The following is a 40,545-nucleotide window of genomic DNA, read 5'->3' on the forward strand; positions in this document are numbered from 1 at the left end:
ACCAGGCCCCACAGCGGGGCCCGCGTCAGTCCGCTGGCGCCGTCATCGGGACCGGTCGCCACCGCGCCACGCGTCAGCCACGTCACTTCAGTCTCATTCAGCCGTGCCTCGCCGAACAGCGCCTGCAGCTCGGCAAGGCCACGCTCGGCCGTTGCATGCGTTGCCGCAAGCAAATTGCCGATGGGCTCGGCCGGATCGGAGAGATGGTCGAACACGATTGTCGACGGGATCGCGCCGCCTTCGTCGATGCGCGCCACGACCGCCGCAACATCAGCGGCATGATCGAGCTTCAGCGCCGCCGCGAACCTGCCGTCACCGCCGATGATCAGCGGCCGTGCTTCCGCAGCCTCACCCAACATCACCGCACGCCAGTCGAGCCGGTACAGATGCTGCGCTTCGCTGCGCGCGGCATCGCGGATCTGCGCTTCACTCGCTTGCTTCAGCCTGAGGCCGCCGACATGGGCGACCACGCGCCCCTGCCCGTCCGCAAGCTGCAGATGCGCCAGTGCCTCGCCCTCGCCGCTGCGCTCCACCAAGGCGCGGACCCGCAGCTCACGCGCGCCGGTGGCTGCCAGCGAGACCTCGGACCATTCGAACGGCAGCAGCAGCGGCGCATCAGCGCCCTCGCCGAGATCGGCGCCGGCGACAGGATCGAAGCTCAGCACATGCAGGGCGCTGTCCAGCAGCGCCGGATGCAGGCCGTAACTGTCAGCTGACGCTCCCAGCGCCTCCGCCAGCACGGCGCGGCCGTAAACGGCATCGCCCACGCGCCAGGCCTCGCGAAGGCCCTGGAACAGCGGGCCGTAGCCATAGCCGCGCGCCGCAAGCCGCGCGTAATGACCGGTCAGATCGATCGGCTCGCCACCGACGGGCGGCCACACTTCTAGCTCGCTGTCCTGTGCTGCAACGTCTTCCGTCGCCTCGCCCAGCACGCCCTGCGCATGCAGCGTCCACGAGGTACCCTCGGGGGCATCTTCCGCGCGACTGTAGATGCTGAGGGTACGGCTATTTGCAGCACCAGCCTCAGAACCATCCACCTGAACCTGCAGCCGCACCCCGCCCTCCGCCGGCAGCACCAGCGGCGACAGCAGCGTCAGTTGCGAGACGGACGTGAGACCGACCGCACGCGCCGCCGCAAAGCCGAGCTCCAGCAGCCCCGTTCCCGGCAACAACACCGTGCCGAACACCGCGTGATCGCCGAGCCAGCCCGCCTCCGACAACGACAGCCGGCCCGTCAGCAGGAACCCGTCGCTCTCCGCCAGCGGCGTCGCCGCGCCCAGCAGCGGATGCGAGGCCTCCGACAGGCCCATGGTCGAAGCGTCCGCGCTCGGCTTCTCAGCCTCGAGCCAGTAACGCTGGCGCTGGAAGGCGTAGGTCGGCAGCGACACTACAGGTGCCTTCGCGCTGCCGCCAAGCGCCTTCGACCAGTCGACCGCGACGCAGTGAACGTGCAGCGCGCCGAGATTGCGCAACAGCTCCGACATCCCGCCGCCATCGCGACGGAGCGATCCGACGACCACGCCATGCTCGCCGCTCGCGGCGGACAGCGGCATTGCGAGGACCGGATGCGCGCTCGCTTCCACGAACACGCCGTGGCCGCTAGCGATCAGCTCGGCCAATGCGAGGTCCAGCCGCACCGTCTGCCGCAGGTTCCGGCACCAATAGGATCCATCCAGCGAGGTGCCGTCACAGCGCGTTCCCGTCACCGTCGAGATCATCGCGACTTGGCCGGCCTGTGGCGCGAGGCCTGACAGCAAGGCTTCGAGCTCCGGCAGGATCGGGTCCATCTCCGCGCTGTGCGAGGCGTAATCGACATTGACCTGCCGGCAGAACACGCCTTCCTTGCCGAGGTCGCTGACCCAGCGCTCGATCAACTCGGTCGGCCCGGAGACGACCGTCGAGCCTGGCGTATTCACAACCGCCACCGACAGTCCGGACCACTCTGCTTGCTTCAGCCGCTCTTCAACGACCGAGGCCGCAAGCTCCGTCACCGCCATGGCGCCATGACCGGTCAGGCGGCGCAACAGCTGGCTGCGCAGCGCCACGACACGGGCGCCGTCTTCGAGCGAGAGGATGCCGGCCACCACGGCGGCTGCGATCTCGCCCTGACTGTGACCGACCACCGCCGACGGCACCACGCCGAGGCTGCGCCATACGGCTGCCAGGCCGACATTCATTGCAAACAGGGCCGGCTGGATCACGTCCACCCGCTCCAGCAGACAGGCATCAATGCCCTCATCGCCGCGAAGCACTGAGGTCAGCGACCAGTCCGTGTATTTGGACAGCGCCGTCTCACAGGCCGCGATCGCTTGCGCGAACGCCGCCGATTCCGCCAGCAGGGTCCGGCCCATCGAAGGCCATTGACTGCCCTGTCCGGGGAAGACGAACACGACACGACCGCGATCGCGCGCGTCTGCGACCGACACCGCCGCATGCGGGCGGCCTTCGGCCAGCGAGCGCAGAGCTTCCACGGCTTCCGCCGCGTCGCGCGCCGACACTGACGCCCGCGACCCAAACTGCGTCCGGTGCAAGGCCGCTGTCGCCAACACGGAATGGAAGTCAGCGTCCGGATGCTGCGACAGCCATTCCCCGTAGCGAGAGGCCTGTGCACGAAGCGCGGCCTCGTCACGGCCCGACACCAGCAGCGGGATCAGGGGCGACCATGCTTCAGCTGTATCTGTAGCGCGAGCAGCAGACCGCGCCGGCGCTTCCTCGATCACCACATGCGCATTGGTCCCACTGATGCCGAACGACGACACGCCGGCGCGGCGCACATGGGCCGCCTCGCGCGGCCACGCCCGCGCCTGCTGCAGCAGCGACAGGCCACTGCCTTCCCATTCGATCTGGCTGCTCGGCTGTTCCGCATGCAGCGACTTCGGCAAAACCTCGTGCCGGAGCGCCAGCACCATCTTCATCACGCCAAGGACACCTGCAGCCGCCTGGGCATGCCCGAGGTTCGACTTTGACGACCCCAGCCACAGTGGGCGATCTTCGCGACGCGTCGGCCCAAACACGGCGGCCAAAGCACCGGCTTCAATGGGATCACCGAGGCTGGTTCCTGTGCCGTGCGCCTCCACGACGTCGATGTCATCGGGGCTCACGCCACTCGCCGACAAGGCCGCGCGGATCACGCGCTGCTGGCTCGGGCCGTTCGGCGCGGTCAGACCCTGGCTGCGTCCATCCTGGTTCACGGCTGATCCCCGGATCAGCGCCAAAATCTCGTCGCCGTCACGCTCCGCGTCCGACTGGCGCTTCAGCACCAGCACGCCGCAGCCTTCGCTCCAACCGGCACCATCGGCACCGTCGGCAAAACTCTTGCTGCGGCCGTCGGGCGCGACGGCACGCAACCGGCTGAACTCCACAAACACCGACGGCGTGCTCATCACCTGTACGCCACCGGCCAGCGCGAGATCGCACTCGCCCTGACGCAACGCCGCGCAGGCCAGATGCAGTGCGGACAGCGATGAAGAACAGGCCGTATCGATCGTCATCGCCGGGCCTTGCAGACCCAGCGCATACGAAACACGTCCTGACAGCACAGAGCTGGCCTGGCCTGTCTCCGCGTAACCGTCCATCGACTCGAGCGAGATACCGCTTTGCCTGTAATCGCTACGCATCGCGCCGAGATAGACGCCCGTGCTGGATTCATTCAGCGCGTCGGGTTGAAGGCCGGCCTTCTCCAGCGCCTCCCACACGACCTCTAGCACCAGTCGCTGCTGCGGGTCCATCGACACCGCTTCGCGCGGCGCAATCCCGAAAAAGCCCGCATCGAATTGGTCGACGTCCTGCAGGAAGCCGCCTTCACGTGCGTAGCTCTTGCCCAGCGCTTCCGGATCCGGATCGTACAGCGCGTACCTGTCCCAGCGCGCAGGGAACGGCCCGATGACGTCCCGCTCTTCCGCGAGCAGCGTCCAGTACGCTTCCGAATCTCCGACACCGCCAGGGGTGCGGCACGACATTGCGACGATCGCGATCGGCTCGTCCTTGGCGCGCGACCGCATGGGAGCGTTCCCGGCGGTCACATCGAGCTCCGGAAAGATCTGGCGCAACAGCTCCGCCGCAATCGCCTCCGCAGTCGGATAGTCGAACGCCAGCGTCGTCGGCAGCTTCATTCCCACCTGCACAGACAGGCGGTTGCGGAGCTCGACCGACATCAGCGAGTCCAGTCCAAGCCCCTTCAGCGGTGCATCCGCAGGCACAGACGAAGCACCGGGCAACGCCAAGATCGACGCAATGCTCTCCTGCACCAAAGCCACGAGACTTCCGAGGCGCTCATTCTCGGGCAGCGTGCTCAAGCGACGGCGCAACACCGATACGACCGGGCCTCGCGCGGCCGTGCGAGGACGCTCCGCGGTTGCCCGCACCTCCAAAGGCGCAGGAGACGGCGCCTCTTCAACGTGATGATCGAGAACCAGTTCATCCGCAGTTCGACGGAGCGTCACACATCCGACCGTTGCGACAGGCTGCCCTTTCTCATTCCACAACATCATCGAGGCCGATCTCTGCTCCGAGCATTCAGAGCTGCGGAGATCGAGACGTACCCTCAAGGCGCTGGCGCAGTGTGTGTGCAGCGTCACATCCGACCACGACGACGGAAGCGGCGCGCCGCCTTCGGCTGCAGTAAAACCCTCCGCAGCAAACACATGCAAGGCAGCATCAAAAAGCGTGGGGTGAATGCCGTGCTCACCGGCACGGGACCCGGCGGGCAGAGCCAATTCCGCATAGATCGTCTCCTCGCGGCGCCAGACTCCGATCAGACCTTGCAATGCCGGTCCGCAATCGACCCCTTGTGCCGTCAGTCGCGCGTAGAGATTCGAAATGTCGAGTTGGGTCGTCCCCTCAGGCGGCCAAGCGTCCGGAAGTGGCTCAGCGGATTCGTCCCGGCTTCCCGCCAGCACGCCCGTCGCATGGAGGGCGCCGCTTCCTGATCCTGCGCTTTCATCCAGACTATGGAGAGAGAAGGCGCGATGCCCCTGCGCATCGGCAGCCTGCACCTGAATCCGCAGCCGCGATCCGTTCACGGTCGAAACCATCAGCGGAGCGCGCAGCGTCAGCTTCAGCACCCGCGGACTCCCGACGGCGAGCCCCGCCGCCAGCGCCTGCGCCAACAACCCGGTCCCCGCCAAGGGGACGCGATCGAACACCTTGTGGTGCGCCGACCAGGGATGCTCCGACAACGACAATCGGTAACTGATCAACGCCGAACCGGTTAACAGGTCATACGTTGAGCTGAGATGCTGCATGGCGACCCAATCACGTCAAAAACAAGTAAGCTACAACTCATACTGGTATCTAGAAATCGCGGGCCACCAAGCGTGGACCTTCGACGCGCAGTGCTGGACTCTCAACTTCGTCCCGGCGACTCCTCCTTCACGTCAGTTGCAAGCTTCGAAGAGACCCTAAAATAAATGCCGCTCGAATTGCTCAACCGAACGGATGATGCGCTTGTCAGCGATCGGTCTTCCGAAATTGAAGACCAATCACCGCTCCAATTGGGTCACAAGGCGCATTTGGGCGTCAACAATCTCACAAGCAGGCGGAGTTTGCCGGCATTGGAGACAAACTAACACGGCGCCGAAAATGCGAATGTGACGAGGACCACACAGATCGTGTCGAGCTTGGGGTGGCCAGGTTGGTGGAACCGCAATCTTACCCTCCGCACGTCAATGCTTGCGGCCAAAGCTACAACAATTTCTGCCGCAGTCCGAACTATTTCCTACTTCCAGGGCGGTCGTCATCTCATGACCTTTTCGGCTACCAAATTCCGCCAGGATGGATTTTCCGTTTAATGGATTGCCAGTGTAATTGTACTTGTTCCCCGCGTACAGACTGGGCGAAATTGGCTCGCGCCGGTACAACAGGCCAAGCCGAGAGGAGACGAGGTGCCAGGATCCCTGTTTGCGACCAGTGATCTTCACAGCTCATTCTCGGAGAACAAGCGCATCATCGACGAAATGCGTTCGGAATCGCCTGACGACTGGCTGATCGTGGCCGGTGACGTGGACGATACGTTCAGCAAGATCGAGAAGACGCTTTCGCTGTTGCGGAGCCGCTTTGCGAAAGTCATTTGGACGCCCGGCAACCACGATTTGTGGACCCTGCGTGACGACCCCGTCCAGCTCCGCGGGGTGGCCCGCTACCAGGCCCTGATTGAGATGTGCCGGTACAGCGACATTCTGACGCCAGAGGACGAGTATGCGATCTGGCCGGACCCGAGCGGTCCCATGACAATCGTGCCGATGTTCCTGCTCTATGACTATTCCTGGCTCGCACCCGGGACGAGAACAAAAAAGGAGTCGCTGGCGTACGCGCATGAGACCGGGGTGGTCTGCGCCGACGAGGTGCTGCTGCATCCAGATCTGTATCCGGATCGGGAATCGTGGTGTCGCGCGCGGTTGGACGACACCGAGCGCCGGTTGCTCGCCCTGGGGGGCGATGTGAAGACGATCCTTGTCGGGCACTGGCCGCTCATCCGCCAGCCGACCCAAGCGCTGCGATTTCAGGAATTCGCGCAATGGTGCGGGACGACCCGCACCGCCGACTGGCATCTCCGCTTTCGTGCCAGCGTCGTTATCTATGGTCACCTGCACATCCCGAGAACAACCTATTATGATGGTGTCCGGTTTGAGGAAGTTTCGCTCGGTTATCCGCGCGAATGGAGCAGGCGCAACAAGCCGCCGATGCTCCGGAAAGTGCTGCCGGCATGATCGAAAAGCTGTTGCCTGATGGCGTCGTCGCGGTCGAAACTTTCGAGGATGTAGCGGGAGAGCAGAGCTTTCCGGGAGAAGACTTTCTCATCGCGAACGCCGTGGAAAGCCGCCGCCGTGAGTTCATCACAGCGCGACGCTGCGCCCGCGAGGCCCTCGCCAGGCTTGGGCACGCACCGGTCCCGATCCGAGCGGGCCCGAAACGCGAGCCGCTATGGCCCGCGGGCGTGGTCGGCAGCATCACCCATACCACCGGCTTTCGGGCTGCCGCCGTCGCCTCTCAAAGCGTGCTTGCGAGCATCGGTATCGATACCGAGCAGAACGCCCTTCTGCCTGACGGAGTCGAGGAAACCATCACCATCTCGCATGAGCCCGAGATGCTGACCGCATTGTCTCGCTCATCTCCAGGGATACACTGGGGCCGGCTTTTGTTCAGCGCGAAAGAGGCGGTCTACAAAGCCTGGTATCCTCTGACTGGCCGCCGGCTCGGCTTCGAAGATGCCCGTCTGACAATCGATCCGATGGGCACATTCGTAGCGACGCTGCTCGTCGATGGAACCCGAACTGACGGTGAGTCACCGCTCACCGCGTTGCGCGGACGCTTCATAGTTGCACACGGGCTCATCGCAACTGCAGTGACAGTGCCACCCAACCCCGGGGCGGCATGATCGCAGATATCGGCACCGACCATTGAACCTTGGCGCCACTACGATTGACAAAATGACAGAGCCGCAGTGTGCCCCGCGCTGCGATGATTATTTGCGCGTCACCGCTTTTGGATCCAAGCGATGACGTCGTATTGGCCACTCCCTGCCAGCAAAATGCGCATTCAGCGAAGGTGCTTTCGAGCGGCCCTTAGAGTAACGTACAGATGTTGATGGTCTTGAACCTCACATCTTACGCACTTGGTTCGCACACGTAGGCGCACGCACGCCACCGTGTTTCAATGGGCAATTTCAAATGCCCAGCTACTTCGATCGTCCAAGACGATGACGTGCATTTTTCCACCACAAAGGCGCTGTAGGGAACACGCACTGACCTCATCCCCGCAGTGAGACGTATGTCACATCAACGGCTAGCGTCTTCGACTAAGATGAAATCTCGATACCGCGAGTTTTGATTTTTCACGTGAACACTTTTGATGGTCAGGTGCAGCATGCGATTGGTCGTCATCGATAACTACGACTCGTTCACCTATAATCTCGTCCATCTGCTTGCCGAAATTTGCCATGAGCAGCCGCTCGTCGTGAAGAACGACGAGATTTCCTGGGACGAACTGAGGCGCAAGCAATTCGATGGAATTGTGATTTCGCCAGGTCCTGGACGGCCAGATCACCCAGATGATTTCGGCCTCTGCAGGGATGCCATCGAAGAAGCCGAAGTACCGTTGCTCGGTGTGTGCCTCGGTCATCAGGGCATCGCCGCGCTGTCGGGAGGCCGGGTGGTTCGCGCGCCTGCGCCGATGCACGGACGAACGTCTCTCGTTCATCATAACGACACCGGGATCTTCAAAGGGATCAAATCTCCCTTCAAAGCAGCTCGCTATCATTCACTGATCGCACAGAAGCCCCTTGCTTCCTGCCTGGAGGCGACGGCCTGGACAGAGGATGGCTTGATCATGGGGCTTGCCCATCGCGAGCGGCCGCAATGGGGCGTTCAATTCCATCCCGAGTCCATCATCACCGAGCACGGACGGAAGTTGCTGGACAATTTCTGCTCTATGATTGGTCCGTCAGAGGGTCGCGCGAACGGCCACGGCAAACCATTGAATGGCTCTTCATTGAACGGCTCCGCTCATAAATTGAACGGCTTTGCCCACAGGAAGGAGCTGGAGGTTTCCCGGAAGCGAACGTTCTGGAAGGAACTTCCGCGCGAGATCAACATGGAGGACGCGTTCACGTCGTTGTTCTCCGACTCGCCACATGCCTATTGGCTTGACAGCAGCCTCGTCGAACAAGGTCGGGCTCGCTGGTCCTATGCGGGCGACGCGTCCGGTCCGAACGCGGCCTGCCTCCAATATCGATGCACGGATCAGCGCCTTGAAATCTCCGACCGTGCCGGCACCCACACCAAGCACACCGGCATTTTCGAATACCTCGCGCGGATCGAACCCAGCCGCCCCGAGCCGGCTCCTCCGTGTCCGTTCGTCGGGGGCTATGTCGGATGGTTCGGTTATGAGCTGCGGAACGATTGCGGTTCACCGACAGATCGGCATGCAACGACGCCGGATGCGATGTTTATCTACTCGGACCGCTTCATCGCCGTCGATCATGTCGACAAGAAAACCTATGTGCTGGCGATCGACGAGCCGTCCAATGCGGAGCGGGCGAAAAAGTGGATCGATCACACCATCGCTGCGATCGAACGAATGGCCCCCTCGGCCATACCCGAGGTTCAGAACATACCGAATGAGCCGGTTAAGTTTTTCCTGGACCGGGACAAGGACACGTATCTCTCCGACATCCGTCGATGCCTGGATCTGATCGGGCAAGGCGAAACCTATCAGGTCTGCCTGACGAACGAGTTGCATTGCAACTCCGACGTAGACCCTTTGACGCTCTATCGCACCATGAGGAAGGTCAATCCCGCCCCTCATGCGGCCTTCATCAAATGGCCCGAAGGCGCCGTCCTGAGTGCCTCACCCGAGCGCTTCCTCTCGATCGATACAAATGGGAACGTCCAAACGAAACCGATCAAGGGCACGATCAAGCGCGACCAAGACCCCGTGAAAGACGATCAACTCGCCGAGCAATTGAGAACGAGCGAAAAGGATCGCGCAGAAAACGTCATGATCGTCGATCTCTTGCGAAACGATCTCTCACGAAGCTGCAGCCCCGGTAGCGTTCGCGTGCCGAAACTGTGGGATGTGGAATCCTATCGCACGGTTCACCAATTGGTCAGCACCGTGACCGGGACGCTGGAACCTTCGGCCGGCCCGGTGCAGTTGATCCGAAATGCCTTCCCAGGCGGTTCGATGACGGGCGCGCCGAAGACGCGCACGCTGCGATTCATCGACGAACTGGAAGGGCGGCCGAGAGGAGTTTATTCAGGCTCGTTGGGCTGGCTGGGCAATGATGGCGCAGTCGACCTGAGCATTGTGATAAGAACGATCGTTGCCAACAAGGGGCGTTTATCGATGGGCGTGGGAGGTGGCGTCGTCGCGGCCTCGACGCCCGAGGGAGAATTCGACGAAATGCTCCTGAAGGCGGCGGCTTCGATCAAATCCGTCGTCATCGCACTCACCGGCGGATTTAGTCCCGATCGATACGAGCTTGTCGGCGCAGACGAGGCAACCAGCTCAGCAGGAGCTCCGAACTGATGGTTTGCGAGATTTTTCGATGAGCGTGGTCTGGCTCAATGGCAGCCTTGTCGATCAGAGTGAAGCTCGCGTCCCTGTCACGGATCGGGGCTTCACGCTTGCAGACGGTCTTTTCGAGACGATCAAGGCTGTGGGCTCCATGCCGTTCTGGCTGGCCGAGCATTTCGAGAGGTTGAAGGCCGGAGCGGCCGAGATTGGTCTGGCGATCCCGTTCAGTGAGGACCGCATTTCCGACGCGGCCGATCGCTTGCTGGCTGACGCAGCGAGGGACGCTCAGAGTGCACTCCGGCTGACCGTCACGAGAGGAGCCGCGGCAAGAGGGCTTTGGCCGAAGGACGCTGCTCAGCAACAACCGACTTGCGTTTTGACGGTCGCGCCGAGTGTCGCCATGGCTCCCCAGGCCTTCGTCGTCTGTCGCTCGACATGCCGAAACGAGCGTTCGCCTCTCTCGAGGATCAAGTCACTGAGCTACGGAGACAATATTCTGGCCCGGAGGGAGGCAATCAGTCGCGGCGCCGACGACGCCATCATGCTCAACACGAAAGGGCATGTCGCGTGCGCAACTGTCGGCAATATTTTCTTCAGGATCGACGGCCGCTGGGTCACGCCGCCGGGAGAAGACGGGGTCTTGCCGGGGTTGGCGCGCAAGCGCTTCATTGCACAACTTGGAGCCGTCGAGTCGTCGGTCACCACCGACATGATCCGAAAATCCGATGCAGGTTTCGTTTGCAACAGCCTGGGGGCTTCGCTGATCAAAAGCATTGACGGGCGTAATCTGTCCGAGGATCAGACGGACATCCCTAACCAGACCGTCTATTCTCTGTAGCGTGGCCCATGCCTTGAACGATTATCAGCTTGGCGCCGGGAATCGAAGCCGCTGTATCCTCGCCGGCTTTTGGGTCGACCAGGGGATCTGCCGTCCCGTGAATCACCAATGTCGGCGCCCTCACCTTGGCCTTGATTGCTTCACACTCTTGTCAATGCTCGGAGCGGCCGCATTGTTCCCATAGCGATGGGTGTTCTGCGGGTGCGGATCTAGCCAGAGCATGCTGACGCATTCTGCTCTTTCGCTTTCGGGACGAACTGGCCCTTAAGGCGTTCGATTTCCTTCAGTGCTTCGGCAAGTTGGGCCTCACGCATGGAGAGCAGCCGACGCAGCGTGCGCACTTCCTCGTCCGTTGAATGAGAATCCATCTGCGTCTCTCCAAGGCGATAAATCTATCCCAGCACTATTCTGCGGCCTACTTCAAAAGGTTTCGGGTTGACCGGCATGCGCGTGAGGAGTCTTAATTGCAAGATCATATCTCCTCTCTCAATATTGCGCCAATGCATAGTCCCTGGATCGAGTTTCGTCCCAACCGCCCCGATGCGCAGGCACGTGTTTTATGTTTTCCCTATGCCGGTGGGAGCGCACAGGTTTACCACGCGCTGGCGCGCGGCATGCCCGAAAACGTCGAACTAGGCGCGGTTCAATTGCCGGGACGCTGGGATCGTCGGCGGGAGCCCTTGCTGACCAGGCTGAGCGACGCATCCCGGAACCTGGCCGACGAAATAGCCCGGCTGTCGCCAAAACCCTACGTCCTGTTCGGTTATAGCCTTGGCGGGCTGATTGCCTTCGAAGCGGCACGCATCGTGGCGCGCGATCCGGAGCTGCGGCAGCCACGAGCTCTGATCGTGGCTGCCGCGGAAGCACCGGCGGGGACACCGGGCCGCCCTCAACTGCATGCGCTTCCTGATGCCGAGTTCATCAAGAAGCAGATGGATCGGTATCCCGGCGGGATCTCTCCTGCCGTTCTTGCGGAACCTGATCTCATGGAGATGCTGCTGCCGATCATCAAGGCGGACATGCAGATGTTCGAAACGTACCGGTACACGCCCGAAACGCCGCTCGCCTGTCCCATTTACGCAATGGCTGGAGAGCAGGACCGCCTGTGCACGCCGTCGGCAATGGCTGGCTGGGAGAGGGAAACGAGCGGGTCGTTCTTTACCGAGACGGTCGCGGGCAATCATTTCTTCATCAACAACGCCGCCGATCGCATGCGCGCGACGATCTTGCGGGCTCTCGCCTGACGAGCCGGCGTTAGGCGACGTCCTGATTGGATGTCGCGGCAACGTCATCAACGATATCGCCCCCATCAATCGCGGGCGCGCCTGTGCGGTCGTCGCGAGCAGCTTCCTCGCGCAACTTGAAGCGCCTGATCTTGCCTGTTGCGGTCTTCGGCAGTTCCGTTCGGAATTCGATCCAGCGGGGATATTTGAAGGTCGCGAGCTGCTTGCGACAATGCTCACGCAGCGCCAGCGCCATGGCTTCGTTCGGCTTGCCGGACGGCTTGAGAACGACGAATGCCTTGGGTCTGATCAAACCATCTTCATCAGGCCATGCCGCGACCGCCGCCTCCAGCACGTCGGGATGGTTCAGCAACGCGCCCTCGACCTCGAATGGCGAGACGTAAATGCCGCCGACCTTCATCATGTCGTCTCGACGCCCGCAGTACACGTAGTAGCCGTCGGCGTCCTGCATGTATTTGTCGCCGGAACGAAGCCACTCGCCCAGGAAGGTGGAGCGCGATCGTTCGCGGTCGTTCCAATACATGATCGCGGTAGTCGGCCCACGAACCTGCAGCTCTCCCATCTCCCCCTGCGCGACCACAGCGCCGGCCTCGTCGACGAGACGGAGCGCGAAACCCGGCACGGGTTTGCCGCTGGTGCCGGGGCGTATCGCTCCCGGGCGATTGGTGAGGAATGTACTGACCATCTCCGTGGACCCGAGGCCGTCGAAGATATCGACAGCAAAGCGTTCGCGCCAAGACTGCCCGATACTGACCGGAAGCGCCTCGCCTGCGGAAAGGCAACACCGGAGCTTCACTGCTTCACGCTCTATGGGATCCGCCGCAAGGAACGCGGCGTAGAAAGTCGGCACGGCGAAGAGCACGGTCACACCATGCGTTCGCAAATGGTTTGCGACCGAGTTGGGAGTTGGGCGCTCCGACGCCAGCACCGTCGTCGCGCCGACCGAAAGCGGATGGACCATGGAATTGCCAAGGCCATAGGCGAAGAACATCTTCGATACCGAATGGACGATGTCCCCCTCGGTGAGACGAAGGACCTGAGCGCCATAGCAAGCGGCGGTGAAGCCCAAAGTCGCATGGACATGCACGGCGGCTTTCGGCGTTCCCGTCGAGCCCGACGTGTAAAGCCAGAAGCAGATCTCGTCGTTGACCGTCGGTGCGGTGTAGTCGGTTGCAGCGGCCGCCTGGAGCGTGTCCTCGAAGAGCGCGTGCCCAAAACCCTGACTGCCCGATACGATGACATGCTCAAGGTCCGGGGCTGCATCAATCAGGTGCGCGAAGAGCGGATATAGCTCCTCGGAAACGATCAGAAGGCGGGCACGGCTATCCTCCACGATGATGCGATATTCCGCTTCGCTCAGCAGCGTGTTGACGGGTATCGCGACCACGCCCGCCTTGACCGCACCGAGAAAGGACGTCGGCCAGTCGATCGTATCGGGGAGGCAGATCAGAATGCGCTGTTCGCGCTGTATGCCAAGGCCGCGCAACAGATTGCCGAATCGGGCGACCCGCTCCGCAAGCTGGCCATAAGTCCAGCTCCCACGCGAGTCGATATAGGCGGTTTTGCCGGCACGCCCTGCTTTCAGATTTCGAGTAAGGACATCTTCGGCGAAGTTGTAGAGACGCGGGATGGTCGCATCCGCGCTGCGGTCGATGTCCAGATCGGGAGTGTTCAGAATTTGAGTAATCATCATGGACCTCACTCAAGCACAGCACGGCCGGACAGCTCCGTGCGTTAGGTCACGTTTTGACTTTCCGGATACCGCGAATCTGCCGCTGCATGAGAAGCAGAGAAACGATCGCAGCTCCCATGAAGCTGAAAACGATCCAGCGGCTGCTCAAGCCGACAATGTCGTTCAACAGCGACATGTCGCCCTTCGCAGCCAGATAGGCCGCCACGCAAAAGGCAACGGCCCAGATTCCGTAAAGCACGGCCCGCGTTTGCATGCTCTTCAAGGCTGGATTGAAGAACTGGAACGATGCCGTGAGGCTGGCTGCATCGGTCAACATCCGGCCCGTACGATGCTTGGCCGCCAGCACGATTTCCGGCCAGCGATGGATCCCTTCCCTCAGGTCGGAAACAAGACCGCGCGTAAAGAATTCAGGTAGATCGGAAAGCCAATCATATTCGGGCGCGAGTTCAGAAACGACCGCGTCGACCGTCATGATGGTCTTGTAATAGATGCTCAGCTCCTGCGGCATGAGGATCTTGTGACGTCGCGCAATCGTCATGGTGCCCATCAGGAGTTCGGTGGTCAGCCGTCTGATGTCGGCGCCTCCAATGTCCAGGGCGAGCCGATACATCTGATACGCGACGAAAAACTCCTCCCGCGCCTGACGCAGGTCGGTATCCTCCGATGGGACGAGGAGTTTGAAATTTTCGACGACGGCCTGTTCGATGTTCCTCCGATACAAATGGATGAAGATCTTCGAGAGCGAGGACCGGAATTCCTTGGACAGCCGGCCGGTCGCGCCGAAATCGACAAATCCGATCCTGTGCCCGCGAAGCACGAAGACGTTCGCCGGATGGGGATCTGCGTGAAAGATGCCGTCACGGAAGATCTGGTTGTAGATCGACCAGAAGTAATTTCGTGCTATCGTTTTGAGATCCTCGGGCCGCAGGTTCAAACGACGCAGGGCTTCGGGATCCTTCGTGCGCGCTGCGTTGCCAACCTCCAGCAACGAGACGCCCGCCAGCAGCTTGGTGGCGAGAACACGTCGCGTGCAGAACTCAAAGCGGACCTCCGCGCAGGCTTGAATCGGATCATGTTTGGATCGCACCTGGACCCGAAAGGTGTTTTTTGCCTCGGTGGTGAAATCCAGCTCCTCCCTGCTCCACCTTTCGAACTCCTCCGAGAAAGAGCGAAGCGCGCTCCCTCCCAACGCATCCATGAGGCCGACGAGGTAGGAAATCATATGAAAAATGCGGAAGTCGGCCTCGAATTGTTCCTGAACGCGAGGCCTCTGCACCTTGACTGCGAGCTTTTCGCCGTCCCGTGTGGTCGCGATGTGGACCTGGGCGATCGAAGCCGTTGCGTGCGGCACTGGATCGAACGATGCAAACAGCTGCTCAGGAGGCGACCCAAGCTCGCGCAAGATCACCTCGCGGATCGCTTCGTAAGGAACAGTCGGGGTCTGGTTGAGAAGCTTCAGCAGTTCGGTGCAATATTCGTTCGGCAACAAATCGAATCGCAGTGCGAGTGCCTGTCCGATCTTCATCCACGCGCCGCCTAGATCCTCCAAAAAGAGGCGCAGACGCACTTCGGGTGGAACCGCTACTTTTGCTGGCCAAAGCTTGGGACGGATATAAAAACGCAAGGCAGCCGAGAAAATGTGGCAAAGACGGCCCGCGCCCAAAAACACGTGGCCAATGCTATCAATCAATGGCTATCACTCATCACGGTCGGATCGCGACCAACAATATTTTCTAAAGCCAACAAATAGCACGGAGCTGTCGGATTTGTACAGCCTCGGACAGACGATGGGGAGCGGGCTGGGTGACGATAGCGACACTGCGCATCACAGTTCAGCCTAGCTCCCTCACGCAACAGGGCACAAATCGGCTTGCGCGCACATGCAGCGGAACCTAGGATTGCGACAGCGATGGCCCGCCTCGCAGTTGCGCAACGGCTGCTGTTGCGGATAACGCGCGGTGGAGCCGGATGCTCGATATTTTCGGAACGATAGCACGCCTGTTCCAGCTGCTGCTTTTGCTGGCGCGGCACCAGCTTCCTGCTGCCCTGCCGTTTCGGTCCAGCCGGCATAAATCGGCGCACGCTCTGCGTACCGTGTTCGAAGGACTCGATCTGACCTTCGTCAAGCTCGGTCAGGCCCTTGCTCTTCGCTTTGACTTGCTTCCGGCGGATTACTGCCAGGAATTTCTGCAAATCACCAACGAGGTCGCGGCAGAAGACTTTCAGGCGATTCATCGAATCGTCACTGAAGACCTCGGTCGTTCTCCCGACGAGATGTTTGCGACTTTTGAACGCACCCCCTTTGCGGTCACGTCGAGCGGACAAATTCACCTGGCTACGTCTCGCGGTGGCAAGCGGCTCGCCGTGAAGATCCAGAATGCGGCCATACGAAGGAAATACAGTATCGATATCCGCCTGATGCGCTGGCTTGCCGCGCCGCTGGATTGGGCAGGCTTTTTCGGAGCCAATTCGGTCGCAACCTATGTCAATGAGTTTGAGCACGCTCTCTTTTCCGAGCTCGATCTCGCGGACGCAGCGCGCAATGCGACCGTCATGTCGGAGTTGTCCAGGGACGATGACGCCGAGTCCCGTTTCACGGTTCGAAAAGAGTATACCGCCAAGCGTATTTTGACCTGGGAGTTCGTCGACGGGATACCGGTGCGGCAGATCCTCAACGCAATCCAACAGGACGACCGGCAATACCTCGCTAGACTCGAAGGCCGGGGCTACGACCTGCGTCTCATTGCCCGGCGCATCTACTGGAGCACGCTCAACCAGATCTATCGGGACGGACTTTTCCATTCCGACCTAAGCCCCGCCGGCATCCTGGTTCTGCCCGACAACCGAATAGCCTATGTCGACTTTGCCGTCGTTGGACGGTTCACTGAGGAGCATCAGGATTCATTTCGATTTTTCATGCAATACGCGCTTCGAGAACAATTCGACGACGCAATCGACGAGCTTTTGCGATGGTTCGAAGCCGCGCCGAACAAAGACCTCTCCGGGTTTCGCCGGGATATGTCTCTCGTGCTTGAGGACTATCTGGACGGCTTTCGAAGCCCCGTTGGAAGCGTGACGTGGCTCGCCGCCAGGCATGTCGTGGTTCGCTTGATGTCAGTCGTACGACAACACGGCTTGTTCATTCCCCCTACGGTTTCGCTGTATTTGCGGGCCTTGCTAACCCGGGACGCAATCGTCTTCGAGCTCTCGCCCAACTGTGATCCGCTGCAAGACGAAGCGAAATTCATGGTGCGCGCCGCTCGCATCGACGTTGGCGAAGTCTTCAAGCAGCGGGAACTGATGGGCAGCGTGACCGAGACGTGGGGAGAGACCAAGGAGATCATCGCCAGTGTCCGCAAGTTGCTGACATCCGGCCGCTCGATCGAGGTCTCGCTCCGCATGTTGCAGGCTCGGTTGTTGCAGTATGGCATCTGGACTGCCCTGATCGGCACGATTGCATCGCTCGGATTCAGGGAGGATGCTTTCGCGAGCCTCAATACTGCACTCGGAGTTGGGCCATACTTCATTCCCGGAGCGCTGCTCTTCTGCGCCTTTATTTTCATGCTGTTGGCGCTCCGTCAGGGACGCAAACTTGCTGCAATCGAGCAATCTAATGTGATCGGACAGGAGCTGACTCAGCGCAGCCTTGGGCGTGTGCGATAGGTTTATTCAATCGGCCCAATCAAAGCCGTCCCTGGAAGTGTGACCAAAGCCACAGAAGCGCCGCGGGCAGAGTGCCAACACGATTTTCGATCCGCGCCTGCACGACTGGAGCGGATGGACAAGTTTCTAGGACATGATATCTTTTACCGATCCATATTGGAGATTGTTCATGAGCAAGGCTTCTACGGAGACCCGGCGTTCCGAGAACGCGACCTTTAGCGACAACGAACCGTGGGCGGTATCTGACGCTGATGTTGCAGCGTGGGCCGAGCGCGAGAAGAAGCGCCGGCAGGCTTGGCTTGAAGGTCCGAACGAAGACGAGAAGCAGGCCTGGGCTGATGCCGAGCGGCAGCGCCGCAAGCGCCAGTACCGTGAGGATTTGTTGGACATTGATCTTTTCGACTTCGATCTCGACGAAGGTCGGCGGTTCGCCGACCGGATGGCCGATCGAATGATGGCCGGCTTTAAGGACCGGTTGGTTGAGACACCTCTTCGCAAGCTGGGCGACCTGCTTCGCGAGGGGCGCGATTCAGAGTCGCGTTCGCGGGAACCGCTGCGCCGGCGCCGCCGGGTGCACCCCGACGATCTTGATTGAGATTGTGACTGACCGTTGTGTGCGCGGACCGCACACAACGGTCGTTGTCTGAACTGTGAAGAATTTGATGATCGGCCCGTTCAGCTATCTGGACGGGCTCTCGTTTCTTAGCACCTTTGCTGACTGAACGCCGCGCTCACGCCTTTTGAAACTGCACGCCCTTTGAAACTGAATGTGCTTTCGGCGCGAAGGACCGCGCTTTCGTCGCGTAAAACCGCTGATAGGAAGTGTGTCATAAGTCACATAAGCTTGCAGCACCCTCCGATTATTTTTAGGCGGCTTGGAGCGGCTATAAGCTCTGGCGCGGAGGACGGGTGAAGGTGCCGTTTGCCGCCGCTTGCTCGCCGTTGGGACTGAAGATGAAAGCAGTTAAATTCGCCGGCGCGGCGGTGGTGGCCGTCATCATCGTGGTCGCGCTCCTGCTGGTGATCGGGATCCCCTCGGGCTTCCTGACGTCGAAGATCGCCGCGCGCGTGGAGAGCACGACCGGCTATCGCCTCACCATCGACGGCGCGGCGAAGATCAGCCTGTGGCCGACGCTGAACATCAGCTTGAGCGACCTCACGCTGCAGAACCCCAGGGATCGCAGCGGCATCACCAAGGTGACGATCGAGCGCGTGCAGGTCGACATGACGCTGGCGAGCGCGTGGTCGGGCCGGCCCGAGATCCGCGAGATCGTCGTCACCCATCCGGTGCTGTACCAGCCGCTGCTGCGCGATCGCCTGCCCAATGCCGATGGGTCTGCAACGTCGAAGCCGCTTGCGGCCGACATGGACGGTGTGACCATCGACCGCTTCAAGATCAGCAATGGCGAAGTCGCCTTCGCCCGCATCCGCGACCGCATCGAAGGCCGCATCAGCGCCATCGATGCCGATGCCGTCATCGGCCGCGACCGCACCGTCAAGGTGACAGGCTCGGCGCGGGTCTATGATCATCCGACCAAATTCGACATCAAGGCGACGACGCCGGCATCTAGCGAGCGGCAGGCAACCCCGGTGGATTTTGCCATCGACATGCCTGACGTGCTGAAGTCGCAGCTGACCGGGCGTGCCGACATGCGCCTCAACGGCGATGTCGTGATGATCAACGGCATCAACGGCACGCTCGGCGATGGCAATTTCAACGGCTGGGCCTCGGTCGACATCGCCAGCAAGCCTTTGGTGAAGCTCGATCTCGACTTCCAGCGGCTGACGATCCCCCAGTCGCAATCCTCGCAAGATGCGGCCGGGCAGCCCTGGAGCGATGCGCCGATCGACGTCTCCGGGCTCAATTATGTCGACGCGCAGGTGCGGATCTCGGCGACCGAAGCGATCTTCGGCCAGGCCCGCCTGGCGCCACTGGCGATCGATGCCAAGCTCGCCGGCGGCGTGTTGAAGGCGGGCACCGCCAATCTCGGCGCCTATGGCGGCCAGGTCTCGGGCGAACTGATCCTGGATGCGACCTCAGGCGCGCCGAGCTTTGCGATGCATTCCGACATCGTCGGCGTGCGCGCGCTGCCGCTGTTGCAGGGTCTTGCGGATTTCGACCGGATCGACGGCAAGCTGCAGGCCAAGCTCGCGCTGCGCAGCGCCGGACGCAGCCAGCGCGCGCTGATGGCGAACATGCAGGGCACCGCCTTCGTCAGCTTCCAGGACGGCGCCATCCGCGGCATCAATATCGCGCAGATGCTCCGCTCGCTGACGACGAGCAAGCTGTCGGGCTGGCAGGACAACCAAAACTCCAACCAGAACGCCAGCCAGGATCAGAACAAGGAGCAAACCACCGACCTGACGCAGCTCTCCGCCTCGTTCCGCATCGACAAGGGCCAGGCGGTGACGACCGACTTCAATCTGATCGGACCGCTGGTGCGCATCACCGGCGCCGGCACCATCGCACTCGACACCAAGATGATGGGTTTCAGGGTCGAGCCCAAGCTGGTCATGACCACCGAAGGCCAGGGCCGCACCTCCGAGCCGGTCGGCTTCGGCATTCCCGTGATGATCTCGGGCCCATGGTCGCAGCCGCAGATCTATCCTGACATGGCCGGCATGATGGACAATCCCGATGCCGCCTATGCCAAGCTGCGCGAGATGGGCAAGGGCCTGTTCGGTCCTGACGGCGCCAAGCTCGGCGACATCCTGGGCAGCTTTGGCCTCGGCACCACCACTCAGGGCAACAATGCGGCCGGCAACACCAATCCGCAGATCCAGCTGCCGAACAACATGCCGATGCCCGGTGGCCAGCTCGGCGAGGCCATCGGCAATCTGATCCAGCAGGGGCTGTCCAACAGCCCTCTGACGAGCAGCCCTCCGTCCAGTAACCCAGGAGGCAGCATCCGCAGCCGCAGCCTCACGGGAACCTCGGCCACCCCGGCAGCGCAGGCGTCGCCCGCACCGCCGAACCAAGCCCCGAGCCAGGATCAATCGCCCCAAGCCCCATCGCCTCAGCCCCCGCCGGTCGCTCAGCAGGACAGCCAGCCGATGAACGACGTGATGCGGCAGCTCTTCAATCGGTAGGGTTTGGCTGCCGGCACTCTCCGTGCCCCGCATTGCCAAGGCCTGGACCAACAATCTGCTGCGCCCGCACGGCGCGTAAGCAACGCGTATTGCGGAATGAGGCGCGCTTGTCAGCGCGGCTTCAAGAGGTCGCGGGCGACAATCAATTTCTGAACCTCGGTCGCGCCCTCATAAATGCGTAGCGCGCGGATTTCGCGATAGAGGCTTTCGACGATCTCGCCCTTGCGCACACCGCGACCGCCGAACATCTGGACGGCCCGGTCGATGACGCGCTGCGCAGTCTCGGTGGCCGTCAGCTTCGCCATGGCAGCCTCGCGCGTCGTCGGTAGCTTCTGGACATCGCGGCGCCAGGCCGCGCGGTAGGTCAGGAGCGCGGCAGCGTCGGTATCGGTTGCCATGTCGCCGAGCGCGGCCTGGGTCAGTTGCAGGTCCCCAAGCGTCGCGCCGAACATGTGCCGGCTGCGCGCGTGCGACAGCGCTTCGTCGAGCGCGCGCCGGGAAAAGCCGAGCGCCGCGGCCGCAACCGATGCGCGGAAAATATCCAGCGTCTGCATCGCGAGCTTGAACCCCCCGCCCGGCGCGCCAAGGCGACGGCTCGCCGGGATCCGGCAATTGGTGAAGCGCAACGTCGCCAGCGGATGCGGCGCGACGACGTCGATGCGCTCGGCGATGCCGAAGCCGGGATCATCGGGAAATACGACAAAAGCGGAAATGCCGCGGGCGCCCGGCGCCTCGCCGGTTCGCGCAAACAGCGTGTAGACGTCGGCAATGCCGCCGTTGGAGATCCAGGTCTTCTCGCCGTCGATGACGTAGTCGTTGCCGTCGGCGCGCGCGGTGCAGGACATCGCCGCGACGTCCGATCCGGCCTCCTTCTCGGACAGCGCGAAGGCCGCAAGCCATTCGCCCGAACGAACCTTTGGCAGCACGGCCTTGCGCAGCTCCGCAGAACCGCCGAGCGCGATCGCGCCCGAACCGAGTCCCTGCATGGCGAAGGCGAAATCGGCCAGGCCATCGGCATAAGCGAGCGACTCGCGCGACAGGCAGATCGAACGAGAATCGATTGTCGTGGCATCGCCATCGGGAGCCGCGACCGCGCAATCGAGCAGTCCCGCCTCACCCATCGCGCGCACGAGCCTGCGGCAGGCGCCATCGATGTCGCTGTGATCGATCTCGTCGAGGGCCCCCGACTGCACGAAGCGGTCGAGTGCATCGCCAATCGCATGATGACGAGGCTCGAAAAACGGCCAGTCAAGCCATTCGCGCCGGATCACCTTTGCCACGGAGCTCATCCGATCCCACCTCGATTATTTTAAGCATAAAATATTTCGCTGGCACGTACCTTGTCAAGTTGGGTTCTGCAAGGACTTCGGCGACGAGGTCGGCTCCCTGGCGTCGATCTTGAGATTCAGTGCAAATTGGATACAAAGCCGCGCCGGTTTCGCGACGCTCGGGCTCAGCCTTGAATTTACTTTTGGCACAAACTATCTTGCTATCGACCGTGAGAGCTCTGCCAGCTCTCAACGAGCTACGAAGCCCGGGAGATTCGATTGGCACTCGCGAAAGAGTCCACGCCTGTATCAGCCAGGAATGGGGTGGATCAGGAGGCCGAGCACAGGGCTCAAACGCGCGTTTGGCTCCGGCTGCTCGCCTGCACGACCCTGATCGAAGGGGAGCTGCGGCGCCGGTTTCGCGACGAGTTCGATTTCACGATGCCCCGCTTCGATGTTCTGGCTCAGCTCGACCGCGAACCGAGCGGGCTTGTGCTGGGAGAACTGCCCAAGCGCCTGATGGTCTCGGCCGGGAACCTCACGCCGATCGTGGACCGCCTGGTCGCGGACGGATACATCACCCGCACACCGTCGAACCTCGACCGTCGCGTGCAGATCGTCTGCATGACGGTCGAAGGCCGCAAGACCTTCAGGCGAATGGCCAAGAGCCACGGCGCGTGGCTTGCCGAGCTGCTGGCGGATTTCCCCGCGGACCGGTTCGACGGCTTGATCGGCGAGCTCGACGAACTCAAGGGCGCTGTCAGGGACGCTCTGCAAAAGCCCTGAGCAGGCCCAACTGTCAACGTCGCACCTTCACTCCGGCCGCCTCGCGATCCCATGTATCCGCAGTGACGCCCGCGTCACGCAGCACGCCCTTCTTGATCTTGCCGTTCTCCGTCAGCGGCATCTGGCTCAAAATGCGCACGTAGCGCGGGATCGCGAAATAAGCGATCTGTCCTTCGCAATGCCTGACGATGTCGACAGGCTCCAGCGATTGCCCTGGTTCCAGCAGGATCGCCGCCGCAACCTCATCCTCTCCCAGTTGCGACGGCAGCGGGTAGATCGCGCAAGCGACGACCGCCGGATGGGACTGGATGGTCTGCTCGACCTCCCACGAAGATACATTCTCGCCACGTCTGCGGATCGAATCCTTCATGCGGTCGATGAAACGATAGTGTCCGTCAGGATCTCGAACCACACGATCGCCCGAGTGAAACCACAGATTTCGCCAGGCCTCGACCGTCTTCTCAGGCATGCCAAAATAGCCGGTGGCAAAAGCAAACGGCTCACGCGCCCGAAGCACGAGTTCGCCGGCCTCTCCGTCAGGAAGTGCTGAATCATTCTCGTCGACGATCTGCGCCTCGATGCCTTCGGCCAGATAGCCCATCGTGCCAGGACGATCGGACGGAATCGTGCCGGCGAACACGAAATTCGTTTCGGTCGACCCGTAGCCGTCGACCAACGGTACGCCAAAGCGTTCGCGGAACGGACCATGGATCTGCGGCGGCACGCCGCCGCCAAGCGCAACGCGAAGACGATGCGTTGAATCTTCTGCGCTCTTCGGCTGCGCCAGAAGCATCGACGCCATCGCGCCGAGCAAATAGCCGACCGTCGCATTGTGCCGTCGCGCGGCGGCCCAAAAGCCGGAGGCAGAGAATTTCGGCTCCAGCACGTAAGTGCATCCGTTCAGGAGCGCCTGATAGAACGCATTCAGCGCATTGGTGTGGAACAGGGGCAGTGTCGTGAACAGCACATCGCCTTCGCGGATTCCGAGCGCACGCGCCGAATAGATGCCCCACCAGAACAGTTGCGCCTGCGGACAGCACACTCCCTTTGCCGGCCCCGTGGTGCCTGACGTGTAGAGGATCGCAACGGTGTCGCCGGGACGCACGGCACCCGCCGGGACTGCGGCTCCAAGAGGCGGCAGCGACACCGCGGAAAGCCTGGCATCGATTGGCCCTGTGGCAGCTCCGATGATCCAACTCCGAGGCGGCAGCTCGACACCGGCCTCGACGCTGTCGATTGCGCCAGCGAACTGCGCCTCGACGACAAGAAGCGCGGGACGCGAATTGCGGAAGATGTGGGAGAGCTGGAAGCCGCGCAGGGCGGTGTTGATCGGGACTGCGATGGCGCCGAGCCAGGCACAGCCGAGATAGACCTGCAGGAACTCCGGACGGTTCGAGCACATCAGCGCAACTCGGTCGCCCGGCTTGATGCCGGCATCGACGAGCGCCTGCGCCGACGCGGCCGCCATCGCGGCGGCCTGCGCAAAGGTCCAGCGCGTCGCGCCCGCGACGAGAAGGACCCGGTCGCCATAGCGTTCGGCCTGCCGCGTGAGGATGGTGGAGAGGATCCGGTCGGACGGTGGAAACAGCTCGACCGCGCGCGCCCAAGCGGCCGGGATATTCTCCCGGCCGACCGCCTCGCTGATCTTCACCGGCGCGTCGTTCTCCGTCACGATCACGCTCCCGCCTCAGGGCAACAGCTTGTACTTGCCGTCCTCGATCTGGACCATGATGCGCGAGCGGCCGTCGACGCCATACCGATCCGCCGGCGTATAGGTGTAGACGCCCTGCGTCCCGACGACCTCCTTGGTCGTGAACAGCGCCTGACGAAGCGCGGTCCGGAATTCCGGCGAGCCGGGCTTGGCGCCTGATGCCATCGCGCGCTTGGCCGCATCGGCGAGCACCAGCCAGCCATCGAAGGAATAGGACGAGAACGAATCCGTCGGCGCCTCGCCGTTCGCCTTCTCGAAGGCCGCGCGGAAATCCAGGGCAACCTTCTGGATCGGATTGCTGGCCGGAAGCTGCTCCGCTGCGGTCACCGGTCCGGTCGGGCAGATGATGCCGTTGGCGGCCTTTCCGGCAAGACGCAGGAAATCGGCGCTGATCATGCCGTGATTGCCGTAGAGCGGCCCTTTGTAGCCGCGCTCGGACAGCGCGATCACCGGGAGCGCGCCGGGCGTTCCCGTTCCACCCAGCATGATCGCATCGGGATGCGCGGCGACGACGCGCAGCACCTGCGCTGTGACCGAAGAGTCCGAACGCGCGTAGCGCTCATTGGCGATCACCTTGATGTCGGCCGACTTGGCGGCCTGCACCAGGGAATCATAGAAGAGGTCACCTAACGCGTCGGAGAAGCCGATAAACGCGACGCTCTTCAATCCTTTGGCCTTCATGTTGTCGACAATGCCCTGCAACAGCAGCGGCGTCGGTTGCGGGGTCTGGACCACCCATGGGCCGCCATCGCCAGGCGGCACCGGCGCGATCGGCGACACCGCAATCATTGGAATCTTCATCTCGATGGCCGCCGTCGCCATCGCAAGCGTCTGCGGCGCACCGGACGTGCCGATGAGAACGTCGACCTTCTCCTGCTCCACGAGTTTGCGAGCGTTACGCGCCGACGCCGTCGGATCCGAGCCATCATCGAGCTGGATGACCCGAATCTTCTCGCCGCCGATCTCGCCGGTATAGACTTGGCCCGCTGCGATCCCCTTCGCGTTCGGAATTCCAATCGACGACACTGGCCCGCTGAGGCCAGTGACAAATCCAACGAGAATCTCGGCCTGCGCAAGCTGCGGGACGGCGAGAAGCAATGCAGTGGAGACCAGCAAGCTCTTGATCAAGTTCATGGCACCTGTCTTTCGTGAGGATTTCTTGTTCTGAATGGCAAGCGCCATGGATTCATTTCAGGTTGACGAGACCAGCGCGATGACGCGAAGCGGACTGCCGGAGCCATTCTGGATCTTCAGCGGCGAGGCCACGATGATGGCGCCGGTGGCCGGAAGCTGATCCAAATTGCACAGGCATTGCAGGCCGTAACGGCCCGCGCCGTGCAGGAAGTGATGCGCCGGATAAGGCGGATCGAAATGCCCGGCCTGCCCCGCATCCGTACCGATGGTCTCGTTGCCGAACCCAATGACGCCACGCTCCTCCACCAGCCACTTCATGACAGCCGAGTTCGGGCCCGGCGTGTGCGCGCCGTCATCCCTGAGATTGGCGTAGTCGCGCCAACCCTTCTTCGACCAGTCAGTCCGCAGCAGCACCCAGTTCCGCTCCGGGATTCGGCCATGATTTGCTTCCCAGGCCTCGACGAGTGGAACCGTCAACAGGAAATCGGGATCCTGGGCCGCCTGCGCGGTGCAATCGATGACACAGGCCGGCGCGATCATGTCCTTAGGCAGCATGGTGTCGACGGCATTGTTCGGCAGGTTCTTGCCGGTGAACCAGTGGATCGGCGCGTCAAAATGCGTGCCGGTATGTTCACCGAACGTGACATTGTTCCAGTACCAGGCCGGGCCGCGACCGTCGTATCGCGAGATTTCCTGGATGCGGACCGGCGCCGCCTGGCCGAACTCCGGCGGCAGCACGATGACCGGAAAATCCGGACTGAGCGTGAATGTCAGATCGACGACGCGCACCGCGCCGGAAGAAATCGCACCCGCCAGCTCCAGGAGTCTGTTGCTTTGCATCGTCACGTCCTCCGGCTGGGTTGAAATCCCGATTTCACCTGTCGAGCTCACGTTCGAGCGCCTTCGGATTGGCCGCGAGACGTTGCCGGATCTCTTCGGCGACATCTCCCACATAAATCTCCTCGAGCCCGCCTCTGAGTCCCGAGACGATCGCTTGCGCAATTGCGCGCGGCGCGACCTTCGGCGGCGGCACGGTCTGAAACCATTCGGTGTCGACGGGGCCGGCAAACAGATTCATCACCCTGACGCCGCCGGGCCTGAGCTCGGCGCGAAGGCAGTGCGAGAGCGACAGGCACGCGGCCTGCGAGGCCGAGTAAGCGCCAAAGGCAGGCCAGTTCGCCAGCGCATAGACCGAGAGAATGTTGACCCATGCGACACTGTTGTTGATGCCGTCGGCGCCGCGCATCCGCATGGCCGGTCCAAAGGCTTGCGCGAGGTTGATGAAGCCGAGATAGGCCTGGTCGATCTCGTCGCGTACGATGCTCGTGCCCCTGCGGTCGAGCAGTCCGCCCGGCCGCACATACTCCGTCGTATTGATGAGGATATCGACCTTGCCGCCGATGTCGGCCGCAAGATCTGTGGCCGATTTTTCGTCGGCCACGTCGAGCGTCACGATTTCGATTCCGTCTTGACTGCGCAGCAGGTTCTCGTCCGGGAACGGTCGCCACGGTTCGGCAATGCCGACGAACACCGTCTTGGCGCCCGCGGCCTTCAAAGCCGCCGCGGCTTCCTGGCCGATCACGCTGCGGCCGTTGGTCACGAGCGCGCGCCGGAATTTTGGATCGGCCGTCATTTCCCGCCACTGCTTGTCGTCTTCCATGTTGGGAGTCTCTCCCTCGGGATGGGCAAAGGCCACCGCCTGGCCGCTCTTGTCGAGTTGAAACGACATGCGGACGGCTGCGCCCTCCGCGCAGTCGGCATGGAGATGGGTCACAATCGTTGGACCGCAATCCATTTTGACGAGGCCGATCCGCCACGGCGCCCGTTCTCTGAAATAAACGTCGCTCGGCACACGCGCCGTCGTCTCGGCCAGTAGCATGCCCCGGCGCGGCGCATCGATGAAGACGAGGCCGTCCGACAGGCAAGACGGGCAGGCTTCACGCGCCGGATAAGCAAAGGAGCCGCAAGCCTTGCAGCGTTGCAGCATGAAGCGGCCTTCCGCTGCCGCCCGTGTGAACCCGTGCGACGTCCTGCTGCGAGGTCGCGGCGGCAAAGCCGGCAGCCGCGTCCGCAGCAGCGGGTTCTTGCGCCGGGGCGGCTTGATCGGCTCTATCATCGCGAAGGCCCTGCAAGGATCGCGGCGCCCGAGGCCAGACCGCGGTCATAGTTGATCATACCGAACCCCGAGGCCAAGGCGAGGCTCGCATTCCTGACCTGGGTGGGGCCTGCGGTCCCCAGAAGCTGCCGCAACCCTTCGACGAGACCGAGATAGGCGCCGGCAGCACCGGCCTGCCCAACCGAAAGCTGTCCGCCCGAGGTGTTGTGCGGAAAGTCTCCATCGATGGTGAGATCGTGCTGGCGCACGAACTCGGCCCCCTCCCCCTTCTTGCAGAAGCCGAGATCCTCGAACTGCATCATCGTGATGACGGGATAGTCGTCATAGGTCTGCACGACGTCGAGATCGTCAGGCTTCACGCCGGCCATCGCATAGAGCTCGCCGACATCCATTGCCCAGCCGCCGCGCACCTGCATCGGATCGTCGGCAAAGGCATTGTGCCGCTCGATCGTCGACAGAAGTCGCGCGAAAGGCAGCCTCAGCGAGGCCGCAGTCTCTTCGCGCATGACGAGGAACGCTTCGGCGCCGGCGCAAGGCATCACGCAATCGAACAGGTGGATCGGATCAGAAATCGGCCGGGCCGCCAGATATTGATCGAGCGTCAGCGGCGTCTTCATCAGCGCATGCGGGTTGCGCAGCGCATTCGCGCGCTGGGCGACCGCGATCCTGCCAACGTCCTCGCGCGTCACGCCAAAAGTCCGCATGTAGTTGCGCGCGATCAGCGCGAAGCTCGCATTGGCGCCACCCGCGCCATAGGGGTAGACGGCATCCTGGTTGAAGCGCGAGAAGTTCTCGAGCGTCAGCCGGAAGGAATCGACGTGGTTGGTGTCGCCTGCCACGCAGGCCACGATGTCAGCGTCATGGGCCTGAACCGCGCGCGCCGCCTTTCGCACCGCTGCGATGGCGCTGGCGCCACCGAGCGGAATTGTATCCAGCCACCGGACGCACAGACCGAAATGCTGCGTCAGCCCGACTCCGCTGTCAGTGCCCATGGTGAAGCTGGAGACGCACAGACCATCGATGTCGGAGGTCTTGATGCCGGCCTGCGCGACGAGCGCGCTGAGCGCTCGGCCGATCCACCATTGCGCGCTTTCGATGGAGTAGCGGACGTAGGGAATCGTGACGGGCGCCGCGATCACGACGCCATCATACGGTGTGCGCAAGGTATTGGTCACTGACCGCCCGCCTCGTTCATCCGCCTCAAACCACCGTCAGTTTCACGTCGATATTGCCACGCGTTGCGTTCGAATAGGGGCAGCGCTCGTGCGCGCCGGCGACGACCTCTTCGGCCACCGGCTTCTCGACACCGGGCAGATTGACTTTCAGCTCGACAGCCAGCGCATATCCAACGGGAACCGGCCCCATCGCAACCTTCGCAGTCACGGAAGGCTCGGCAGAGGGCACCACCTTCCGCGTCCGCGCGACGAGCTTGACCGCACCGAGAAAGCACGCGGCGTAGCCGGCCGCAAAGAGCTGTTCGGGATTGGTGCCCGCGCCGCCGGGGCCCCCCATCGATTTCGGCAAGGACAGCGACACCGACAAAAGACCGTCGGCGCTGGCGGCCTTGCCATCCCGACCTCCGGTCGCCGTCACTTCGGTCTCGTACAGGATCTTTTCGGGGGTCATCACGACTTGTTCTCCAAGAACAATTTGGCAGGACTAGCGGCCGTTACCGGCAAGCAACGCGCGGAAATCCGCCCGTGCCTGGGCGCTGGCCCGCTTGAAGCTGGGCCCGCGGCTTGGTTCGGTGCCATTGAGCTGCCGGAGCTGCACCCACATCTCGGCACTCTTCAGCGCCACCGCCGCGCAGTTGACCACCGGCGCGTGCCCGACCTTCAGGCCGTGCTCCTTCCCGATCAAAAGGCCTGGCAAGACGCCGGCCGGAATCACGACGTCCGCGCCGCGCTCGACCAGCGGACGTGCACAAGCGACAAAATCCTCGATCATGCGAGCTTGTGCGGCAGCGTCTCCGGCGAACGCATCGGCGAAATCCTCCGGCTTGCAGCCAAGACCGGTCACGTGGACCACGCGATCACGCAGGCCGTAACGCTCGGCTTGCTCGTAGTGCCAGACCTCGAAGACGGGATCGAGCGTCACAAGGCCAAGCCGCCGACCGAGCTGCGAGGCGGCCAGCAACGTCGCCTCGCCAGTCCCGATCACGGGAATGTCGAGCGCCGAGCGCAGCTCGTAAAGTCCGGGATCCTGGAAATGCCCCATGACAAAGGCGTCGAACCCGCCCTCCTCCGCCGCGATGCCGTTGTCGATCGCCTGGACGGCACAGCGCAGTTCGGCAAGCCGTCCGAACTCCCGGTCCGGCGGCGTGATGCCCTCGACGTGAACCGTGGTGCCTGATGCAGCGATGTTGTTGAGGTATTCCGACAGCCGCACCATGTAGGGCGCGTTGACGCTCGCATCAACGAAGCTCTGCCAGAAGATGCGCATCGTCCTTCTCCTCAAGCGGTGGTCGGAGGATCGGTCGTCGGCTGCCGATGATTATATTTCAACCATAAACTAATTCACGCGTCAAATGCGCGCGGCAGCGCCGGCGGCTGGCGCCGTCATGGCAAGCCGAGCACGGCCATTTTGTCCGGTGGACTAAGCAAAGAAACGCCGCACACTGACAAAATTGTATGCAGCAACATTTTTTTCTGACAGCCCCGTGACACGTGTTGACGGCGCCACCGGCAATACTTTAGGCTTTAAGTAATTCCTCGCCGGTCAGGGACCGGTGGCCATGACAATGATGTTGCAGGGCACCGATTTTGAGAGACTCAATCGTGTGGACAGTCGCCGCGCTCGAACAGCCGGCAGTGGCAGCATCGCCGGTCGCGCATCGCGGCCGCACCGACGGCCTTTCGTCGCCTCAGACAAGGCCCGCCCGCATTCGCCGATGGGCCCGTTGTTCGCGCGGCAAGCAACATCATGGCTGCTGACCGCCCGGCCGAGCACACTTTCTTCGGTCGCGCCCGGCATTTGGCGCCGCAGCAATGTTTTCAATCGGTTGGTTCGTCGTTCGGGCCCCCCGCGCGGCAGCATCAAAGCATTCCTATCCAGCATCAACGGAGGAGAACGCAAATGCGCAAGACTCTGAGCCTACTTGCACTTGTCACCGGCATAGTCGCGGCTCCGACTGCACAGGCCGACATCACCATCGGCTTCGTCACCTCGCTCAGCGGCAACGGATCGTCGATCGGAATCCCCTATGGGCGCGGCATCAATGCGGCCTATGAATACAAGAAGACCATCAACGGTGAAACCATTCGCCTGATCCAGCTCGACGACGGCTCGGACCCGTCGGCCGCGACCCGCAACGCGCGCAAGCTGGTGGAAGAAGAGAAGGTTGACCTGCTGATCGGAACCGCGACGGCGCCCTCGACCATCGCCATGGCAGCGGTGGCGAGCGAGCTGAAAGTGCCGATGATCGCGGTCTCGCCGATCGGCAAGCTGCCGGAAACGCCCGAGCAGTGGGTGGTGTCAGTGCCGCAGCCCGCCTCCCTGCTCGTCAAGATCGTCGCCGATCGCATGAAGCGCGATGGCATGAAGAATATCGGCTATATCGGCTTCTCCGACGCCTGGGGCGACCTCGTCTACAACGGCGCCAAGGCCGCCGAAGCGGCCGGTGACATCAAGATCCAGAGCAACGAGCGATACGCTCGCACCGACACCTCCGTCACCGCACAGATCCTGAAGGTGCTCGCCACGCGGCCGGACGCCGTGCTGGACGGCGGCTCGGGCACGCAAGGCGCGCTGCCCCTCCTCAGCCTCGCCGACCGCGGCTTCAAGGGAAACACCTACGGCACGGTGGCGCTGGTCAATCCGGACTTCGTCAATGTCGGCGGCAAGGCGGCCGACGGCATTCAGGTCTCGGCCGGTCCCGTGATCGTCGCCGAGCAGCTTCCCGACGAGCATTTTGCCAAGAAGATCGCGCTGGATTTCCGCAGCGTCTACCAGAAGACCCACAACATTCCGACCACCGACGGCTTCTCCGCCTACTCCTTCGACGCCTGGCTGATTTTCGCCAACGCCGCGGAGCGCGCGCTCAAGACCGCGAAGCCCGGAACGGCGGAATTCCACACCGCGCTGCGGGACGCGATCCTCAGCACCAAGGAGCTGCCGGGCGTCCATGCCGTCTATAACTTCAAGCCGGGTTCCGTGACCGGCGTCGACGAGCGCTCGCTCGTCGTCGTGCGCCTGACCGGCGGCGCCTGGAAGTATGCACCGTAGTCGGAAGGCGGCAGGCAGTCAGAACGGGGGAACGGCGTCTCAATGACGAGCGACATCGCAGCCATCCTTGGGATCGACGGGATCGCCACCGGCGCAGTCTATGCGCTGGTGGCGATCGGGACCGTCCTCATCTTCACGGTGACACGGGTCATCTTCATTCCCTTTGGCGACATCGCCGCGTTCACCGCGCTGACGCTGGCAGCCCTCGATGCGAAGCGCTTTCCCGGGACTGGCGCACTGGTCGTCATCCTGGCCGGCCTCGCGACCCTGATCGAGACCATGTCGCTGCTGCGGTCCGGCGAGCTTCGCTTGCTGCCACGCGCCCTTCTTTTTTATCTCGTCCTTCCGCTCGCCGTGGTCGGCCTTGCCTGGTTGACGATGCGCGCCGAGCCGCCGCTTGCCGTCAGGCTCGTGCTTGCCTTGATGCTGATCACGCCGATCGCCCCGCTGCTGGACCGGATCGTCTTCCGTCCCATCGCGGATGGAACGGTGCTGTTGCTGCTGACGGTCTCCGTCGCGCTGCATTTCGCGCTGGTCGGCCTGGGGCTCCTGTTCTTCGGACCTGAAGGTGTCAGAACCGAACCGCTGACGTCGTTCTCGACCGAGTTCGCCGGCGTGCTGGTCTCGGGCCAGACCATGCTGATCGTGATCGCAGCCCTCGTCTTCTCCGGTCTGCTCTATCTGTTCTTCGACTTCACGCTGGTCGGAAAATCGCTGCGCGCCACGGCCGTGAACCGGACCGGCTCCCGCCTGATGGGGATACGGCCCGCCCGCGCCGGCACGATCGCCTATCTGCTGGGGTCGCTGATGGCCGGCGTCTCCGGAATCCTGATCGCACCCGTCAACACCGTGTTCTACGATTCCGGCTTTCTGATCGGCCTGAAGGCCTTTGTCGGCGCCATCGTCGGCGGCATGACCAGCTATCCCGGTGCTGCGATCGGCGCCGTCGGCGTCGGCCTCCTCGAAAGCTTTGCGTCCTTCGAGAGCAGCGCGCTGAAGGACGTCATCGTATTCTCGCTGCTGATCCCGATCCTGATCTGGCGGTCCCTCGCCTCGCTTCATTCCGAGGAGGAGATCGAGGAATGACGCGCCTTCACGTTCAGCTTGCGGCGGTGGCGGCGGTGGTGTGCCTCGCGCTCGCGCCTCTGGTCCTGAGCCCCTTCAGCATCACGCTGATGAACTATATCGGCATCTACTCGCTCGTCGCCATCGGCCTTGCGCTGCTCACCGGCGTCGGCGGCATCGTATCGTTCGGACAGGCCGCGTTCGTGGGCGTCGCGGCCTATGCGACCGCCTGGGTCTCCGCGCTGAACGGATACTCCCCGTGGCTCGGCCTCGTGTTCGGCGTGGCGCTGACCTGCTGCGTCGCGGCCATCCTCGGAATCGTCACCTTGCGGCTTCAGGGCCATTTCCTCTCGCTCTCGACGGTCGCCTGGGGTCTCGCCATCGGCTTCCTGTTCGGCAATGTCGAGGGGCTCGGCCGCTTCAACGGCATCTCGTCGATCCCGCCGATCAGGATCGGATCGTTGGCGCTGGTCTCGAGCGCGCAGATCTATTTCCTGATCTGGGGCATCGTCGCCGCCGTTCTCCTGCTCGGATACAATCTGCTGGACTCCCGGCTCGGTCGCGCCATGCGCGCGCTGCGCGGCGGCAATACGCTGGTCGAGAGCCTCGGCATCAACGCCTTCCGGATCAAGCTGGTGACCTTCGTGATCGCAGCCTTTCTGGCTTCGCTGTCGGGCTGGCTCTACGCCCATATGAGCCGCTTCATCAGTCCCGGCCCGTTCGATGCCGCCATGGGCATCGAATATCTGATGATGTCGATGGTCGGCGGCGCCGGCAGCCTGCTCGGCGGTGTCGTGGGTGCCGCCGTCGTCACCCTGCTCAAGAACAGCGTGCAGGACTATCTGCCGCTGATCGCCAAGGGCGCATCCGGCCAGCTCGAGATCGTCGCGTTCTCCGCATTGTTCATCCTGTTCCTGCAATGGGCCCGCCAGGGCATCGTGCCGTTCGTTGCGCGCTATCTGCCGAAGATCAAACGCGAGCGGCCGCAGGCCGCGCCGCCGCTACCCCGCCGCCCCCAACCGACGCCGGGCGAGCTGCTTCTCAAGGTCGACGGCGCCGAGCGCCGGTTCGGCGGCTTGGTCGCGGTCAACAATGTCAGCTTCGAAGTACGGTCCGGCGAGATCCTCGCCGTCATCGGCCCGAACGGCGCCGGCAAGAGCACGATGTTCAACTGCCTGACCGGCGCGCTCCGGGTCAACAAGGGCGAGATCGTCTTTGCGGGGCGTCCCATTACGCATGACGCACAATCGCGCATCGCCAAGGCCGGCGTCGCGCGGACTTTCCAGCATGTGAAGCTGAGGCCGCGCATGAGCCTTCTGGAAAACGTGATGCTCGGCACCTATTCCCGCACGCGCTCAGGCCTGCTCGCCGGCGCCTTCCGCCTCAACCAGCGTGAAGAGGCCAGCGCGCGGCACGAGGCCCTGATGCAGCTCGAGCGCGTCGGGCTCGGCGAGAAGCCGTTCGAGCTCGCAGGCAATCTGCCGCTCGGCAATCAGCGCATCCTGGAGATCGCCCGCGCGCTCGCCGCAGACCCGGCGCTGCTGGTGCTGGACGAGCCGGCGGCGGGCCTGCGCCGCCAGGAGAAGCTGCGGCTCGCGGAGCTGCTGCGGTCACTGCGGGCGGACCACCTGACCATCCTGATCGTCGAGCATGACATGGAGTTCGTGATGTCGCTGGTCGACCGCATCGTGGTGCTCGATTTCGGCTCGAAACTCTGCGAGGGCGCGCCCGCCGCGATCCGCAGCGACGAGCGGGTGCAAGAGGCCTATCTCGGAGGCGTCGCGTGAGCGAGATGTTTTCGATGCGTGATGTGACTGTCTGCTACGACAATGTCGAAGCGGTGCGCAACGTCACGCTGGCGGTCGAGGAAGGGCAGATCGTCACCGTCATCGGTCCGAACGGCGCCGGCAAGACCACGCTCTTGATGGCCGCCATTGGGCTCCTCGCCTCCCGCGGCCGCCTCGTCTTCCAGGGCAACGACATCGGCAGAATGTCGGTCGAGGACCGCGTCGAGCGCCGGCTGTGCCTGGTGCCGGAGAAGCGCGAGCTGTTCTCCGATATGTCGGTCGCCGACAATCTGCTGCTCGGCTCCTACAGCCTGCGCGATCGCTCCGGCGTGCAGAAGACGCTGGACGAGGTCTATGATCGCTTCCCCCGCCTGAAGGAGCGGCAGCGCCAGGCCGCCGGCACCCTCTCCGGCGGCGAGCGCCAGATGCTCGCCCTCGGCCGCGCGCTGATGGCCAAGCCGAAACTCCTGATGCTGGACGAGCCGAGCCTCGGCCTCGCACCGCTGATCGTGCGCGAGATCTTTCGCACCATCGCCTCGCTGCGCGATCTCGGCGTATCGATCTTGCTGGTCGAGCAGAACGCCCGCGCCGCGCTGGAGACGGCCGACTACGGCTACGTGCTCGAGACCGGCGAGATCGTGCAGTCCGGTCCGGCCAAGGATCTCATCCACGATAAAAGGCTGATCACGGCCTATCTCGGCGGGCACTGAGACCGATTTCGATCACGCTCGGCGCGCCGCGCAACCAACACGGCGAAAACAACCCCATGCACAGTAGCCGGCGACAGCGATATCAATGACTTGATCGCCAACATACGGATTTTGCGAAATTCGCTTGCTCCGTCGGGCAAAACAGTGGCATGATGTTATCATCGCAGCTCATGGGATGGCCGGTGGCTTCAGCTGCCATCCCAAAGTCCGATATGAAGGGCCATTGTGGCGAGGCTCACATGTTTAGCACATCCTCGTCACGCAGTACCTCGGCCTATTTTGAAAGTCTGACGCGAGCCGGCCAACGAATCAAGGCGGCCGCAAGGTGGGTTGCGTTCGCGCTCATCGCCGCGCTCGTTGCTGCAAGTTTCAACGCCACGTTTGGAGATACGCAGGCCGCACGAGGCCTTTCTCAACCGGGCCTTCAGCGGATCGGTGATTACCTACGACATGAGATCGCGACCGGTAAAATTCCCGGCGCGATCCTGTTGATCCAGCAGCACGGAAAGCCGGTCTATTATGAAGAATTCGGCCTGCGCGACGTCGCAACCAAGGTACCGATGACGGATGACACCATCTTTCGGTTCTATTCGATGTCGAAGCCGATCACATCGGTTGCCGCGCTGATGCTGGTCGACGACGGCAAGCTGTCGCTCGATGACCCCGTCTCCAAATACATTCCGGCTTTTGCCGACGTAAAGGTCGGCGTGGAAAAGCCCGACGCGACTGGAAAGCCGGTGTTTACGCTGGAACCGCTCAAGCGCCCGATCACCGTACTCGATCTGATGCGACAGACTTCCGGTATCACCTACGGGTTTTACGGCGACGGCCCCGTGCAAAAACTCTATCGGCAGGCCGACCTTTACGGCGGCGATTTTGACAACGCCGAGTTCGCAGCGCGCTTGGCGGATCTGCCGCTCGCCGAGCAACCGGGCACGACGTGGACCTATAGCCATTCCGTCGATGTGCTCGGGAGGGTGATCGAGGTGGTTTCAGGACAATCACTGTTTCAGTTCGAGAAGGAGCGGCTGCTGGATCCCCTTGGCATGAGCCATACCGCGTTTTTTGTCGCGGACGAAGCGAAGCGCCCGCTAGTTGCCCAGTTCCTGCCGGATGATTTGATAGAACCGCCCATTGCCGGAATCAGGGACCCGATGGTGCCTAGACGCTGGGAATCCGGTGGTGCCGGAATGGTCGGGACGACCGGCGACTACGCGCGCTTTGTGCAGATGATCCTGAATGGCGGCACGCTTGACGGACGACGCTATCTGAAGCCGGAAACGGTGGCCTTGATGACGTCGGACCAAATCGGTCCCGGGAGCGGAATCGCGCCCGCCAATGTCTATTTTCTGGCAGTCCACGCCGGATTCGGATTGGGCGTTGCCGTGCTCACATCGCCGCAGCCGAAGAGGCCGTGGCCGCCAGGCATATATGGATGGGATGGCGTGGCCGGCGCCTTTTTCTTTGTTGACCCGAATGACGACCTGTTCGCGCTCTGCATGATGCAGTCACCATCGCAGCGCGGGCGGATCGAGACGGAGTTGGCGCCGCTGATTTTCGATGCGATGGTGAGGTAGGCTGCCAAAGCTTGATCGACTTCAGAATGTAGGATGGGTAGAGCTCTTGCGAAACCCATCGCCAGGCGGATGGAGTCAGGCAATCCTTGGTGCGATCCGATCGCGAAACAAGGTTTGATGGGTTTCGCAAGAGCTCAACCCATCCTACACACTACACACTGCCCTTAACGGATGATCTCGATTGTCGTGCTCAGCCGTCCTTGTGCCTGTATCAATTCGAAGAGGGAGCGGGCGTTATCTGGGCTCAACCTGATGCAGCCGTGGGAGACTGGTCGGCCAAGACTGTGGACTTCGTAGGTGCCGTGGATCGCGTATCCGGTGTGAAAGAAGATCGAATATGGCATGGGCGTGTAGTCGTAGAGCTTGGAATAATGCATTCGTTCGAGAGAATAGGGCGTGTAAGTTCCAACGGGCGTTCGGTAACCGGGCCGCGCGGTCGATACCGGCCAAGTAGCAAATTGGGCGCCATCCACAGTGACGCTCATGGTCTGACTCGAAAGCTGAATTCGAACGGTGATTGCTGCGAGCGCACCGTCAATCGCTGCGACTGAAAGCAGAACGCAGAGTCCGACGATCAGCGTCGTCGCAAATCGTGTAACCAAATGGATCATCGGCGTCTCGGACCATGCAAAAAACCCAACGGTCGATGGCGGCTGCCGGGCGAATTGCAACTACGCTTCCGTAATCAGGTGGCGACCTTTTCGCAGACCCGGATCGGCCACCTTTGATCTCGCTCAAGCAGGCGCACCCGGTGGATTACGGGGCCGCCTGTTTGATCTCCCTCAACAAGACCAGTCTCTCAGGCGGCTTGACTGCAACCCGCGTACAGTTCAGCTCGTAGGATGGGTTGAGCTGTTGCGAAACCCATCGCCTGACGGGCCGAGCCGTTGCCAAGCAATCCCGGCGCTATCTGATTAACAGAACGAAGTTGATGGGTTTCGCTTCGCTCTACCTATCCTACGCTGCTGACGTGATCGCGGCTCGCCCAGCTCAAGCACGAACAGGAAAAGCTAAAGCGCGACGCGGCGAAGGCTGCGGTCGCTTTGCGCACGTTAGCAACCAAGCTCGCGGCGACGCGATCTGTCGCGGCAAATACGATTTTTTAAGGCCGACCGCTCAATCTGCGACCTCAGCCCTGCGGCGATTGACGGACGAGATCATGCACCGACGGATCACTCTCAAGAGGCCTCGCTTGCCCATCTCCACCAACGGCGGCCAATCATGATGCGATGCCGGTCTCGCCAATTCCGACTGCTCGTCGCGACCGCCGCCGTTCTGTCGCTGCTGCTGCCTGCGGCAGCTTTGGCGCAGCAGGAGGTCGACTGGATCACGAAATTTCCACGCGTCCCCGTCCATGTCGCCGCCTGGCCCGGTGGCAAGAAAGTGGCCGTGAGTTTCGTGCTGTTTGTCGAGGAGTTTGGCTTTGGCCAGGGACCGGTCTACCGCCCCGACCTTGCCGGCCGGAGCCCGGATCTCGTCAACGAAAACTTCCGCCAATACTCGTTGAGTTGGGGAAACCTGCGCGTCGCCCGCCTCTTCAAGGATCTGGATGTCCCGCTCAGCTTCGCCTTGAACGCAGAATTTCCGCGCGCGCATCCGTCGGAATGGAAGGAGCTTCGCGGCCTTCAGCCAAATGCGCCGATCATCGCCCACGGCATGAACAACACCAGCCACATGCTGCCACTCGGTCGTGGCCTCGACGAGCAGAAAAACTACATCAACGACACCCTCGCGCTCATCGCGTCAACGACGGGCGTGAAATCGACCGGCTGGTCGAGCCCGAGCGTCTATGCCAATTCCGACACGATGCAGGCGGTGGTTGCCGCGGGCGTCACCTACACTATTGATGGCATGGATTCGGACATCGTATCGCAGCTCAACACGCCGAACGGGCCGCTGATGTTGTTGCCCTATCCGGTGGTGACGGTCGACATGGGACAAAATCTGTCGCGCATGAAGTCGCCGACCGAAATCGAGACATTGTGGCTCGATTACGTGCTCGAGCTCGCCGAGGAAGCGCGCGGTGATCCGGCACGCGAGGCGACCACAGTGGTGATCGGAATCCATCCCTTTGTCGTTGGCACACCCGATGGCGCGGCCGCGATGCGGCGCGTGCTGACACGGTTGAAAAGCGACGGAAGCGTCTGGTTGACCGACACGGAAACGATGCTCAAGGCCCTTTAAACTGAACTAGACCGTCCAGATTGTTAAGCCCCGCTGGAGCCGAACCGTCCGCGTCAGAATGTAGGATGGGTAGAGCTCTTGCGAAACCCATCGCCCCAACACGACGATACAGCGCCCGCATCATTCTTTAGCTCGATGCTTTGGCGGAGATAGGTTTGGGTTTCGCTTCGCTCTACCCATCCTACGAGCTGCGTATGACCAAGTACCCACAAACTTGCTTCCGCAACTTCGTGGCGGCCCTGGGAAGGCCGTATCAAGTCCGATCGCGAGCACCAGTCCACCGAGAAAAGTGAAACGAGCTGATTTGACAATCATCATGGGCGCACGCCTTGATCCGATAATTTTATGTCCATTCGGGCGGCCGAGCCTTTGATCTTCAGTAATTCCGCTTTGGCCTCATTCAATTGTTGAGCGAATTTCACTGAGATGGACATGGCTAGACGAGGGTTTGTCGACACATCCTTTGCTGACACAGCCAGCGAATAACTATTTGTCTCCGTCAAGACGGTTGAATAGACCGCAACCAGTTTGTCAATTGTCTCCGTAACGTGAAGAGACGTCGTGAGCCCACCAATGCCGGTGACGAGGCTTGTTGCGATGATTCCTACCGGCCTTGTCCAATATCTATTGGTGTCGCCTTGTAACGCGATCATGATCGTTGCAATAGTTCCAAAAAGTATCGCAGATACCGCAGACCAGTAAGAAACGTGATCCCAATAACTTATGTTTGAGTAGATGAACGTCATAGTTTCATGCGCGACCCCCAGTAGACATTCCGAGTCCAGACATGCATGAGGAGGTGGAAGCGCTTCAGGAGGAGCAAGCACCACTAACAACTGAGGCACTTGCTTCGCTGCTAACCACATCAAGGCAGCAAAAAGCACGCCGACTGTTGAGAGCCACAGCGCTGTCACAATGGTCCGATAGGTGATCGGTCCGGCCTTGATTGTTGGAGGGCGCTCCAGAGCAATCTGCGCGAGCGCTTTTGCTGGGTCTCTCTTTATCTCTTCCTCGAATTTTGCATCTACCTCCAGCCGTGTGACAAGATCCTCGATGGTCAGCTGGGGATCGAACGTGCCCAAGAATCTTCCAACGCCCCTTAGGGCTGGATGTCTTAAACTTGAGCGCGTTCGTGGCCTTTTGCCGTGCGTTGCTTCGTCGGCCATACGAGCCTCCCGATCCAGTTGCCTTGCCACTGAAGAACGAGGAGACATTTCTTGCCATTGGCACAAATCTCGCCATTGACGTAAATCAATTTTTAGCTGTGGAAGCTGATTACTTCTCGAACTGGTTGATCACGCCGCAAAGGCAGCTGGTTTCTGAGCGAATGTGTTGTGACGTCCGTAATTGATGCTGTGGACGGCTCCTCCACGGGCACGAGAGTGCCAAGGAGTGGGCGCCGTTTGAGGCTCCCACGATTCGGAGGAGCAGCCTATGCAGT

30 protein-coding genes and 1 pseudogene are annotated in these 40,545 nt (G+C 62.1%); 16 read left to right on the forward strand and 15 right to left on the reverse strand.

Annotated features, from left to right (window positions below; genetic code table 11):
- A partial coding sequence (locus tag M2427_RS40040; protein ID WP_280712234.1) for a beta-ketoacyl synthase N-terminal-like domain-containing protein occupies window positions 1-4,256 on the reverse strand: 4,256 nt, incomplete at its 3' end.
- 1,626 nt (window positions 4,257-5,882) lie between these two features.
- Between M2427_RS40040 and M2427_RS40045 the strand changes: the two genes are divergently transcribed.
- The 4 genes from M2427_RS40045 to M2427_RS40060 all read left to right on the forward strand — a co-directional run bounded on the left by M2427_RS40045 (window position 5,883) and on the right by M2427_RS40060 (window position 10,852).
- Complete coding sequence (locus tag M2427_RS40045) at window positions 5,883-6,707, forward strand: metallophosphoesterase (protein ID WP_280712235.1); 825 nt, start codon at window positions 5,883-5,885, stop codon at window positions 6,705-6,707.
- On the forward strand, window positions 6,704-7,375 hold the full coding sequence (locus tag M2427_RS40050) for a 4'-phosphopantetheinyl transferase superfamily protein (RefSeq protein ID WP_280712236.1): 672 nt from the start codon (window positions 6,704-6,706) through the stop codon (window positions 7,373-7,375). Before M2427_RS40045 ends, M2427_RS40050 begins: the two co-directional genes overlap by 4 nt.
- A gap of 488 nt (window positions 7,376-7,863) precedes the next feature.
- Window positions 7,864-10,026, forward strand: a complete 2,163-nt coding sequence (pabB, locus tag M2427_RS40055) for an aminodeoxychorismate synthase component I (protein WP_280712237.1) — start codon at window positions 7,864-7,866, stop codon at window positions 10,024-10,026.
- Window positions 10,027-10,045: 19 nt separating this feature from the next.
- Window positions 10,046-10,852, forward strand: a complete 807-nt coding sequence (locus M2427_RS40060; protein WP_280712238.1) for an aminotransferase class IV — start codon at window positions 10,046-10,048, stop codon at window positions 10,850-10,852.
- On the opposite strand, the pseudogene M2427_RS40065 reads toward M2427_RS40060, so the two are convergent.
- Both M2427_RS40065 and M2427_RS40070 read right to left on the reverse strand, forming a co-directional pair.
- A pseudogene (locus tag M2427_RS40065) lies at window positions 10,851-10,976 on the reverse strand (alpha/beta hydrolase); the annotation flags it as partial. The gene M2427_RS40060 and the pseudogene M2427_RS40065 overlap by 2 nt on opposite strands.
- Before the next feature lie 85 nt (window positions 10,977-11,061).
- On the reverse strand, window positions 11,062-11,220 hold the full coding sequence (locus M2427_RS40070; RefSeq protein ID WP_280712239.1) for a hypothetical protein: 159 nt from the start codon (window positions 11,218-11,220) through the stop codon (window positions 11,062-11,064).
- A 96-nt stretch (window positions 11,221-11,316) separates the two neighbouring features.
- Between M2427_RS40070 and M2427_RS40075 the strand changes: the two genes are divergently transcribed.
- Entirely contained in the window at window positions 11,317-12,096 is a 780-nt protein-coding gene (locus M2427_RS40075) for an alpha/beta fold hydrolase (protein WP_280712240.1), read from the forward strand.
- Window positions 12,097-12,106: 10 nt separating this feature from the next.
- Here the strand turns inward: M2427_RS40075 and M2427_RS40080 are convergent, their stop codons facing one another.
- Together M2427_RS40080 and M2427_RS40085 are read right to left on the reverse strand one after the other, a co-directional pair.
- A complete protein-coding gene (locus M2427_RS40080) occupies window positions 12,107-13,789 on the reverse strand; it encodes a benzoate-CoA ligase family protein (protein ID WP_280712241.1) in 1,683 nt (560 codons plus the stop codon).
- Window positions 13,790-13,835: 46 nt separating this feature from the next.
- Window positions 13,836-15,479 (reverse strand): AarF/UbiB family protein, encoded by a 1,644-nt coding sequence (locus M2427_RS40085; RefSeq protein ID WP_280712242.1) that lies wholly within the window; start codon window positions 15,477-15,479, stop codon window positions 13,836-13,838.
- 278 nt (window positions 15,480-15,757) lie between these two features.
- Here M2427_RS40085 and M2427_RS40090 point away from each other — a divergent pair, with 278 nt between their 5' ends.
- The 3 genes from M2427_RS40090 (at window position 15,758) to M2427_RS40100 (ending at window position 20,542) form a co-directional block, all read left to right on the forward strand.
- Window positions 15,758-17,452, forward strand: coding sequence for an AarF/ABC1/UbiB kinase family protein (locus M2427_RS40090; protein ID WP_280712243.1), 1,695 nt, complete (start codon window positions 15,758-15,760; stop codon window positions 17,450-17,452).
- 169 nt (window positions 17,453-17,621) lie between these two features.
- Window positions 17,622-18,047, forward strand: a complete 426-nt coding sequence (locus M2427_RS40095; protein ID WP_280712244.1) for a hypothetical protein — start codon at window positions 17,622-17,624, stop codon at window positions 18,045-18,047.
- Between the two features lie 359 nt (window positions 18,048-18,406).
- Window positions 18,407-20,542: an AsmA family protein gene (locus M2427_RS40100; protein WP_280712245.1), complete on the forward strand. Its 2,136-nt coding sequence runs from the start codon at window positions 18,407-18,409 to the stop codon at window positions 20,540-20,542.
- Between the two features lie 110 nt (window positions 20,543-20,652).
- Here the strand turns inward: M2427_RS40100 and M2427_RS40105 are convergent, their stop codons facing one another.
- Window positions 20,653-21,831 (reverse strand): acyl-CoA dehydrogenase family protein, encoded by a 1,179-nt coding sequence (locus tag M2427_RS40105; protein ID WP_280712246.1) that lies wholly within the window; start codon window positions 21,829-21,831, stop codon window positions 20,653-20,655.
- Window positions 21,832-22,134: 303 nt separating this feature from the next.
- Here M2427_RS40105 and M2427_RS40110 point away from each other — a divergent pair, with 303 nt between their 5' ends.
- A complete protein-coding gene (locus tag M2427_RS40110; RefSeq protein ID WP_280712247.1) occupies window positions 22,135-22,596 on the forward strand; it encodes a MarR family transcriptional regulator in 462 nt (153 codons plus the stop codon).
- A gap of 13 nt (window positions 22,597-22,609) precedes the next feature.
- Here M2427_RS40110 and M2427_RS40115 read toward each other — a convergent pair whose 3' ends face one another.
- From M2427_RS40115 to M2427_RS40145, 7 genes are read right to left on the reverse strand one after another with little or no spacing between them, the layout of a single operon-like run.
- A complete protein-coding gene (locus tag M2427_RS40115; protein ID WP_280712248.1) occupies window positions 22,610-24,268 on the reverse strand; it encodes an ATP-dependent acyl-CoA ligase in 1,659 nt (552 codons plus the stop codon).
- Between the two features lie 15 nt (window positions 24,269-24,283).
- A complete protein-coding gene (locus tag M2427_RS40120; RefSeq protein ID WP_280712249.1) occupies window positions 24,284-25,441 on the reverse strand; it encodes an ABC transporter substrate-binding protein in 1,158 nt (385 codons plus the stop codon).
- A 57-nt stretch (window positions 25,442-25,498) separates the two neighbouring features.
- Window positions 25,499-26,281, reverse strand: a complete 783-nt coding sequence (locus M2427_RS40125; RefSeq protein WP_280712250.1) for a cyclase family protein — start codon at window positions 26,279-26,281, stop codon at window positions 25,499-25,501.
- Window positions 26,282-26,315: 34 nt separating this feature from the next.
- The gene (locus tag M2427_RS40130; protein ID WP_280712251.1) at window positions 26,316-27,557 is read right to left on the reverse strand and encodes an SDR family NAD(P)-dependent oxidoreductase; all 1,242 of its coding nucleotides are present in this window, start codon (window positions 27,555-27,557) and stop codon (window positions 26,316-26,318) included.
- Window positions 27,554-28,732: a thiolase family protein gene (locus M2427_RS40135; protein ID WP_280712252.1), complete on the reverse strand. Its 1,179-nt coding sequence runs from the start codon at window positions 28,730-28,732 to the stop codon at window positions 27,554-27,556. The genes M2427_RS40130 and M2427_RS40135 overlap by 4 nt, the downstream gene beginning before the upstream one ends.
- A gap of 25 nt (window positions 28,733-28,757) precedes the next feature.
- The gene (locus M2427_RS40140; protein WP_280712263.1) at window positions 28,758-29,183 is read right to left on the reverse strand and encodes an organic hydroperoxide resistance protein; all 426 of its coding nucleotides are present in this window, start codon (window positions 29,181-29,183) and stop codon (window positions 28,758-28,760) included.
- Window positions 29,184-29,216: 33 nt separating this feature from the next.
- The gene (locus tag M2427_RS40145) at window positions 29,217-29,999 is read right to left on the reverse strand and encodes an aspartate/glutamate racemase family protein (RefSeq protein WP_280712253.1); all 783 of its coding nucleotides are present in this window, start codon (window positions 29,997-29,999) and stop codon (window positions 29,217-29,219) included.
- A 633-nt stretch (window positions 30,000-30,632) separates the two neighbouring features.
- On the opposite strand from M2427_RS40145, the gene M2427_RS40150 reads away from it, so the two are divergent.
- From M2427_RS40150 to M2427_RS40170, 5 genes are all read left to right on the forward strand, one after another.
- Window positions 30,633-31,781, forward strand: a complete 1,149-nt coding sequence (locus M2427_RS40150; RefSeq protein ID WP_280712254.1) for an ABC transporter substrate-binding protein — start codon at window positions 30,633-30,635, stop codon at window positions 31,779-31,781.
- A 42-nt stretch (window positions 31,782-31,823) separates the two neighbouring features.
- Complete coding sequence (locus M2427_RS40155) at window positions 31,824-32,867, forward strand: branched-chain amino acid ABC transporter permease (RefSeq protein ID WP_280712255.1); 1,044 nt, start codon at window positions 31,824-31,826, stop codon at window positions 32,865-32,867.
- On the forward strand, window positions 32,864-34,633 hold the full coding sequence (locus M2427_RS40160; RefSeq protein WP_280712256.1) for a branched-chain amino acid ABC transporter ATP-binding protein/permease: 1,770 nt from the start codon (window positions 32,864-32,866) through the stop codon (window positions 34,631-34,633). Before M2427_RS40155 ends, M2427_RS40160 begins: the two co-directional genes overlap by 4 nt.
- Window positions 34,630-35,343, forward strand: coding sequence for an ABC transporter ATP-binding protein (locus tag M2427_RS40165; RefSeq protein WP_280712257.1), 714 nt, complete (start codon window positions 34,630-34,632; stop codon window positions 35,341-35,343). Before M2427_RS40160 ends, M2427_RS40165 begins: the two co-directional genes overlap by 4 nt.
- A gap of 239 nt (window positions 35,344-35,582) precedes the next feature.
- Entirely contained in the window at window positions 35,583-36,920 is a 1,338-nt protein-coding gene (locus M2427_RS40170; protein ID WP_280712258.1) for a serine hydrolase domain-containing protein, read from the forward strand.
- 164 nt (window positions 36,921-37,084) lie between these two features.
- Here the strand turns inward: M2427_RS40170 and M2427_RS40175 are convergent, their stop codons facing one another.
- A complete protein-coding gene (locus M2427_RS40175; RefSeq protein ID WP_280712259.1) occupies window positions 37,085-37,531 on the reverse strand; it encodes a L,D-transpeptidase in 447 nt (148 codons plus the stop codon).
- A gap of 610 nt (window positions 37,532-38,141) precedes the next feature.
- On the opposite strand from M2427_RS40175, the gene M2427_RS40180 reads away from it, so the two are divergent.
- A complete protein-coding gene (locus tag M2427_RS40180) occupies window positions 38,142-39,104 on the forward strand; it encodes a polysaccharide deacetylase (protein ID WP_280712260.1) in 963 nt (320 codons plus the stop codon).
- Between the two features lie 314 nt (window positions 39,105-39,418).
- On the opposite strand, the gene M2427_RS40185 is transcribed toward M2427_RS40180, so the two are convergent.
- Window positions 39,419-40,186, reverse strand: a complete 768-nt coding sequence (locus M2427_RS40185; RefSeq protein ID WP_280712261.1) for a hypothetical protein — start codon at window positions 40,184-40,186, stop codon at window positions 39,419-39,421.
- Window positions 40,187-40,224: 38 nt separating this feature from the next.
- Between M2427_RS40185 and M2427_RS40190 the strand changes: the two genes are divergently transcribed.
- Complete coding sequence (locus M2427_RS40190; protein ID WP_280712262.1) at window positions 40,225-40,455, forward strand: hypothetical protein; 231 nt, start codon at window positions 40,225-40,227, stop codon at window positions 40,453-40,455.
- The last annotated feature ends 90 nt before the right edge of the window (window positions 40,456-40,545 follow it).

The organism is Bradyrhizobium sp. BR13661, from assembly GCF_029892425.1.
Lineage (GTDB): Bacteria > Pseudomonadota > Alphaproteobacteria > Rhizobiales > Xanthobacteraceae > Bradyrhizobium.

Bases quoted from the DNA above. Each gene is read 5' to 3' on its own strand.
- M2427_RS40125 (WP_280712250.1), bottom strand. From the start codon at position 26,281: ATGCAAAGCAACAGACTCCTGGAGCTGGCGGGTGCGATTTCTTCCGGC.
- M2427_RS40105 (WP_280712246.1), bottom strand. From the start codon at position 21,831: ATGAGCTCCGTGGCAAAGGTGATCCGGCGCGAATGGCTTGACTGGCCG.
- M2427_RS40095 (WP_280712244.1), top strand. From the start codon at position 17,622: ATGAGCAAGGCTTCTACGGAGACCCGGCGTTCCGAGAACGCGACCTTT.
- M2427_RS40130 (WP_280712251.1), bottom strand. From the start codon at position 27,557: ATGATAGAGCCGATCAAGCCGCCCCGGCGCAAGAACCCGCTGCTGCGG.
- M2427_RS40150 (WP_280712254.1), top strand. From the start codon at position 30,633: ATGCGCAAGACTCTGAGCCTACTTGCACTTGTCACCGGCATAGTCGCG.
- M2427_RS40080 (WP_280712241.1), bottom strand. From the start codon at position 13,789: ATGATGATTACTCAAATTCTGAACACTCCCGATCTGGACATCGACCGC.
- M2427_RS40050 (WP_280712236.1), top strand. From the start codon at position 6,704: ATGATCGAAAAGCTGTTGCCTGATGGCGTCGTCGCGGTCGAAACTTTC.
- M2427_RS40145 (WP_280712253.1), bottom strand. From the start codon at position 29,999: ATGCGCATCTTCTGGCAGAGCTTCGTTGATGCGAGCGTCAACGCGCCC.
- M2427_RS40175 (WP_280712259.1), bottom strand. From the start codon at position 37,531: ATGATCCATTTGGTTACACGATTTGCGACGACGCTGATCGTCGGACTC.
- M2427_RS40060 (WP_280712238.1), top strand. From the start codon at position 10,046: ATGAGCGTGGTCTGGCTCAATGGCAGCCTTGTCGATCAGAGTGAAGCT.
- M2427_RS40155 (WP_280712255.1), top strand. From the start codon at position 31,824: ATGACGAGCGACATCGCAGCCATCCTTGGGATCGACGGGATCGCCACC.
- M2427_RS40170 (WP_280712258.1), top strand. From the start codon at position 35,583: ATGTTTAGCACATCCTCGTCACGCAGTACCTCGGCCTATTTTGAAAGT.
- M2427_RS40100 (WP_280712245.1), top strand. From the start codon at position 18,407: ATGAAAGCAGTTAAATTCGCCGGCGCGGCGGTGGTGGCCGTCATCATC.
- M2427_RS40070 (WP_280712239.1), bottom strand. From the start codon at position 11,220: ATGGATTCTCATTCAACGGACGAGGAAGTGCGCACGCTGCGTCGGCTG.
- M2427_RS40090 (WP_280712243.1), top strand. From the start codon at position 15,758: ATGCTCGATATTTTCGGAACGATAGCACGCCTGTTCCAGCTGCTGCTT.
- M2427_RS40120 (WP_280712249.1), bottom strand. From the start codon at position 25,441: ATGAACTTGATCAAGAGCTTGCTGGTCTCCACTGCATTGCTTCTCGCC.
- M2427_RS40160 (WP_280712256.1), top strand. From the start codon at position 32,864: ATGACGCGCCTTCACGTTCAGCTTGCGGCGGTGGCGGCGGTGGTGTGC.
- M2427_RS40180 (WP_280712260.1), top strand. From the start codon at position 38,142: ATGATGCGATGCCGGTCTCGCCAATTCCGACTGCTCGTCGCGACCGCC.
- pabB (WP_280712237.1), top strand. From the start codon at position 7,864: ATGCGATTGGTCGTCATCGATAACTACGACTCGTTCACCTATAATCTC.
- M2427_RS40140 (WP_280712263.1), bottom strand. From the start codon at position 29,183: ATGACCCCCGAAAAGATCCTGTACGAGACCGAAGTGACGGCGACCGGA.